Here is a 57,671-nt window from a genome sequence, read left to right on the forward strand (position 1 = left end):
ACCGCCCGCCCCGCTGGTGCGACGGCCACCACATCCGGCACTGGGCCGACGGCGGCACCACCAACCTCGACAACGCCGTCCTGCTCTGCGGCCACCACCACCGACATATCCACCACAGCGACTGGGCCGTACGACTCGGCAGCGACGGCCATCCCGAGTTCACGCCGCCCGCGTGGCTCGACCCGGACCAACTCCCCCGCCGCAACCACTACCACCGACGAACGTGATCTTTCCGCGTCGATCCGGATCCCCGTGTCGACCAAGGCCGGCGTGCTGCAACCCGGCCACCGCCCGATGCCCGACGTTCGGCGCCGCGCCCGCGATCAACCGCCACCCCAGGTGGCTGATTCGACGACTCGGCTTGGGCTGACTACAGGATGTACTGAATGATGCCGATCCCTGCTACGGCCGATGCCGCCCCAGCAAGTAAGAGGAGAATCCACCGGATCGGACTCTCGGATGGTTGGGCCGGAAGAATTCTGACGGGGAGATCCATACCTACTCGGCACCACAAATGTCCCGAGGAGTCCGTGAACCGGATCTCGACAACCCAGTCAGCCGTTGGCTCGCTTGTCGACGCGGGAATGAGTTTCCTCAGGTCAGCGTGCCAATCTGTTTCTTCTGTCAGCACGGAGAATATCCCATCCTTGACACTGAGGACTGATCCATTGTGCAGTAGACGGAGCTTGACGTTGAAGATCGGGGCCCCACTGTAGTTGCTGATCAGGCAGTCCGCCTTTGTGAATCCTGGTAGGCCAGCGTTGCCACTCATCTCCGGCAACCTGGCGGTCCGCGCCGCGCTTGTCGCCGCGGTCGGCGGGCCGGAGGGCCGGGTGCGCGCCTTCGCCACCCTGCGCGCGGTGGCCAACCTCGGGGTGGCGCTCGGCGCAGGGCTGGCCGCGTTCGCGTTGGCGGTCGACACCGGGTGGGCGTACCGGATGCTCGTGGTCGGCAACGTCGCGACCTATCTGGTCTCGGCGGTCCTGATCATGCGACTACCGTCGTTTCCGCCGGCTCGGCGGCCACTGCGGCCGAAACCCGGTCGGGCGTTGCGCGACTGTTGGTTCCTCGCGGTCGCCGGGGCCTCGGCGGTGCTCTCCCTGCACGGGGTGGTGCTGTCGGTCGTGCTGCCACTGTGGGTGGTGGCCCGCACCGATGCGCCGCTGGTGACGATCTCCGCGGTGCTGCTGGTCAACACGCTGCTCACCGTGCTGCTCGCGGTACGACTGAGTAGCGGTGCGCGGCACGCGTTGCCGGCGGCGACGACGATGCGCCGGGCCGGGCTGGTGCTCGCGGCCGGGATGCTGCTCTGGGCCACGACCGCCGTCGTGCCCACCGTGGCCGCGGTCGGCCTACTGCTGGGCGCGACGGTGATCTACACCCTCGGCGACCTGTGGCACAGCGCGTCCGGGGCGGCGCTGGCCTACGACCTCGCCGCCCCGGACGCGATCGGCGCGTACCAGGGGGTCGACACCCTGCTCGCCGGGCTGGCTCGCGCGGCTGGGCCGGCGGTGCTGACCTGGCTGATCCTCGACCGAGGGCCGATCGGTTGGTTGGTGCTGGCCGGGCTACTCGCGGTCACCGGGCTGGCCGTGCCGCCGCTGACCCGACGGGCCCTGGCGAACCGCGCCGAGGCGCTCCCGGCCAGCGGTCAGCCGATCTCCTCGTCGATGAAGCACCAGCGCCAGGCTTCGCCGGGCTGCGCCGAGCGGATCACCGGGTGGCCGGTGGACGCGAAGTGCTTGCTCGCGTGTTGGTTCGGTGACGAGTCACAGCAGCCGACCTGCCCGCAGCTCAGGCAGGTGCGCAGGTGCACCCAGTAGGTGTCGCCGGTGGCGACGCAGTCCGCGCACTGGTCGGGGGTGCGCGGCTCGGCAGCGCCGGCCTCGGTCAGGTGCTGACAGCTCACTTTTCAACCTCTCGCAGCAACGACTCTTCCAGGTCCAGGTCACGGTAGGCCCGCACCAGGACCTCCTCAGGGATCCGACCGGAGTCCCGGGCAGCCCGGAACACGTCCCGCTCGACGTCGATCATCTCCTGTCGCAGCCGACCGTACGCCTGCGACGGGGTCTCCCGCTCGTCGCCGCCGAGCCGTTCCCACGCCATGTTGGTGCGGTCCTCCACCGCTCGACGCAGTCTGGCCACCACCGCCTCGGGGGCGCTGTCGGCCAACTCCTCGAGGCGGTCCTGGGCGGCCTTGCTGGCCTGCTGCTGCACCGCGGCCGCGGAGAGCGCGTCCTGCACCGGGTCGTCCTGCGGCAGCTTCAGCCGGCGGGCGACCAGCGGCAGGGTGGCGCCCTGGCCGACCAGGGTGAAAACGATCACGGCGAAGGCCAGCCAGATGAACAACGGCCTGGGGTACGGCTCGTCGTCGGCCAGGGTCAGTGGCAGGGCCAGTGCGGCGGCCAGGGTCACCACCCCTCGCATGCCGGCCCACCCGATGATGATCGGGAACTTCGGTGACGGTCGGGGGTCACGGCGGCGGACCTGGGGGACCAGCCGGGCCAGGTAGGTGGCCGGGAAGAGCCAGATGAACCGGGTCAGGAAGACGGTGGCGAGCACCGCGAAGGTGATCAGGGTGAGCGAGCCGATCGGCTCGTCGAGATCGCGCAGCACCTCCCGCAGTTGGAGCCCGACCAACAGGAAGACCAGGCCCTCCAGCAGGAAACGGACCAGCTTCCAGAACGCGCCGATCTGCAACCGGGACGCCGCGGACAGCAACTGGGGCAGCTTGTGCCCGAGCACCAGACCGGTGACGACCACCGCGACCACGCCGGAGGCGTGCAGGTGTTCGGCGGTGAACACCACCGCGAACGGGATGATCAGCGACAGCGCGTTGTCCAGCAGCGGGTCGGTGATCCGCCGATGCAGGAAGCCGAACACCAGCGCCCCGAGCGCCCCGATCAGGATGCCGCCGCCGGTGGCCCGCAGCACCTCGACGGCGACCTCGGTCGTGCCGACGGCCGAACCGATGGTGGCCATCGTCGCCACCCGCAGCAGCACCAGCGCGGTCGCGTCGTTGACCAGGCTCTCGCCCTCCAGGATGGTGACGACCCGGCGGGGCAGCCCGACCCGGCGGGCGACGGCCGTGGCGGCCACGGCGTCCGGCGGGGCGACCACCGCGCCGAGGGCCAGGCAGATCGCGAACGGCACCTGCGGCAACAGCAGGTGCAGCACCACCCCGACCACGAACGCGGTGAAGAGCACCAGGCCGACCGCGAGCAGCAGGATCGGCCGGATGTTGTTCTTGAACGCCGGCACGGAGGTTTCCAGCGCGGCCACGTAGAGCAGCGGCGGCAGGATGCCGACCAGCACCAACTCAGGCTCAAGGTGCACCTGCGGGAAGCCCGGCACGAACGAGAGCGCCAGGCCGAGGATGACCAGCACGATCGGCGCGAGCAGGCCGAGTCGGCGGGCCAACGCGGCGCCCAGGGTGGCGATCGCCAGGAAAACGACGACCGGAAAGAGGCTTTCCATGGGGTACGAGCCTAGGGGTACGCCGATTCGGCCTCGATCAGCCGCCCGGGCGCAGCTTCGGCAGCACCTCCGCGCCGAACGCGTCGATGAAGCCGCGCTGCTCCTGCCCGACGTGGTGCAGGGCGATCTGGTCGAAGCCGAGCTGCACGTACTCCTCCAGCCAGCCGACGTGCCGGCCCAGGTCGGAGGAGACGTTCACCACCTCGGCGACCCGCTGCGCCGGAACGTCGGCGGAGACCACGTCGAAGTGTTCGGCGGTCTCCAGGTCCCAGCAGACCGGCGGGACGAAGACGTTGCTGCGCCACTGGTCGTACGCGATCGCCTCGGCCTGTGCCTGCTCCGGCGCCCAGGAGACGTGCACCTGGAGGTGCAGCGGCCCACGCCCGCCCGCGTCCCGGTACGCGTCGATCATCTCGCGCAGGTGCGCCACCGGGGCGTTCACGGTGATCAGCCCGTCCGCCCATTCGGCGCACCAGCGGGCGGTGGCCACGCTGACGGCGGCGCCGACCAGCGCGGGCGGCTGCTCGGGGCGGGTCCACAGCCGGGCGCGATCCACCCGGACCAGGCCGTCGTGGCTGACCTCCTCGCCGGCCAGCAGGGCTCGGATCACGTCCACGCACTCGCGCAGCCGGGCGGCGCGTACGTCCTTGCGCGGCCACGGGTCGCCGGTGATGTGTTCGTTGCTGGCCTCGCCGGTGCCCAGGGCCGCCCAGAACCGGCCCGGATACATCGCGCCGAGGGTGCCGATCGCCTGCGCGATGATCGCCGGGTGGTATCGCTGGCCGGGGGCGTTGACCACGCCGAACGGCATGCCGGTGGCCTGCAGGGCCGAGCCCAGCCAGGACCAGGCGAAGCCGGACTCGCCCTGCCGGGCGCTCCACGGGGAGAAGTGGTCGGAGCACATGGCGGCGTCGAAGCCGGCCCGCTCGGCGTGCATCACCGCCTCCAACAGGGCGCGCGGACCGATCTGCTCATGCGAGGCGTGGAACCCGAACGACGTCATGGGCACACCTCCTACCCACGACGGCGCCGGCTGACGCGTGCCCGCTCCCCGAACTATTCGGCGTGCGCGCCAGCGCCGGCCGAGGCGGCGCCCTCACCCACCCAGACCGTCTTGGTGTTGCAGAACTCGCGCATGCCCAGCGCCGACAATTCCCGCCCGTAACCGGAGTTCTTCACACCGCCGAACGGCAACTCCGGGTAGGAGGTGGTCATCCCGTTGATGAAGACGTTGCCCGCGTCCAGGTCGGTGGCGAAGCGCTCCTGCTCGGCCGGGTCGCGGGTCCAGGCGTTCGAGCCGAGCCCGAAGCTGGTGCCGTTGGCGACCTCGATGGCCTCGGAGTACGACGAGACCCGGAACAGGCCGGCGACCGGGCCGAAGACCTCCTCGGACCACATCCGCATCTGCGGGGTGAGGTCGGTGACCACGGTCGGCGGGTAGAACCAGCCGTCGCCGGTGGGCGGCTCGCCACCGCAGAGCACGGTCGCGCCGTTGTCCACCGCGTCGCGCACCTGGGCGTGCACCTCGTCGCGGCCACGCTCGCTGGCCAGCGGCCCGACGTCGGTGTTCGGGTCCATCGGGTCGCCGACGCGCAGCGCGGCCATGTTGGCGGCGAACTTCTCGGCGAAGGCGTCGAACACGTCGGTGTGCACGATGAACCGCTTCGCGGCGATGCAGGACTGGCCGTTGTTCTGGCAGCGTGCGGTGGTGGCAACCTCGGCGGCCCGGTCCACGTCGGCCGAGGGCATCACCACGAAGGGGTCACTGCCGCCGAGTTCGAGGACGGTCTTCTTCAGCTCCCGCCCGGCGATCTGCGCAATGGACCGGCCGGCCGGCTCACTGCCGGTGAGCGTGGCAGCGCGGACGCGGGGGTCGCTGAGGATCCGGTCCACGGCGTCCGAGCCGACCAGCACCGTGGTGAAGGCCCCCTCGGGGAAGCCGGCTCGCCGGAACACGTCCTCCAGCAGCAGCGCGGTCTGCGGCACGTTCGAGGCGTGCTTGAGCAGGCCGGTGTTGCCGGCCATGAGCGCCGGGGCGGCGAAGCGCATCACCTGCCAGAGCGGGAAGTTCCACGGCATCACCGCGAGCACCACGCCGATCGGCTGGTAGCGGATGAATGCCCGGGTCGCCTTCACGGCGGCGGCGTCGGCCGGCTCGTCGGCGAGGAACGCGGGGGCCTGGTCGGCGTAGAAGCGGGCGGCCGTGGCGCACTTGGTCACCTCGGCCTGCGCCGCGACGTACGTCTTGCCCATCTCCGTGGTCATGATCCGGGCGATCTCGTCGCGCTCGGCGTCCAGCAGGTCGGCGGCGGCGTTCATCCACCGGGCGCGCTGGTCGACGGTCGTCTCCCGCAACTGCTGGAACGCGAGGTCGGTGCGCTCGATGGCATCGTCGAGTTGCTCGGTGGACATCGCCTCATAGGTCTTGAGCACCTGTCCGGTGGCGGGGTTGGTGGTGGCGATGTGGGGCATCTCGTCCTCCTGTCACTCGAACAACGAGTGTCGTACACCCGGCTCCTCGCGGCGCCGGGCGGCGCGGCGGCGCTGGATCACGACCAGGTCGACCACGGCGACCGCGGCGAAGATCGCGCAGAGTACGCCGAGCCAGGCGATGCCGGCCCAGAACGCCAGCACCGCGAAGATCACCATGATCACCAGGCCGAAGCTGGCCAGGGTGAGCCGGAGGTTCAGCGCGCTGTTCGCGTGGCCGACCGTGCCACGGGCGCGCCGGGGCTGCGATCTCGTCATACCCACCGATCTACCCCCGATCGGCCGGGTTAACCGGTACTGCGCGCTTGCCCACCCGGCCGCGCCGGTGTGCTCCGGCACATCCGTTCGCGCCGCGGCCCCGTCGACCGGAGGATGGGCCCATGTCAATGACCCTCACCGTGCCGGTGACCGTCTCCATCGCCCGCCGCGTCGACCCCGCCCGGGCCAGCGAGATGGTGGCCTGGATGCGCGCCGGCACCGCGCTGGCCGAGGCATTTCCCGGCTTCCTCGGCGCCGGTTGGGTGCAGAGCGGCCCGGGTTCGCCGCAGTGGCACATGCTCTACCGCTTCGCCGACGCCGAGACCCTGCGCCGGTGGGAGGAGTCACCGCAGCGGCGCTGGTGGCTCAGCTCGGCGCAGGGCATCGTCGAACACACCCGGGTGGAGCGGCGTACCGGGATCGAGGGTTGGTTCGACCCGCCGTTGGAGCACTCGGTGGAGCCGGTCCCGCCCGCGTCGCCGCCCCGCTGGAAGCAGGCGGTGACCATCTGGCTGGCGTTCTTCCCGCTGAGTCTGACCGCTACCCTGCTGACGAGCCACTTCCTCGACGCGGTGCCGCTGGCTGCGCGGGTGCTGCTGATGACGCTCTGCCTGACCCCGCTGATGACCTATCTGGTGCTGCCCCGGATCACCCGGGCGTTGCACTGGTGGCTGCACGGCCAACGGGCACCCTGGCGGGACGCATAGCACCCCGACGGCGCTCGCGTCGGCACTCTGCCGCATACCCGACAGCAACTTCCCGGCCAACCGCATCCTGCGCATAGAGTTACCGCGCTGTCGCTCTGTGCTGCGGGAACGGGAGACGTCATGCCTCGACGCTGGGTTGCCGCCCTGGCCTGTCTCGCAGCGCTGGTCGCGCTCGCCTGCGAGGGCGGCAACACCGCGACACCCCGACCCACCACGAGCGCCCCGCCGTCGAGTGGGCCCGGTGGCATCGCCGCCCTCGGCGACTCGATCAGCACCGGCTTCGCCTCCTGCCTGGTGCTCACCTCCTGCGAGCGCAACTCCTGGTCGACCGGGGACGGGCTGCGGGTGCAGAGCCACTACCGGCGGCTGCTGGAACAGAACACGGCGATCCGCGACCGGCGGTACAACCACGCCCGTCCCGGCGCCCGCGCGGACGCTCTCGTCGGTCAGGCGCAGGCGGCGGTACGCGACCGCGCCGACTACGTGACCGTGCTGATCGGCGCCAACGACGCCTGCCGGGGCGGGGTCGACGCGATGACGCCGGTGGCGCAGTTCCGGGCCGACGTCGACCGGGGGCTGCGGGTCCTGCGGACCGGCCGACCGAAGGCCCGGGTGCTGGTGGTGAGCATCCCCGACCTGTACCGGCTCTGGGAGGTGGGGCACGACAACGACCGGGCGACCCGTGCGTGGCGGCGAGGTGGCATCTGCCCGGCCCTGCTGGCCGAGGCGACCTCGACCGCGCCCGCCGACCGGGCGCGCCGGGCCGCCGTCCGGGACCGGATCGACGCGTACAACGCCGAGTTGAAGGCGGCCTGCCGGGCGTACGGGTCACGGTGCCGGCACGACGGCGGCGCGCTGCACAAGGTCCGGTTCACCCTGGATCTGCTCAACCCGCTGGACTGGTTCCACCCCAACGCCACCGGCCAGGGCCGCATCGCCGAGGTGACCTGGCGCTCCTCCGGTCTGGCCAACTGACGACCGGGCAGGCAGTCAGGGCTGCCGCGGCTCTGGCACGGCGTTGCCGCGGGAGCGGTAGAGGGCCCGGGAACGTTGGGCGAGGTCCTTTGTCGCCGAGGAGTTGGCCCAGGTGCCGAGCACGATGGCCGCACCGGGGACGACCTTGGCAATCATCCGCTTCGCGGCCCGGACGCCGGCCATCTGGGCCAGCCGGATGCCGAGTTGGAGCATGACCCGACCGAGCGGACGCTGACCGCCCAGGCCGAAGAGCGCGTCGGCGCGTTCCCGACCGGCGGCCACGCCGAGCGCCAGCCGGGCGCTTTCGGCGACCTTGTGCACCCGCTGGAGCACCAGCAGGTCGGTGGCCCGATCGTGGTGCAGGGGGTCGACGTCGTACGCGGCGGCGATGTGCAGCACCATCCGGGCCTGGGTCCAGGCCAGCACGCCCACGTCGATCACGGCACCGGGCAGCCCGGCCGCGCCGGAGACCGCGCCGGAGAGCCGGGCCAGGTTGACGAACTTGCGGGCCGCCTGGTCGGCGAGGGCATCGGCGGAAACCCCGGGCTGCTCGGCCCGGGCTCGGCCGGCCCACTGCACGGCTTCCGGCCCGAGGCGGCGCACCGCCTCCAGGGCGAGGTGCTCCGGCGCGTACTGCGGGTCGTCACGCATCCGGTCCCAGAGTCGGGCCGGCGGGCCCTCGGGGGCGTCCACCGGCACGGCAGGCAGGTCGACGGGCTGCTGCGGAGTCGGGGCGGCGGGCTGACCGCCGACGGGCGGAATGTCGGTCACCGGGTCTCCCCAGGGGTGGGAACGGTGGACAGGGCGGCCGATGCAGCGGTCAGCGGCGGCGGTTGGACAGCCTCGCCGCCAACCCCTTCAGCTTCTGCTGGTTGCCCGGCTTGGCCAGCTCCCGACGGCCTCGCTCGACCAACTGCTGCCCCTTCGGCGATTTCAGGAAGGTGCTTATCCGCTGCATGAGTGACATGACGTCCTCCTGTCGACAATCCCGTAGTCATGTTTGTACCCCGTACCCGCAAGACATGTACCCGGGATGCGACAGCCTCAACCCCTGACCGTCCATAGTGGGCGGTAGGTTACCGCCCCGCCGCCAGGATGGCGTCGACGACCCGGGTGGCCCGCCACTCGTGCTGCTGGTAGTACTCGGGGTACGCGGAGACCTGCACCGCCTGCGCGGCGTCGGTGAGCCGCATCCGCTCCCAACCAGGCACCTGCTCCAGCGCGGCGAGGAACTGTCGGGTGGCGAACTCGGGGTCCATCAACCGGCCCACCGGTCCCCAGCCGCTACTGGAACGCTGCTGGAACAGCCCGACCGAGTCGTGGTCCCAGCCGACCCCCTGGTGCGGATGGTTCTGCGACTCGGGCAGCACCCCGCTGGCCACGTTGTAGAGGTTGCTCTCCTGCATGGCGGTGGCCACCGCGATCACCAGACCCCGGCGCGGCACCCCCATCTTGCGGCCGGTGCGGACGATCGCCTCGGCGTTCTCCATCTGGTCCTTGTCCAGGCCGGCAACCGGGGCCGGCTTGGTCGGGCGAGCCGGGGCGGCCTTGCGGGCCGGCGCCGTGGTGTCCGGGTCGGCGAGGCTCGCCGTGGCGGACGGGGCAGCGGCCGACGCGCTCGGGGCGGCCGTGCGGTCGAGGGCACGGGAGGCGCGCTGCTGCTCGGCGCGCTGCGCCAGCTCGGAGCTGGAGGGCGATCCACCCCGGGTCGCCGCGTCGGCGCCCCCATCGCGAACCTGGGCGACGGCGGCCAGACCGAGGCAGCACACCACACCGGTGGCCAGCGCCATCTGTGCCCGGCGTCGACCGGTCAGGTCCCGGGCGTACGCCCGGAGCCGGCTCGCGGCGGTTGTCCGTTCGGTTGAGGTGCCGTCCTCCGTATCGGCGGTGGGGCTGCTCGGGGCGTACGGGTCGTCGAGGGTGCCGTCGTCACGCATCAACCGAGGCTAGGCAGACCGAAACTCCGATCACGCACGGTGATCACGTGGCGCTCGACACAGATCGGACCCGTGGTGGTGGACGACCCGGGCGGGTCGACCCGCCCGGGGAACGTACCTCGCGTACCGGATGAAGCGGGCGGCCCGCGCGGACTGGCATGGCCCCACACAGGGCCGGACATCGGGCCGCCGAGCCCGCCACGATCGACAAACTCGACCTTTGGGCCGAACCGCCCTCCACCGATCGGACAGGAGGCTCGACCTGGCGGGGTAAACAGACGATTAGTCCGGTCACGCCCACCACCCGGCCAACGGATCGCCCGACGCAGGAATGCACCAGGATGGCGGGTACGTTGCCCGAACGGGTGCCCTCCGCAGCGAGCGCGCCCCGCAGGCACATTTCAGGGAGGTCCGCACCGGTGCTCGACCCACACGAGCTCTACCAGCTCACCGACGATCTGCCCGACCTCGGGCAGCCGGTCCTGATCCAGGCCCTCACCGGGTTCGTGGACGCCGGAAACGCCAGCCGACTGGCGCGTGAGCAGCTACTCACCTCGCTGGAGGGTCGGCCGATCGCCACCTTCGACGTCGACCAGCTCTTCGACTACCGGTCGCGACGACCGGTGATGACCTTCGTCGAGGACCACTGGGAGAGCGTCGACGCGCCCAAGCTGGAGCTGCACCTGCTGCACGACGACGACGAGACCCCGTTCCTGCTGCTCACCGGCCCCGAGCCGGACCTGCAGTGGGAGCGTTTCGTGGCCGCCGTCGCCGGGCTCGCCGCCCGGCTGGACGTCCGGCTCACCGTGGGGCTCAACTCGATTCCGATGGCGGTCCCGCACACCCGGCCGACCGGGGTCACCGCGCACGCCACCCGCCCCGAGCTGATCGGCGGCTACGAGCCCTGGCTGCAACGCGTCCAGGTGCCCGGCAGCGTCGGTCACCTGCTGGAGTTCCGCCTCGGCGAGCAGGGCCGCGACGCGCTGGGCTTCGCCGCCCACGTGCCGCACTACGTGGCGCAGACCGAGTACCCGGCAGCCGCCGAGGTGCTGCTCACCTCGGTGTCCCGCAGCACCGGGCTGCTGCTGCCCGGCGACGGGCTGCGCTCGGCCGCCGAGGTGGTCCGGGTCGAGATCGACCGGCAGGTCGCGCAGACCGAGGACGCGGCGGCCCTGGTCCAGGCCCTGGAGGAGCAGTACGACGCGTTCGCCCGGGGTCGGGGCGAGAAGAGCCTGCTCGCCCCGGACGCCGGCCCCCTACCCACGGCCGACGAACTCGGCGCGGAACTGGAACGGTTCCTGGCCGAACAGACTCGTCCCGGCGACACCCCGGGCAGCTGACCCGGCGTCGCGGCGGCGGATGCGGCAGGCTGAGGGCATGCGCCTGGCGACCTGGAACGTGAACTCGGTGAAGGCCCGCCTACCCCGGCTGCTGGAGTGGCTGGCCGACACCGGGCCGGACGTCGTCTGCCTGCAGGAGACGAAGTGCCCGGACGGCGCGTTCCCGGTGACCGAGGTGGGCCAGTTGGGCTACACCGTGGCCAGCCACAGCGACGGCCGGTGGAACGGGGTGGCCATCCTGTCCCGGGTCGGGCTGGGCGACGTCCGGGTCGGGTTCGCCGCCGAGCCCGGCTTTCCCGAGCCCGAGGCCCGGGCCATCTCCGCCACCTGCGACGGGGTGCGGGTCTGGTCGGTGTACGTGCCCAACGGCCGGACGCCGGACGACCCGCACTACGCGTACAAGTTGGCGTGGTTCGCGGCGCTGCGTGACGCGCTCGACGCCGAGCTGGCCGGCGGGTTGCCGCTGGCGGTTTGCGGCGACTTCAACGTCGCCCCGACCGATGACGACGTCTGGGACCCGGCGGTCTTCACGCACTCCACCCACGTCACCCCGGCCGAGCGGGCGGCCCTCGCGGCGCTGCGCGACCTGGGCCTCAGCGACGTGGTGCCGACCCCGATGAAGGGCCCACACCCCTTCACCTACTGGGACTACCGGGCCGGCATGTTCCACCAGAACAAGGGCATGAGAATCGACTTGGTGTACGCGTCCGCGCCGTTCGCCCGCGCGGTCCGCTCCGCGTACGTGGACCGCGAGGCCCGCAAGGGCAAGGGCCCGTCCGACCACGCGCCGATCGTGGTCGACGCGGACCTGGTCCCGGCGGTGGAGGCGTTCTGAGTGGCTAGGGTGGGCAGATGGCAGTCGTGAAGATCAACGCAATCGAGGTCCCGCCCGGCGGCGGCGCGGAGTTGGAGAAGCGGTTCGCCGCACGGGCCGGCGCGGTGGAGAACTCCCCCGGTTTCCTCGGCTTCGAACTGCTCCGCCCGGTGGCCGGCGAGACCCGCTACTTCGTCTACACGAAGTGGGAGAGCGAAGAAGCCTTCCAGGCGTGGGCCGCCGGCCCCTCGCGTGCCGCGCACGCCACCGCTCCCGGCGACAAGCCCCGTCCCCCGGTCTCCACCGGCGCCAGCCTCCTGGAGTTCGAGGTCGCCCTCCACGTCCCCCAGCCCTGACCCACTCCCCCGCGGCCTCCCGGATACGGACGAAGCCCCCGGGCCTGGTACGTCGTCGGGCAGGCGCCTTGATCGTGCTCGATCCTGGATGTAGTCCCCTCCTCGCGGCGCGAGGCCACTACATCCTGGTTCGAGCACGATCTTGACCGGGCCCGGTCACTGCTTGCGGGAGGACTGGAAGGTGGCGAAGGCGATGACGTTGTCGGCGTAGCCGGTGCGGCCCCCGATGAACTGCCCGCCGCAGGTGATCAACCGCAGCCCGGGTGGCCCGTCGTGGCCGTAGATCCGTTCGGCGGGTAGCTGGTCCTTCGGGAAGTGCTCGACGGTGTCGACCCGGAACACCACCACCGACTCGTCCGCCCGGGCCACCTCGATCAGGTCCCCGGGGTGCAGCTTGCCCAGGTCGTAGAAGACCGACGGGCCGGTCTTCGTGTCCACGTGCCCGACGATCACCGCCGGGCCCGGCTCGCCGGGGGTGGGCCCGCGGTCGTACCAACCGGTCTCGTTGTGCCGCTCCAACGGCGGTACGGCGATCGAGCCGTCGCGCGCCTGCCCGACGGGTGCCACCGGCGCGGCCACCTTGATCGCCGGGACGCTGAGGCGCACCGGACGACTGGCCGACAACCCGACGGACTCGCTGCGGGCCGGCCGGTCGCCGCCGGCCGGGGCGAAGTCGAGTGGGCCGACCGAGCGGCCCAGCCCTGCCCCGGTCGCGAAGACCCCGGCCAGCACCAGCACCACGGCCAACGGTACGGACCAGGGGCTGCGGCCGGTCGGACGACTACGCCGTGGTGCGACGGCGGTCGGCGGGCGCGCCGCCACCGACGGGCGCTCGGGGGCCAGCGGACTGTCGTCCAGCGGCGGTGGGGTGGGACGAAAGATCTCCATGGCGGCTTCAGCGACGCGCGGCAGCTCGGGGACGGCGTAGCGCCATCACGGCGACGACCAGCCCGGCGATGGTCAGCGCGGCGCCACCGGGCAGCAGCAGCTTGCCGGTCATCCCGCCGGAGCTCCCGCCGAAACCGGTGGCCGGACCACGACTGGGCTGGGGGGACGGCACCTTCTTGACCACCTGGAGCATGGTCGAGGCGGTCTCGCCGTCGCGGCACTCCAGCTTGACCCGGTAGTTGCCGGGGCGGGTGCGCTCGCGCACCATCGGCGCGGCGGTGAGCACCCCGCGCTGCGGCTGCACGCCGACCGCCCCGAAGGCGTCGGAGACCACCGTGGCGCCCACCGAGTTGTCCCGGCAACTGGCCCGGATGCCGACCAGATAACCGGGCTGCACCGTGCTGGGGCTCACCTCGACGAAGATGTCCACCGGCGGCGACGGTTGAGGCGCGCCACCGGGCGGCCCTCCGGGCTGCGGCGCGGCCGCGACGGCAACAACGCGCTCGGACACCGCAGAAGCGGCGAGGGCGCGCTCGGACACCGCAGAAGCGGCGAGGGCGCGCTCGGAGACGACAGGAGCGGCGTCGGCAACGCGTTCATGAGCGACAGCGCGCTCGGGCGCCGCGAGGGCGGGCGCGGCGGCCAGCAAAGGGCTGGCGAACACGGCCACCAGCGACAGGGTCACGACGCCGCGGGTCACTGTCACGATGCCCCCTTCCGACGCCGTGCGGCCGGGTCGGGCAGTGGACCACCCGGCCTGCCGTACCAGTTGGATCCTCTCATTTCCGGTCGCACATCACATCCGATCCGGCGGCGGCGTCGCGTAGGCTCGGGTCGCTGTGACCGCCACCGACCATTCTCCCGCCGTCCCGCCCGCGAGCCGGACGATCCGCACGTTCCACCCCCGACGGGGTCGGATGAGCGAGCGGCAGACCGACGCGCTGAGCCGGCTCTGGCCCGCGTACGGCCTGGATGTGCCGGACGGGCCTGTCGTGCCCGTCGACCTGGCCGACCTGTTCGGTCGTCGGGCACCCGTCGTGCTGGAGATCGGCTCGGGCATGGGCGACAGCACCGCTGCGATGGCTGCCGCCGACCCGGATCGAGATTATCTGGCGGTCGAGGTGCACACGCCGGGAATCGCCAACCTGCTAAACCTGGTGCAGCGCGCCGGCCTGCGCAACGTGCGGGTGGCGCAGGGCGACGCGTTGTCCCTGGTCAGCGGTCTGCCCGAGGGCGCGTTGGACGCGGTGCACGTCTTCTTTCCGGACCCGTGGCCGAAGACCCGCCACCACAAGCGGCGGATCATCCAGCCGACGCACGTGGCGCTGCTGCGGTCCCGGCTGCGGCCCGGCGGCATGCTGCACTGCGCTACCGACTGGGCCGAGTACGCCGAGGCGATGCGGGAGACGCTGGACGCGGACCCGGGGCTGGTGGACGCGTACGGCGGGTTCGCGCCGCGTCCGGCGCACCGCCCGGTGACAAAATTCGAGCGGCGGGCGATCACGGCCGGTCGGCCGGTCGCCGACCTGTTGTACCGCCGACGGTGACCGGCGAAACGCCCCAACCGGAACGCGCCGGCGCTTTCGGGACGCCCGGACGGGGGTCCGGCGCAGACCGGGTTGGCGTAGCGGGGCATGATCCAGGCACCATGGACAGGCTATGACGCTCACCGCCGCGCTGCCGACAAGCGCCGACCCCGACACCCTCTTCGACGCGTTCGCCGGCTGGGCGAAGGAGCGCGGCCTCGACCTCTACCCCCATCAGGAAGAGGCGGTCATCGAGATCGTCTCCGGCGCCAACCTGATCATGAACACGCCCACCGGCTCGGGTAAGAGCCTGGTGGCGATCGCCGCGCACTTCGCGGCCCTCGCCGACAGCCGGACGACCTTCTACACCGCGCCGATCAAGGCGTTGGTGTCGGAGAAGTTCTTCGCCCTCTGCGAGGTCTTCGGCGCCGAGAACGTCGGGATGCTCACCGGCGATGCCAGCGTCAACGCCGACGCCCCGATCATCTGCTGCACCGCGGAGATCCTGGCCAACCTGGCGCTGCGCGAGGGCACGAAGGCCGACGTCGGCCAGGTGATCATGGACGAGTTCCACTTCTACGCCGAGCCCGACCGGGGTTGGGCGTGGCAGGTGCCGATCATCGAGCTGCCGCAGGCCCAGTTCATCCTGATGTCCGCCACCCTGGGAGACACCACCCGCTTCGTCGACGACCTGACCCGGCGCACCGGGCGGCCGACAGCCGTCGTGCGCTCGGCGGAGCGGCCGGTCCCGCTCATCTTCTCGTACGCGATGACGCCGCTGCACGAGACACTTGAGGAGCTGCTGGAGACCAAGCAGGCCCCGGTGTACGTGGTGCACTTCACCCAGGCCGCCGCGCTGGAACGCGCTCAGGCGCTGACCAGCGTGAACGTCGCCACCCGCGCCGAGAAGGACATGATCGCCGAGGCGATCGGTGGTTTCCGGTTCACCGCCGGCTTCGGCAAGACGCTGTCCCGGCTGGTCCGGCACGGCATCGGCGTGCACCACGCCGGCATGCTGCCCAAGTACCGCCGCCTGGTGGAGACCCTCGCGCAGGCCGGTCTACTCAAGGTCATCTGCGGCACCGACACCCTCGGCGTCGGCATCAACGTGCCGATCCGCACCGTGCTGTTCACCGGCCTGTCCAAGTACGACGGGGTGCGTACCCGACTGCTCAAGAACCGCGAGTTCCACCAGATCGCCGGGCGGGCCGGGCGGGCCGGCTACGACACCATCGGCCGGGTCGTGGTGCAGGCCCCCGAGCACGTCATCGACAACGAGAAGGCCCTGGCGAAGGCCGGTGACGACCCGAAGAAGCGGCGCAAGGTGGTCCGCAAGAAGCCCCCGGAGGGCTCGATCGGCTGGGGTCAGCCCACCTTCGACCGACTTGTCGACGCCGAGCCGGAGCCGCTGACCTCCAGCTTCCAGGTCAGCCACTCGATGCTGCTCAACGTCATCGGCCGGCCCGGGGACGCGTTCGCCGCGATGCGGCACCTGCTCACCGACAACCACGAGGAGCCCGCCGCGCAGCGCCGGCACATCCGCCGGGCGATCGCCATCTACCGGGCGCTGCGGGCCGGCGGGGTCGTCGAGGAACTGCCCGAGCCGGACGAGACCGGCCGGCGGATCCGGCTCACCGTCGACCTCCAGCTCGACTTCGCCCTCAACCAGCCGCTCTCCCCCCTCGCGCTGGCCACCATCGAGTTGCTCGACGCCGAGTCCCCGTCGTACGCGCTCGACGTGCTGAGCGTGATCGAGTCGATTCTCGACGACCCACGGCAGATCCTCTCCGCGCAGCAGTTCAAGGCGCGCGGCGAGGCGGTCGCCGCCATGAAGGCCGAGGGCATCGAGTACGAGGCGCGCCTCGAACTGCTCGAGGATGTGACCCACCCGAAGCCCCTCGACGAGCTGCTGAACGCCGCGTACGAGATGTACCGGCAGGGGCACCCCTGGGTGGCCGACCACCAGCTCTCCCCCAAGGCCGTCGTCCGCGACATGTACGAGCGGGCCATGACCTTCACCGAGTACGTGCAGTTCTACGGGCTGACCCGCTCGGAGGGCCTGGTCCTGCGCTACCTGGCCGACGCGTACAAGACGCTGCGCCAGACCGTGCCAGAGGACGCCAAGACCGAGGAGCTGATCGACCTCATCGAGTGGCTGGGAGAGCTGGTCCGCCAGGTCGACTCCAGCCTGATCGACGAGTGGGAGCGGCTGCGCAACCCGTCCGACGTGGCGGAGGTGGCCCAGGCGCACGCCGCCCTGACCGACCGGCCACCGGCGGTGACGCGCAACGCGCGGGCGTTCCGGGTGCTGGTGCGCAACGCGCTGTTCCGCCGTGTCGAGCTGGCCGCGCTACGCCGCTGGGACCTGCTCGCCGAGTTGGACGCCGGCGACGGCTGGGACTACGACGCGTGGGCCGACGCCCTCGGGCCGTACTTCGAGGCGTACGACTCGATCGGGGTCGGGCCGGACGCCCGCGGTCCGGCGCTGCTCATGATCGAGCAGGGCCGGGAGCGGTGGACTGTGCGGCAGATCTTCGACGACCCGGACGGTGACCACGACTGGGGCATCAGCGCCGAGATCGACCTGGCCGCCTCGGACGAGATCGGTGCCGCGGCCGTCCGGATCACCGACGTCGGCCAGCTCTAGCAAGCGTCTCGAAAGGGGGGTCGTCCGCACGCCGGACGGCCCCCTTTGTCGCGTCTTCCGCACCCCTTCTTTCGCTGGGCGATGTCAGACCCGTCGATTAGAATGTATGTACTAATCGAGTTCCTGACCTGCAGGATTACGATCCAGGAGGACGCCCGTGACCGCGCCCGCCGCCACGCCCCTCACCCCCTACGCCACGCTGCTCGGCTTCACCCGCTACGTCGACCGCACCGGCCCCACCAAGGCGACCTTCGTGGGCGGGCTGCGCAAGCAACGAGCCAGCCGGTCCGGCTTCAACCCGCACGGCCAGTTCGTCAAGGCGCTCAAGGCCGACATCGCCTTCCACACCGGCGGCACCCACCTGACCGGGGTGGTCGACGTGGTCAAGCCACGCTGGCGCCCGCTCTACCAGGCGCTCGTTCCCGGCGCCACGGCCTGGCTGCACTCCCTCGGCGAGCCGGCCGCCGTCGACCTCGCCCAGACCCGCGACGCCCTGGCCATGCTGGGCGACCTGCCCGTCAAGATCAATCCCCATTTCGGGGTACGCCACGCCGACGGCCGCGCCGAAGCGGTCCGCCTGCACTTCGACGAGACCCCACCGAGCGAGGAGTCGGTGCTGGCCACCCTGCACCTGATGGCCCGACACATGGACGCGGTGCTCCCGCACGCCGAGCCGGTCCTGGTGGATGTCCGCCGTGGCCAGGCCCACCGCATGCCCACCGACGTCAAGCCCGAGCAGATCGAACGCTGGCTGGCCGGCGAAGCTGCCGCCTTCCGCGCCATCTGGTCCACCGCCGCCTAACCCACCCGCCCCCGCACGCCCACGCCCACCCGCACGCCCACGCCTACGCCTACGCCCGCGCCCACCCGCACGCCCACCCGCACCCGCACCCCCACCCCCACCCCCACGCCCAACCCCCACGCCCATGCCCACCCGCACCGCACCCGCACCCTGCCCAACCGCGCTGCCCGCCCGCGCTTGCCCGCCCGCGCTGCCCGCCCGCGCTTGCCCGCCATGATCGCGCTCGATCCAGGATGTAGTGGTCTCCCCGTCGAGGGAGGCCACTACATCCATGTTCGAGCGCGATCATGGGCGACAGAATTCGTCCCGCGGGCGGTGTGACGGCGGCGGTTATCCACAGGGGCAGCGGGCGGTTACCGCGTTCGGCCAGCCTTAGACCATGCCAAGAGCTCCTCGTCGGCCGCCGCAGTTGCGGGGTCGGGTCTTCCGTGGTTCCAAAGCGGTGTCGCGCGGGCTGCTCACCCGCAACGACCTCCGCAGTTCAGCATGGCGGCCGCTCTTCCGCGACGTCTATGCCGATGCCCAGCTCACCGTCACGCACGCCATCAGATGCGCCGCCGTCAGACGGTGGCTGGTGCCGCCGGGCGCGGCCATCGCCGGACGGGCCGCAGCGGGTCTGTATGGCTGCCCGAGCACAAGCGTGAACGAACCAGTCGACGTCCTGGTGCCCGCCGGCTCTCGGATCGGCCCGACCACCGGCATTCGCGTCCACCACGGGCACATCGACCCCGGAGACACGCTGGACCGGGCCGGGATCACGGTGACCAGCCCAGCGCGGACCTGCTGGGACGTGGCCCGTTGGCTCGACATCGTGGAGGCTGTGGTCATCATCGACGCCATGCTGGCCCGCCGGCTGACCACCGTGTCCGCCCTGCGCGAGTACGCGTTGAACCGGGCCGGTCGCCGTGGCTGGCGGTCACTGCTGCGCGCGGTCGACCTGGCGGACGCGGGCGCGGAGTCGCCGCAGGAGTCCCGTACCCGGGTCCGGCTGGTGCTCGCCGGCCTGCCCCGGCCGGAGACGCAGTGGGTCGTGGCCGAGTTGGGAAGGTTCGTTGCCCGACTGGACCTCGCCTGGCCGCAGTTCAAGGTCGCGGTGGAGTACGACGGACTCTGGCACGACGACCCCGAGCAGTTCCATCGGGACCGGCAACGCCTCAACCGACTGCTCGGCGGCGACTGGATCGTGCTCCACCTGACCGCCAAACGCCTCCGGGAGGACTTCGACGGGTTCCTCGCCGAGGTCCGAGCCGCCTTGCGGGCCCGTTCGCGCTCCCCTCGGTGACGGTGATCGTGCTCCAACATGGAAGTAGTGGCCTCCCGGTCCAGGGAGACCACTACTTCATGGATCGAGCACGATCATGACCGGTGTGCGCGGGTGCGCGGGTGCGCGGGTGCGCGGGTGCGCGGGTGCGCGGGTGCGCGGGTGCGCGGGTGCGCGGGTGCGCGGGTGCGCGGGTGCGCGGGTGCTGGTCAGGCGGCGGGGAGGTACTTGGCCAGGTCGTCGAGGATCTTGTTGGCGGCGCCGACACCGATACCGGTCATCCAGACCTCGTCGGAGACGGGGTACGCCTTGCCGGCCTTGACGGCGTTGAGGCCCTTCCAGAGCGTTCCGCCGGCCACCTTGGTCTGCTCGGCAGCGGCCTTGTCACCGTACGCGGTCACGAAGATGACGTCACCGTCGACCTCGTTGATCCGCTCGGGGCTGACCAGGTCGAAGCGCTTGTCCTCCTTGTTGGCCAGCAACTGCCGCTCGGGGCGGCCCAGGCCGGTGTCGCCGATGACGATGCCGGAGAAGGAGTCGGGGCCGTACACCCGGATGTTGCCGGGCAGGAACCGCACGATCGACACCTTGCGGGCGGCGGCGTCACCGAGCGTGGCACCGAAGTCCTTGGCCCGCTTCTCGTACGCGCCGAGCAGGTCCTTGGCCTGCTGCTCGCGGCCGAGCGCCTTGCCGTCGAGGAGCAGGTTCTCCTTCCAGGTGATGCCCACCTTGTCGGTGAACACGGTCGGCGCGATGGCGGCCAGCTCGTCGTAGAACTTCTCCTGGCGGAACTTGCTGCCGAGGATGAGGTCCGGCTTCAGCGCGTTGATCGCCTCCAGGTCGGGCTCGGTGAGCACCCCGACCTCCTTGATGCCGGCGAGCTTGTCCGCGCCGAAGTAGGTCGGCCAGCTCTTGGCCTCACCGGCGGTGGCGGCGCCGACGGGCGTGATGCCCAACGAGAGCGCCGTGTCGATCTTGTCGGTGTCGAGCACGACCACCCGCTTGGGCTCCGCCGGGACCTTGGTGGTGCCCATGGCGTGGGTGATCTCCCGGGTCTCCCCGGTGGTGGTGCCGGCGACCGGGTCGCTCTCACCGCAGGCGGTGAGTCCGACGCCGAGGGCGGCGGCCGCGGCGAGAGCGGCGACGAGACGACGCATCAGAGTCCTTTCGAGGGGTACGAGCCGGCAAGCGGGATCGCTTCGTCGGCGGGGGTGACCGGGCTGGCTGAGTTGCCGCCGGTGTACGCGGGCACCACCAGCGGTGCCCCGGTCACCGGGCAGGGCACGACCACGCAGGCCAGCCCGAAGACGTCGCGGACCAGGTCGGCGGTGAGGATCTCCCGGGGCGGTCCGGCCGCGACCACGGTGCCGGCCCGCATGGCGACCAGGTGGTCGGCGTAGCGGGCGGCCTGGTTCAGGTCGTGCAGCACGGCGACCACGGTGCGGCCCCGCTCGGAGCGCAGCCGGTGCAGGAGGTCCAGCACCTCCACCTGGTGGGCCAGGTCGAGGAAGGTGGTCGGCTCGTCCAGCAGCAGGGCGTCGGTGTCCTGGGCGAGCGTCATGGCGATCCACACCCGTTGCCGCTGACCGCCGGAGAGGCTGTCCATCGGCCGGTCGGCCAGGTCGGTCACGTCGGCGAGGGCCATCGCCTGGTCCACCGCCGCGCCGTCCTCCGACGACCACTGCCGCCACCACCGCTGGTAGGGCTGCCTGCCACGCCCGACCAGGTCCGCCACGGTGACGCCCTCGGGCACCAGCGGGCTCTGTGGCAGGACGCCGAGGCGGCGGGCGACCTCCCGGGTCGGCAGGTCGCGGATGGCGGTGCCGTCCAGCAGCACCGCGCCACGGCGGGGGGTGAGCAGCCGGGCCATCGTGCGCAGCAGGGTGGACTTGCCGCACGCGTTGGGGCCGACGATCACGGTGAACGCGTCGGTGGGCAGGTCGAGGTCGAGCCCGTCGAGCACGGTCCGGTCGTCGTAGCCGGCGACCAGGTCGCGGGTGGAGAGCATCACACGACTCCTTGAGGCGTCACGACGACCGCCGCCGGCCGCGCAGCAGCAGGAAGATCAGGTACGGGCCACCGATCGCGGCGGTCAGCACCCCGGCGGGCAGTTGGGTGGGTGCGAACAGCCGCCGGCCGGCCAGGTCGGCCAGCACCAGCAGCAGGGCGCCGAGCAGCGCCGCGCAGACCAGCGGCGGTCGTTCGGCGCGTACCAGGCGGCGGGCCACCTGCGGGGCGACCAGCGCCACGAAGTCCACGGCGCCGACCTGGGCGGTGACCATCGCGGCGACGAGCACGCCGGTGCCGGCGAGGCCGATCCGGCGGGCCACCGGGCGCAGCCCGACGCCCCGGGCTGTGTCGTCGTCCAGTGCGGTGCTGTTCAGCGCCCAACCGGCCCAGGCCAGCACCGGCAGCAGCACCAGCAGCGTGCCGGCGATCCAGGCGGCCTCGGTCCAGCCCTTGCCTGCCAGGGTGCCGATCAGCCAGATCTGCGCACGCAGCCCGTCGATCGGGTCGGCGGTGAGCATGACCACCTCGGTGAGCGCCCGGAAGCCGAACGCGACAGCCACCCCGGCGAGCACGAACCGCTGTGCCGCCAGCCCGTGCCGGGCACCGAGGGCGAACAGCAGCACCGCCGCGAGCAGCCCACCCACCAGCGCGGTGGGCGCCACCAGCACGGCGGCCATTCCGCTGGTCAGGGCCACGGTGGCGGCGAGGCCGGCACCCTGGGTGATGCCGATGACGTCCGGGCTGGCGAGCGGGTTGCGGGCCACGCTCTGGATCAGCGTGCCGGCCACGCCGAAGGCGGCGCCGGCCACGGCGGCCAGCACGACCCGCGGCAGCCGAAGGTCAAGAACCACCAGGTCGTACGGGGTGCCGGCGCCGGAGAGGGCACGCAGCACGTCGGCCGGTGCGACGTACGGGGTGCCCAGCGAGAGGCTGAGCACGACGGCCAGCAGGAGCAGCACGGTCAGCACGGCGGCCACCAGTACCGCGCGACGGCGGATCAGCAGGCTGACCGGGCCGACCCGCAGCAGCGACCGCCCGGGCAGCGCGGCCCGCCCGGGATCGGACGAGCCGGCGGCCGCGACGGCCGGCGCACCGGCGGGGCCGAGCGGGTCAGCGGGGCCGAGCGGGTCAGCGGGGCCTGATGAACGTTGGGTGGTGGTCACGCGGTCACCACCCGGGCGCGACGGACCAGCACGGCCAGCAGTGGCGCACCGATCAACGCGGTGACGATGCCGGCCGGAATCTCGCCGGGTGGGGCGACGAGCCGACCCACGATGTCGGCGGCGAGCAGCAGCGCCGGCCCGAGCAGGGCGGAGACGGCAAGGGTCCAGCGGTGGTCCGCGCCGACCAGGGCGCGCGCCAGGTGTGGCACGGCCAGGCCGACGAACGCGACCGGTCCGGCGGCGGCCACCGCGGCACCGGTCAGCAGCACGGCGGCGAGGCCACCGCCGAGGCGAACCAGACCGATCCGGTGGCCGAGACCACGGGCCACGTCGTCGCCGAGGGCCAGCGCGTCCAGACCACGGGCCACCAGGGCGGCCAGCACCAACCCGACGAGGACGAAGGGCAGCACCTGCGCGGCGACCGACAGGTCCCGGCCGGCCAGCCCGCCGACCACCCAGAAGCGGTACTCCTCGAAGGTGCGGGCGTCGATGCTGAGCAGCGCGTACACCCCGGAGGCCAGGCTGGCGTCGAGCGCCGCGCCGACCAGCGCGAGGGTGACCGGGCTGGCGCCCTCGCGGGCGCTCGTGGCGATGGCGAAGACCAACAGCCCGGCGATCAGGGCTCCGGCGATGCCGAACCAGACATACCCGGCGAGGGTGCCGACGCCGAAGACGGAGATCGCGAGCACCACCCCGAACGAAGCGCCCGCGCTGATGCCCAGGATGCGCGGCTCGGCGAGGGGGTTACGGGTGAGCGCCTGGAACAGCACCCCCGCGACGGCGAGCGCGAGCCCGACGGCGAGGCCGAGCGCGGTCCGTGGCATCCGCAACTCACGGACGATGGTGCTGGCGTCGCCGCCGTCCGGCGCGACGAGCGCGTGCCAGACCTGGTCGACGCCGAGTTGTCGGCTGCCGAGCGCGAAGCTGGCCAACACGGTGAGCAGCAGCACCAGCGCGGCCCCGACGGTGACGGCCACCCGGCGGCCGGTGCGGGTGCCGGACCGGTTGCGGGCCGCGTTCGGCCGGGTGGCGAGGGTGGTCACGAGTCTCCTGCATGTTCGGGCTTAGGTTCGCCTAACCTTAGCCGAGCTGCAGAAAGCGGCCTAACCGGAGTTTGTCGATGCGGTTCCGGGGCCCAGCTGCCCGCCCGACGAGCCACCGTCACCGGCCGCCGCCCCACCGCGCGGCAGCACGGTCAGCGGTCGCATCATCTCGTTGTCCTCGTGCTCCAGGAGGTGGCAGTGCCAGGCGTAGCGACCCGGCAGGTCGAAGTGCGCCTTGATCCGGGTCACCTCCCACGGGTACGCGAGCACCGTGTCCATTCGCCCCCGATCCCCCGGGCCCGGCAGCGATCTGCCCGAGTGCCCCCGGCCGAGCAGTTCGAACTGGACCTGGTGCAGGTGGACCGGGTGCACGTGGCGGGTGAAGTTGCGCACCTCCCAGATTTCGGTGTCGCCGAGGGTGGGCTGCTCGGTCACCGGGTCTCTCCAGCGCAGCGGCAGGCCCCGACCACGCTCGTCGAGGACGCCGAGCAGCATGACCATCGACCCGCCCGAGCTCCGCTCGTTGAGCGACAGCCGGCGTACCCGCTGGGCTGGGCCGAGCCGAGGGTGTGCCGGCAGCCGCAGGTGCTCCGGGGGGACGCTCGGGTCCGCGCCGGTGGCGTCGGTGACCACGAAGCGCAGCACCTGCCCGGTGGTCCGCGGATCCGCCGGGGCGAAGTCCACCCCGGGCCGGCCGCCGCCGTACATCCCGTCCGGCCCTTCGTTGACGAGGTACAGCTCGGTGCCGGCCGGAACGTCGGTGAAGTCGACGATCGCGTCGACCCGCTGGGCGGGGCCGAGTGCCACCTGTTCGTGCGGCACCGGCTCCGGCAGGAAGCCGCCGTCGCTGCCGATCTGCCAGACCGGCAGCACCGGCCGGGCCGGCCGGGCGGTGGCGTTCGCGGCGACGCTGAGCAGCAGGAATCGGCTGTTGCAACCGTTGAGCAGGCGGAACCGGTAGCGCCGGCGCCGCACGGTCAGCGTGGGCCAGGTGCGGCCGTTGACCACCATGGTGGAGGCGGAGAACCCGGGCACCCACACCGGTGGCCCGTCGCCCTGTGACGAGCCGCCGATGGAGTACCGCTCCGGGTAGTGCAGGTCACCGTCGGCGGTGAAGCTGCGGTCCTGGATCAGGAGCGGAATGTCGCGGTGTGCGGTGTTCGGCGAATCATCGCGGGCCGGAGCCGGGCCGGGCAGCGTCCCCTCCGGCAGCTCGTCCCCGCCGCCGAGCAGGTAGAACCCGGCGGGCCCGGCGTAGACGTTCTCCCGGGTGAGCCCGAGCGTGTGGTCGTGGTACCAGAGGGTGCAGGGCCGCTGGTCGTTCGCGTACTCGAAGGTGGCCGAACCCGGTGCCCAGCGCAGGCCGGACCGCTCGGCGAAGCGGGACCGGAACTCGCGGTACGCGCTGCCGGACACGGCGAAGTCGGGCGGAAGGTCCCGGGCCGCCGGCAGGTACCACGCCTCGGCGTGCCCGTCGCTCTCCTGGGTGCTGTGCGCGCCGTGCAGATGCACCACCTGGGGCACCGGCCCGCGATATCCCCGCGGGCTGCCGTCCCACTGCCCGTGGTGGTCGCGATGCGCGATGCCACCGGCCGGGTTGGCCCAGTGCAGGGTGGGATCCACCGGCAGCAGGTGCGGTAGGTAGTCGCCGCGGTCGTCGACGAGTTGGTTGACCCAGGTCACCCGGACCGGCCGACCCACCCGGGCCATGATGGTCGGCGCCGGGTAGCCGAAGCTGCCGGGGTGGGCGGTGGAGCCGTACCCCCACACGGTGGTGCGCGGCCACGATGGCGGCAGGATCTGCTGGCGGAACTGTCGTACCGCGATCTCGTACGTGTCGCGTTCGGAATCGGTGGCCACCGTGGGCATGGCCGGGGGGATCCGCAGCGCCGTGACGTACTTCGGGATGTCACGGGGGTCCAGCGGCGCGGCCGCGGCGAACGCCCGGCCCGATGCGGCCCAGCCCGCCGGGATCAGCGCCGCCGCGCCGCCGGTGGCACCTGCCGCGAGCAGCCGACGTCTGGTGACCATGTCGCACCTCCCCCAATCGCCTCGAACCTCAAGATGAGAATGAGATTCGCGGATGCTCACAGGACGGACAGATGGCCGATGACACCCGGAAGAGGGACATTCGCGTCATAGGGTGTGGGCATGCGATTCGACCAGCACACGGTCGTCCTCCTGGTCCGGCCGGCGGACGTCCCGGAGCTGCCGCAGGACGCGATCGACCGCTTGCAGGACGCCCACCTGGCCCACCAGGCGGGCCTCGTGCAGCAGGGGCTGGTGCTCGCGGCCGGGCCGTTCCTGCACCCCGACGACGAGCAGTTGCGGGGCTTCGCGGTGCTGTCCATCGCCCCGGACGAGGCCCGTGAGCTGTATCACAACGATCCGGCGGTGCGCGCCGGGCAGCTGGTCGTGCGGGTGATGAGCTGGATGGTGCCGGAGGGCAACGTGCGCTTCGAGAGCGTCCCGATGCCCCGGTCGATGCTGGAGGCGGCGGCCGGCGACTGAACCGGCGGCGTCGGGTTCAGCCGGTGGTGCCGGTCCGGGCCACGGGCACCCCGCCACCGGCCGGCGTCGGGTCGACCTGCTGGTCGGCCCAGACGTACGTCTCCGGCAGCAGCTCGGAGATCTCGACCACCCGCTGGGCGTCCGCCGGACCGACGATCACCCGCAGGGCCGGGAAGTAGTCGCGCAGCACCTGCCGGCACCGTCCACACGGCGGAATGACGCCCCGTCCCCGGTCCCCCACCGCGACGATGGTCTCCAGTGCGGTCACGCCCTGGGTGGCGGCGGCGCCGACTGCGACGATCTCGGCGCACGGGCCGCCGGTGAAGTGGTAGACGTTCACCCCGGTGAAGACCCGCCCGTCGGTGGTCCGGGCGGCGGCTGCCACGCTGTGGTTCTCGCTGCGGCACCGCAGCTTCGCGACCGCCGTGGCGGCCTGCACCAGCGCCCGGTCGGTGTCCCGCAGCTCCATTCCGGCCCCCCAGCGCTCGACGTCGGCCGCCAACTCTAGACCGCCGCGTTCCGCCGGGAGAGCGGTGGCGCGATAACCCAGGGGCGGTGTGCCGCCGGGCTGCCTATCCTTGGGCACGACATGCAGAATCCAACCGCCTCCGTCGCGTCCGATTCGGTTCGCGAGCTGCACCGCCGCCTCACACCTCTGATGTTCCGCGACCAGCGCCGGCTCCAGCGGCGCCTCGACGGTGCCCGCAAGCTGCGCGACCCGCAGCGTCGGGAGGCGGCGCTGACCGAGATCACCGCCGACCTGGTCCGGGCCGAGCAGCGGCTCGCCGCCCGCCAGGCGGCAGTGCCCGTGATCACGTACCCGGCGGGTCTGCCGGTCAGTGAGCGCAAGGACGACATCGCCACGGCCATCCGCGACCACCAGGTGGTGATCGTGGCGGGCGAGACCGGCTCCGGCAAGACCACCCAGATCCCCAAGATCTGCCTGGAGCTGGGGCGCGGCGTGCACGGCCTGATCGGGCACACCCAGCCCCGGCGGTTGGCCGCCCGCACGGTCGCCGACCGGATCGCCGACGAGCTGGGCACCGAGCTGGGCGACGTGGTCGGCTACAAGGTGCGCTTCACCGACCAGGTCAGCGAACGCAGCCTGGTGAAGCTGATGACCGACGGCATCCTGCTGGCCGAGCTGCAGACCGACCGGATGCTGCGCCAGTACGACACGTTGATCATCGACGAGGCGCACGAGCGCAGCCTCAACATCGACTTCATCCTCGGGTACCTGCGGGAGCTGCTGCCCCGGCGGCCCGACCTCAAGGTGATCATCACCTCGGCGACCATCGAGACCGACCGCTTCGCCCGGCACTTCGCCGGGCCGCCCACCGCCGACGAGCCGGACGGGGTGCCGGCGCCGGTGGTCGAGGTCTCCGGACGCACCTACCCGGTGGAGGTGCGCTACCGGCCGTTGCTGGAGGTCGCCGAGGGCGAGGAGGACGGCGACGGCGACGAGGAGAACGTCCGCGACCAGATCCAGGCGATCGGCGACGCCGTCGAGGAGTTGGCCGCCGAGGGCCCCGGCGACATCCTGGTCTTCCTCAGCGGCGAGCGGGAGATCCGGGACACCGCCGACGCGCTGGGCAAGCTGGTGCAGAAGAAGCGGTCGCTGCTCGGCACCGAGATCCTGCCGCTGTACGCCCGGCTGTCCTCCGCCGAACAGCACCGCGTCTTCGCCGCGCACTCGTCGCGCCGGGTGGTGCTCGCCACCAACGTCGCGGAGACCTCGCTGACCGTGCCCGGCATCAAGTACGTGGTGGACCCGGGCACCGCCCGGATCTCCCGCTACTCCAGCCGGCTCAAGGTGCAGCGGCTGCCGATCGAGCCCATCTCGCAGGCGTCGGCCAACCAGCGCAAGGGCCGGTGTGGCCGCACCTCGGACGGCATCTGCATCCGCCTCTACGACGAGCAGGACTTCGCGTCCCGGCCCGAGTTCACCGACCCGGAGATCCTGCGCACCAACCTGGCGTCGGTCATCCTCCAGATGACCGCGATCGGGCTCGGCGACCTCGCCGCGTTCCCGTTCATCGACCCACCGGACAAGCGCAACATCACCGACGGCGTCAACCTGCTGCACGAGCTGGGCGCGTTGGACCCGACCGAGGCCGACCCGGCGAAGCGGCTCACGGCGCTCGGCCGGCGGCTGGCCCAACTGCCGGTCGATCCGCGCCTGGCCCGCATGGTGGTCGAGGGCGAACGCAACGGTTGCGCCACCGAGGTGCTGGTGATCGCCGCGGCGCTCTCCATCCAGGACCCTCGGGAGCGGCCGGCGGAGAAGCAGGCCCAGGCCGACCAGGCGCACGCCCGGTTCGCCGACAAGGAGTCGGACTTCGTCGCGTACCTCAACCTGTGGCGCTACCTGCGCGAGCAGCAGCGCGAGCTCTCCTCCAGCGCGTTCCGCCGGATGTGCAAGGCGGAGTACCTGAACTACCTGCGGATCCGCGAGTGGCAGGACATCGTCAGCCAACTGCGGCAGGTGCTGCGTACCCCGTCCGACGGCGACCGGCGTGGTGGGCGGCCGGCGCGCGACACCACCGACGACGCGGACGCCGGCCGCGGTGGCAACCGCCGGGGCGGCGCGGACCTGCCGGAGGAGATCGACACTCCGAAGGTGCACCAGTCGCTGCTGCCCGGCCTGCTGTCGCACATCGGCCTCAAGGACGCCCAGAAACACGAGTACCTGGGGGCGCGGGGCGCGAAGTTCGCGCTCTTCCCCGGATCGGCGTTGTTCAAGAAGCCGCCGCGCTGGGTGATGGCCGCCGAGCTGGTGGAGACCTCGCGGCTGTGGGGCCGCATCGCCGGCCGGGTCGAGCCGGAGTGGGTCGAGCCGCTCGCGCAGCACCTGGTCAAGCGCAGCTACAGCGAACCGCACTGGGAGAAGAAGCAGGCCGCGGTGATGGCCTACGAGAAGGTCACCCTGTACGGCGTCCCGCTGGCCAGCTCGCGCAAGGTCAACTTCGGGCGGATCGACCCGACGCTGAGCCGGGAGCTGTTCATCAGGCATGCCCTCGTCGAGGGCGACTGGCAGACCCACCACCAGTTCTGGGCGGACAACAAACGGCTGCTCGCCGAGATCGAGGAGCTGGAGAGTCGGGCCCGACGCCGGGACATCCTGGTCGACGACGAGACCATCTTCGGCTTCTACGACCAGCGGATCCCGGCCGACGTGTCCTCCGGCCGGCACTTCGACTCGTGGTGGAAGACGACCCGCCGCGAGCAACCCGACCTGCTCACCTTCACGCGCGACCTGCTGGTCAACGATGGTCGAGCGGGGGTCGCCGAGGACGACTACCCGGACGAGTGGCGGGCCGACGGGGTGAGCCTGCCGCTGACCTACCGGTTCGAGCCGGGCACGCCCGACGACGGCGTCACGGTGGACATCCCGCTGCCGCTGCTCAACCAGGTGCCGGCGGAGAGCTTCGACTGGCAGGTGCCGGGGCTGCGCGAGGAGACGGTGATCGCGCTGATCCGCTCGCTGCCCAAGGCGATCCGCCGCAACTTCGTCCCGGTGCCGGACTACGCCCGCGCCGCCCTGGCGGCGATCACGCCCGGCGAGGAGTCGCTGCTGGACGCCCTCACCCGGCAGCTGCGCCGGATGACCGGGGTGACCGTGCCCCGCGACGCCTGGGAGCCGGGCAAGCTCCCGGCGCACCTGCGGGTGACCTTCCGGGTCCTCGGCGACGACGAGAAGCCGGTTGCCGAGGGCAAGGACCTGCCGGCCCTGCAACGCCAGCTCCGCCAGGAGGTACGCCAGGTGGTGGCGGCCGCCGCGCCGGAGGTGGCCCGCACCGGGCTGCGCGAGTGGAGCATCGGCACGCTGCCGCGGACCATCGAGCAGGTCCGTGCCGGGTACGCGGTCACCGCGTACCCGGCGCTCGTGGACGAGGGCGCCACGGTCGGGGTGCGGGTGTTCGACTCCCCCGCCGAGGCGGAGGCGGCGCACTGGGCGGGCACCCGCCGGCTGCTCCGGCTCACCGTGCCCTCCCCGGCGCGGTTCCTGCAGGGGCGGCTGAGCAACGAGGCGAAGCTGGCGCTGAGCCGCAACCCGCACGGCGGCGTCCAGGATCTGATCGAGGACGCGGCCGGCGCGGCCATCGACCGGTTGGTGGGCACGGCCGGCGGGCCGGCATGGGACGCCGACGGTTTCGCGGCCCTACGGGAGAAGGTTCGCGCCGACCTGATCGACACCGTCGTCGAGGTGATGGATCGGGTCCGCAGGGTCCTCGCCGCGGCGTACGCCGTCGAGCAGCGGCTCGGCGCGACCCGCAACCTCGCCGTGGTGGCGGCTCTGGCCGACATCCGCAACCAGCTCGCCGGGCTGGTGCACGCCGGTTTCATCACCGAGACCGGGTACGCGCGCCTGCCCGACCTGCTGCGCTACCTCACCGCCATCGAACGTCGACTGGACCGCCTCGGCGGCAACCCCCAGCGGGACCGCCAGCAGCAGGACCGGATCGCGGTGGTGCAGAAGGAGTACGCCGACCTGCTCGCCAACCTGCCGCCGGCCCGGCGTCAGGAGACGGCCGTCCGGCAGATCCGCTGGATGATCGAGGAGCTGCGGGTGAACGTCTTCGCCCAGGCGTTGGGCACCCCGTACCCCGTCTCCGAGCAGCGGATCTACCGGGCGATGGACGACGCCGAGGGCCGCTGACCCAGGCGGGCAGGGTCAGCGGCCGAAGCCAAGGCGGGTCAGCGTGCCTGGACGGAGAGCGCGCGGGCGGCCGGGACGCTGCGGACCGAGGTGCTCAACGTCGAACCGCGGGGCTCAGCGGGGGTGGGCGCCCACCAGGCCCGGTTCTCCCGGTACCAGTGGAAGACCTCGGTCAGCCCGTCCTCGAACCGGATCTGCGGCTCGAAGCCGAGCTCCTCGGAGATCTTGCGGTAGTCCAGCGCGTAACGCTGGTCCTGCACCTTACGGTCTGGCACGTGCCGGACCCGATCCCAACCGGCCCCACCCAGCAGGAGGATCCGCTCGGTCAGCGCGCGGTTGGTGAGCTCGATGTCGCCGCCGATGTTGTAGACCTCGCCGGCACGGCCCTTGGCCAGCACCAGCGCGATCGCCCGGCAGTGGTCGTCGACGTGCAGCCACTCGCGGACCGCGCTGCCGTCGCCGTGCAGGGTGATGTCCTGGCCGTTGAGCAGGCTCGTGACGAAGCGGGGGATGACCTTCTCCACGTGCTGGTACGGCCCGTAGTTGTTGGCGCAACGAGTGATTGAGACGTCCACGTCGTACGTGCGCCAGTAGGAGCGGACCACGTGGTCGCTGGCCGCCTTCGAGGCCGCGTAGGGGGAGTTCGGCTCCAGTACACAGCTCTCGTTCCAGGAACCCTCACTGATCGAGCCGTACACCTCGTCGGTGGACACGTGCACGACCCGGCCGACACCAGCGCGGGCGCACGCCGCCAGCAGGTGATGCGAGCCCATCACGTTGGTCTCAAAGAACGGCGCCGGGTCATCGATGGACCGGTCGACGTGGGACTCGGCGGCGAAGTGCACCACCGCGTCGTGCCCCGGCACCAGATCGGCGAGCATCTGCCGGTCGCAGATATCCCCGCGGACGAACGTCAGGCGGGGATGCGCGGCCGGCAAGTTGGCCCGATCACTGGCATAGGTCAGCTTGTCGAGCACCGTCACGTCGCAGTGCTCGAACCCGGCGTAACGCCCGCCGAGCAGACTCCGCGCGAAATGCGACCCGATGAAGCCAGCGCCGCCGGTAACCAGGATCCTCATGTCTAGCCTCCCTGCCGGCGAAATGCCCGCCGGTGAGCTGTTACGAGATGAATGAGTATTTTGCCCTGTGCAAGGCTCCACCTTAAGTGACCTGAGAGGACATTGAGCCGGATACTGCGAGCTTAAGGGCGATTTAACCCAGCAAGGACGAACGGGATGATCAACGCAGACTGGTCGGTCGGCCGATATGGACCGGTCGGCCGACCGACACCGGGCGATCGTGCGGGTAGCGGACCCCGACACGCACCTTCAACGAGGCTCGACCCCGGGCGGAAGCTCGTCGCTGTCGATGGCCGACTGGACGTAGTCGAGCAGGATCCGTCGGAGCTCCCGACCGGCGTGGGTGGGCACGACGTCACGGCGGCGGGCCACCGCGATGGTCCGCCGCACGCCGGGTGGGGCGAGGGGGGTGATCCGCACGCCCGGCCGGCGAGCCAGCACGATGCCCGGCACGAGCGCGATGCCGAGCCCGGCCTCGACGAAGCTGAGCACCGCGTCCATCTCGCCACCGTCCACCGCGAAGGTGGGCTCGAAGCCCGACTCCCGACATGCCTGGATGGTCGCGTCGCGCAGGTCGTACCCCTCCCGGAACATCACCATCGGCTGGCCCCGCAGGTCGGTGATGCGCAGCTCCCCGGTCGTCGACGCGGTCGCCACCTCCCCCACCGAGGCCACCACCAGGCTCTCCCGCAGGATCGGGTCGACGCGCAGCCCCGGGTCGGCCCCCTGGCCCGGCATGATGATCAGGGCCAGGTCGAGGTCGCCGCGGAGCAGGTCCCGCACCAGGTCCTGGGAGCCGCCCTCCTCGACCCGCAGGTCGACGGTGGGGTGCGCGTCGCGGAAGCGGCGCAGCACCGGCGGGGCGAGCGAGGTGGCCAGACTGGGGGTGGCCCCGAGCCGGACCCGGCCCCGGCGCAGCCCGACCAACTCCTGGACCTCCCGGGTCGCCGTCTCCACGTCGGCGAGGATCCGGGTGGCCAACGGCAGCAGCACCTCACCCGCCGCGGTGAGCGCGATGTTGCCCCTTACCCGCTCGAACAGCGGTGCCCCGAGGTCGGCCTCCAGAGCGTGAATTTGCTTACTGAGAGAAGGCTGAGTGATGCCCACCAGGTCGGCGGCTTGGGTGAAATGTCGTACTTCGGCCACCGCGACGAAGTACCGGAGCTGATGGAGCTGCATCTACATAGCCTACGGCTATCAACGCTGCGAGTTTGATGCATTGGACGACTGATCGAAGTGCTCCTAGCGTCGGTCGTGTGGTAATCACGAAAACTCGGTCGCCCATCCGCTCGAACGTCGGCCTCAAGGCCGTCATGGCGGTGACGGGCATTGTGCTGGTGCTCTTCCTCATCGCCCACATGCTCGGGAACCTGAAGGTGTTCACGGGGGAAACCTCGTTCGACCACTACGCGCACTGGCTGCGCGACATCGGCAAGCCACTGCTGCCCGGCGTCTGGTTCCTGTGGATCCTGCGCACCGCGCTGGTGGTGGCCGTCGTCGCCCACATCGTGGCCGCCACCGTGCTGGCCCGGCGGGCCCGCGCCGCCCGCCCGGTCAAGTACGCCCACCGCAAGAAGGTCAACGGCAGCTACGCGGCCCGCACGATGCGCTGGGGCGGCGTGATCATCCTGCTCTTCGTGATCTACCACCTCCTGGACCTGACCACCGGGACGCTGAACCCGGTCGGCAACGAGAGCAAGCCGTACGGCAACGTCGTCGCCGACTTCGCACCGGAGCGCTGGTACGTCACGCTCTTCTACACGCTCGCCATCCTCGCGGTGGGCTTCCACCTGCGTCACGGCGCGTTCAGCGCGTTCCGCAGCCTCGGCCAGCAGACGCCCCGCGGCGAGCGGCGGGCGCGTACCGCGGCTCTGGTCTTCGCCGTGCTGCTCTGCGCCGGGTACCTGGTGGTCCCGTTCGCCGTACTCACCGGATTGGTGTCCTGACATGGAACTCTTCACCGAGGGCGACCCGATCGCCGACACCAAGGCTCCCGCCGGCCCGGTCGAGAAGCGTTGGGAGACCCGGCGCTTCGAGGCCAAGCTGGTCAACCCCGCCAACCGCCGCAAGATGACGGTGATCGTGGTCGGCACCGGCCTGGCCGGCGGCTCCGCCGCGGCGACCCTGGCCGAGCAGGGCTACCACGTCAAGTCCTACTGCTACCAGGACAGCCCGCGCCGGGCGCACTCCATCGCGGCACAGGGCGGCATCAACGCGGCGAAGAACTACCGCAACGACGGCGACTCCGTGCACCGGCTCTTCTACGACACCGTCAAGGGCGGCGACTTCCGCTCCCGGGAGTCGAACGTGCACCGGCTCGCCGAGGTGTCGGTCAACATCATCGACCAGTGCGTCGCCCAGGGGGTGCCGTTCGCCCGCGAGTACGGCGGCCTGCTGGACACCCGCTCCTTCGGTGGCGCCCAGGTGCAGCGCACCTTCTACGCCCGGGGCCAGACGGGCCAGCAGCTGCTGCTCGGCGCGTACCAGGCGCTGGAGCGGCAGATCGGCCTGGGCAACGTGGAGATGAACGCCCGGCACGAGATGCTGGAGCTGGTCCTGGTGGACGGCAAGGCCCGGGGCATCGTCGTCCGGGACCTGGTCACCGGCGAGATCAGCACCGAGATGGCCGACGCCGTCGTGCTCGCCTCCGGCGGCTACGGCAACGTCTTCTACCTCTCCACCAACGCCAAGGGCTGCAACGTCACCGCCACCTGGCGCGCACACCGCAAGGGCGCGTACTTCGCCAACCCCTGCTACACGCAGATCCACCCGACCTGCATCCCGGTCTCCGGCGACCACCAGTCGAAGCTGACCCTGATGAGCGAGTCGCTGCGCAACGACGGCCGGGTCTGGGTGCCGAAGACCAAGGGTGACGACCGCAGCCCCAGGGACATCGGAGAGGACGAGCGGGACTACTACCTGGAGCGGATCTACCCCTCCTTCGGCAACCTGGTCCCCCGCGACATCGCCTCCCGCGCCGCGAAGAACGTCTGCGACGAGGGCCGGGGCGTCGGGCCGACGAAGCTCGGCGTCTACCTCGACTTCGCCGACGCCATCGGCCGGCTGGGCCGCAAGGCCATCGAGGCCAAGTACGGCAACCTCTTCGAGATGTACGAGCGGATCACCGGCGAGGACCCGTACGAGGTGCCGATGCGCATCTACCCCGCCGTGCACTACACGATGGGCGGCCTGTGGGTCGACTACGACCTCCAGTCGAACATCCCCGGCCTGTTCGTGATCGGTGAGGCGAACTTCTCCGACCACGGCGCGAACCGGCTCGGCGCCTCGGCGCTGATGCAGGGCCTCGCCGACGGCTACTTCGTGCTGCCCACCACCATCGCCAACTACCTGGCCTCCGGTCCGCTGGAGAAGGTCGACGCCAGCCACCCGGCGGCTGTCGAGGCGCGTACCGACGTCGAGGACCGCGTTCAGCGGCTGCTCGCGGTCAACGGCGACCGGACCGTGGACTCGTTCCACCGGGAGCTGGGCCAGATCATGTGGGAACACTGCGGCATGGAGCGCAGCGAGGCCGGGCTGCGAAAGGCGATCGACGAGATCCGGGCCCTGCGCGAGCAGTTCTGGCAGCGGGTCAAGGTGTCCGGCACCGGCGAGGAACTCAACCAGTCGCTGGAGAAGGCCGGCCGGGTGGCCGACTTCTTCGAACTGGCCGAGCTGATGTGCATCGACGCCCTGCACCGCGAGGAGTCCTGCGGCGGCCACTTCCGGGCCGAGCACCAGACCCCCGACGGGGAGGCGCAGCGCGACGACGACCGGTTCGCGTACGTGGCGGCCTGGGAGTTCACCGCCGACGGCGAGCCCTCGGTGCTGCACAAGGAAGACCTGAATTTCGAATACGTCCACCCCACGCAGCGGAGCTACAAGTGAACCTGACCCTGCGCATCTGGCGCCAGAAGGGCCCTGAGGACAAGGGTCGGATGGTGACCTACCCGGTCGACGACGTGTCCCCGGACATGTCGTTCCTGGAGATGCTCGACGTACTCAACGAGCGGCTGATCCTCGCGGGCGAGGACCCGGTGGCGTTCGACCACGACTGCCGCGAGGGCATCTGCGGCATGTGCGGCCTGATGATCAACGGCGACGCGCACGGGCCGCAGCGCGGCACCACCGCCTGCCAGCTGCACATGCGGCAGTTCACCGACGGCGAGACGATCGACATCGAGCCGTGGCGGGCCAGCGCCTTCCCGGTCGTCAAGGACCTGGTCGTCAACCGGAGCGCCTTCGACAAGATCATCGCGGCTGGCGGTTACGTCACCGCGCCGACCGGCAGCGCGCCCGAAGCGCACTCCACCCCGGTCGCCAAGGCCAACGCCGACGCCGCCTTCGAGTCGGCGGCCTGCATCGGCTGCGGCGCCTGCGTGGCGGCCTGCCCGAACGGCTCCGGCATGCTCTTCACCGCCGCCAAGCTCACCCAGCTCTCGCTGCTGCCGCAGGGCCAGCCCGAGCGCTACACCCGGGTGATCGGCATGGTCGACGCGCACGACGAGGCCGGCTTCGGCGGCTGCACCAACGCCGGCGAATGCACCCCGGCCTGCCCGAAGGGCATCCCGTTGAACACCATCGGCCGGCTCAACCGCGACTACCTCACGGCCACCGCCAAGGGAGCCAACAACACCCCCGGTTCCTGAGGGTCCGCCGTACCAAACGCCCGACCGCCGTACCCCGCGCCTGTTTGGGGTACGGCGGTCGGGCGTATGACCTTCTGGGCTCTGGGCGGGCTGTCTCTTGGCGGGGTTGGCTCTTGGTTGCGGTGGGGCTGGGGCGACCGTCCCCAGGCCCCCACCGCAACCACCGGCAACCCCGAGGCAGACCGGAGGCATGCGCGAGAGACAGGACCGAGGCAGGCGGCCGGTTCAAGTGCCTGAGCCCGGGTAGCAGTCTTCTCAGACGGCAGTGAGAGGGGACGAGGGGCATGAAGGCACTCACCTGGCAGGGCAAACGAGACGTACGGGTCGAGGAGGTCCCGGACCCCCGGATCGAGGAGCCGACCGACGCGATCGTGAAGATCACCTCGACCGCGATCTGCGGCTCCGACCTGCACCTGTACGAGGTGCTCGGGCCGTACCTGAAGCCCGGTGACGTTCTCGGCCACGAGCCGATGGGCATCGTCGAGGAGGTCGGGTCGGAGGTGACCGGGCTCAGGCCCGGCGACCGGGTGGTGGTGCCGTTCAACATCGCCTGCGGCAGGTGCTGGATGTGCGAGCGCCAGCTCTATGCCCAGTGCGAGACCACCCAGGTGACCAGCGAGGGCAAGGGCGCGGCCCTGTTCGGCTACACCTCGCTCTACGGTTCGGTGCCGGGCGGGCAGGCCGAGTACCTGCGCGTCCCGCAGGCCCACTTCGGGCCGATCAAGATCCCGCAGACCGGTGCGGACGAGCGCTACCTCTACCTGTCCGACATTCTGCCGACCGCCTGGCAGGCGGTGAGGTACGCGGACACCCCGCCGGGCGGCACCCTGGCCGTCTTCGGGTTGGGTCCGGTCGGGCAGCTCTGCGCGCGGATCGGCCGCCACCTCGGCGCGGGCCGGGTGATCGGGCTGGACCTGGTGCCCGAGCGGCTGGAGCTGGCCCGCCGGCACGGCATCGAGGTGCTCGACGTGAGCGACCTGTCCGACGTGCCGGGCGCGCTGATCGACCTGGTCGACGGCCGTGGCCCGGACGCGGTGATCGACGCAGTGGGGATGGAGGCGCACGGTTCACCGGTGGGCAAGCTGGCCCACGCCGCCGTCGGGTTGCTGCCGGACAAGCTGGCCCGGCCGATGACCGACCGGGCCGCGATGGACCGCCTGTCGGTCCTGCACGCCGCGGTGAAGGGGGTTCGCCGCGGCGGCACCGTGTCGGTCTCCGGAGTGTACGGCGGCGAGGCGGACCCGATGCCGCTGATGGAGATGTTCGACCGGGGCATCCAGCTGCGCATGGGGCAGTGTCACGTACGCCGGTGGACCGACGACATCCTGCCGCTGCTCGCCGGTGACGACGATCCGCTGGGCGTGGAGGACCTGCGTACCCACCGGGTGCCGCTGGCCCGGGCGCCGCAGGCGTACGAGATGTTCCAGAAGAAGGAGGACGGCTGCATCAAGGTCGTGCTCGAACCATGAGTGCGAGCGTGCAGTGAGCCGGGTGGTCGTGATCGTTGGCGCGAGCAGCGGGATCGGCCGGGCGACGGCCCGGGCGTTCGCCGAGCGCGGCGACCGCCTGGTCCTCGCCGCCCGCGCCACCACGACCCTGGCTGAGGTACGCGCGGAGTGCGCCGACGTCGACGTGCTGACAGTGCCGACCGACGTGACCGAGCCGGACGCGTTGGAAGCGCTCGCGGGCGCGGCGATCGACCGTTTCGGCCGCATCGACGTGTGGGTGCACACGGCGGCGGTGATGGCCTACGGGCGCTTCGACGAGTTGCCGGAACGGGTCTTCGATCAGGTGGTGCGGACCGATCTGCTCGGCTCGGCCGGTTCGGTGCGGGTGGCGCTGCGGCATTTCCGGGTTGCCGGGGCCGGCACGGTGATCCTCACCGGTTCGGTCCTCGGGCACGTCACCGCGCCGTACATGAGCGCGTACGTGACGAGCAAGTGGGGATTGCAGGGTCTGGCCCGGACGGTGCAGCAGGAGTTGCGCGGCAGCCCGGAGATCCGGCTGTGTCTGGTCAACCCGGGCAGCGTGGACACTCCCGTCTACCAGCAGGCGGCCAACTATCTGGGCCGGTTCGGGCGGCCTCCGGCGCCGGTCGCCAGCCCGGAGCGGGTGGCCCGGGCCATCGTGGACTGTGTGGACCGGCCCCGCCGGGAGGTCTCGGTGGGCCGGCTCAACGTGCTGCTGCGCGCCGGCTTCACCATGCTGCCGGGGGTCTACGACGTGCTGGTCGGGCCATTGATGCGGGCGGCGGGCCTCAGCAAACGACCGGTCTCCGCACACGACGGTTCGGTCTTCGCGCCGAACCCGGCCGGTGAGGCGGTCCGCGGTCACCTTCCCGACCTGCGGCAACTCGTGTTCGGGCCGGTTGGCGCGGTGGGCGCCGCACTGCGCCGACGGCTCGGCTGAACTGTTCGGGATGATTCGGGGGCATCGTGTATCGATCAACTCGCATAGGGTGGTGGGCCAGCAAGCGCTCTGGCGCACCACGATCGGGGAGACGATTGACCATGCGACTGAACCGCAGAACGGCGCTCGGGCTGGGCACGGTGGCCACCGCCGGCACGGTGTTGGGCGCTGCCGCCCCGGCGAGCGCCGCCGAGGCCACCGAGGCGTCGCCGACGACCCCCGCTCGGGCCGCCCGTCGGGTCGCCACCGTCTTCACCAGGCACAGCGCCGAGGCCGGCGGCAACTGGCAGGCCTACGTCAGCGTCGCCGACCCGGCCGGTACGCCGGTGGTCGCGGTGCAGGCCGACGCGGACCGGCGGATCGAGGCGTACAGCGTCAACAAGATCGCGGTCGCCACGGCGGTGCTGGACAAGGTCGACCGCGGCCTGCTCACCCTGGACCAGCAGGTCGAGGTGAGCGCGGCGATCGTCGTGCCGGGCGGTGACGGCATCTTCAGCCTGGACGGCGCGTACCCCAGCATGGTGACCCTCGGGCATGTGCTGGCCAACCTGCTGACCGTCTCGGACGACACGGCGGTGCGGCTGTGCGGGCTGGTCGCCCCGGCCGCCGAGATCAACTCCATTCTGGTCGCCAAGGGCTTCCCGAACACCCAGGTCGAGCCGGTGGCCAACCCGAACCGGTTCTTCCTCGGCACCAGCACCCCCCGGGAGACGCACGACCTGCTGCGCGCCCTGGTCGCTGGCACGCTGCTCTCCCCCGCCTCGACGACGTACCTGTTGGGCATCCTGCGCTCCCCGGTGGCGTTCACCGACGGCATCCGGCGCACGATGTCCTCCGACGAGCGGGCTCGGATCGCCACCAAGGCCGGCTGGTACGCCGACGCCCGACACGAGGCTGGGGTGATCTTCGACCGTTCCGGCGCGGCGGTGCTCACCTACGCGCTCTTCGCCGACGGTCAGGCCAACCCGGATGACTTCGGCGCGACCCACCCGGCGGTGCAGGCCCGGGCTGCCATGGGCCCCAAGTTCCTGGCCGCGGTGGACCGGATCGCGGGCGTTGGCAAGACGTTCCGGGTCGCCGCCCGACGTCCGAGCAACGGCGGCTGAGTCCGTCCCGGGTCGGTCACCGCTGCCGGTGACCGACCCGGCGTGACGACCGCCGAGGCACGGGTCGGTCCGGATGACTACCGTGTAGGGCGGACACGTCGGAGGGACGGCAATGGCACGAGCGCAGAGCACGGATGTCGAACGGTCGCTCGGGCGGCGAATGCGGGGCGCGGCTGGCCTGGCCGCGCTGGCCGGCCTGGCCTGGGTGGCCCGGGACGTGCCGGCGGCGCTCGGTGGCCGGCTCAGCGGGGCGCGGGCCGAACGGGCTGCCCGCTCGCCCCAGTTCCGCGACGGCACCTTCCACAACCGGTCCGGCAGCCGCGCGATGGTCGCCGAGCCGGGGCGCAACCTCGTCCGCGAGCTGATCTTCGGCAAGCAGAAGCGGCGTCCCACCGCGCCCGTGCCGCTGCTGCGCCCCACCGGGAGCGCCGGTGCGGCGGAGGCCGCCGACGAGCTCAACATCGTCTGGTACGGCCACGCCTCCACGCTGATCGAGATCGAGGGCCGGCGGGTCCTGCTCGACCCGGTGTGGAGCGACAGGTGCTCCCCTTCGGGTCTGGTCGGCCCACGCCGGCTGCACGAACCACCGGTGGGCATCGACGAGTTGCCTCCGCTGGACGCCATCCTGATCTCCCACGACCACTACGACCACCTCGACATGGCCACCGTGCGGGCGCTGCTCGCCGGGCAGTCCGCGCCGTTCCTGGTGCCGCTCGGCGTCGGCGCGCACCTGGACCGCTGGGGCGTACCCGCCGAGCGGATCATCGAACTGGACTGGTCCGAGTCGTACCAGGTCGCCGGCCTGGAGATCACCGCGACCGCCGCCCAGCACTTCTCCGGTCGCGGGCTGCGCCGCGACGGCACGCTCTGGAGCTCGTGGGTGGTGGCCGGGGCGCGCCGCAAGGTCTTCTACACCGGCGACTCCGGTTACTTCGACGGGTACGCGGAGATCGGCGCCGAGCACGGCCCGTTCGACGTGACGCTGATGCAGATCGGCGCGTACGACCGGGCCTGGCCGACGATCCACATGTTCCCGGAGGAGGCGGTCAGCGCCCACCTGGACCTGCGCGGCGGGCTGTTCGTGCCGGTGCACTGGGCGACGTTCAACCTGGCCCTGCACGACTGGTCCGAGCCGGTCGACCGGTTGTGGGCGGAGGCGAAGGCGCGCGACGTGCGGCTCGCTGTGCCCCGCCCCGGCGAGCGGGTCGTGGTCGACGAGCCGCCCGCCGTCGACGGCTGGTGGCAGTCGGTCGCCTGAGCCCGGTCGTCGCCTGGGCCCGGTCGTCGCCTGGGCCTGACGTCAGGTCAGAGCGCGAACCGTCAGAGCACGAACGCGTCGGTCCAGAGCGCGCCGGACCGGCCGGAGAGCACATCCAGCATCGCCACCGCCTGACCGTCGGTGAGCTGCGCGACGAAGTCGACGATGGCCCGTCCCCGGGCCCGACCGATCCGGTCCGGGGTACGCGGGTGCAGCTCCGCCTCGGCCAACTCGACCAGGTCGTGCAACCGGCGGGGCAGCCGGGACTCCTCCTCCGGGTCGAGCAGCCACTCCCAGAGCGCCTCGACCAGGGTGCCCAGCAGCCGGGCCTGGCCGCGCTGGTGCAGGGCGAGATCCGGGCGGGCCAGCACGAACCGGTGGTGGACGAACTTGAGCACCTGCACCTCGTGCCACTGCGCGCAGCCGAGCAGCACGTGCCCGGAGCGCACCGACGGCTGATCGGTGACGGTTATCGCCTCGACGAAGCGGGTGGACCAGCGGGCGGAGAACCGCGCCACGTACTGCTCGGCCTCGATGGAGCCGTCGAACGGCATCGCGAGCAGCCCGTCGACCAACTCCTCACGGACGTGCTCGACGGCGGCGGCGAACGCGTCGTCGTCGGCGATCCACGCGTCCTTGCGGTGCAGTTGCCGGCGGAGCCGCTCGATCGCCGCCCCGGGTCGCCGGGCCGCCGTGGCCAACGCCGCGTCGGTGATCGCCCGGAAGTGCCCGCTCTCGCGCTGCCAGGCCATCAACTCGGCGGAGACCGAACCCTGCTGGAGCACACCGACGCGGTAGAAGTCCTCCACGTCGTGGATGGCGTACGCGATGTCGTCGGCGGTGTCCATCACGGACGCCTCCACGGTCTGCTGCCAGTCCGGGATGCGGCCGGCGAACGGCTCACGGGCCTGCCGCAGGTCGTCCAGCTCGGTGCGGTACGCGCCGAACTTCGACGAGCCGCTGTCCGGGTCGTCCGGCGGCGGGGTGGCTCCGCGCGGCGGTGGATCCATCGTGCGGGGGTGCGGGTCGGGGTGGTCCAGGCGGGTCCAGGGGTACTTCAACATGGCCGCGCGGACCGCCGCGGTCAGGTCCAGCCCGGTGGTGGCCGCGCCGCGGATCTCGGTGCTGGTGACGATCCGGTACGACTGCGCGTTACCCTCGAAACCGTCGGAGAGCCCGAGGCGCTGGCGGGCCAGCCGGTCCAGCACCCGCTCCCCCAGGTGCCCGAACGGCGGGTGGCCGAGGTCGTGGGCGAGCGCCGCCGCCTCCACCACGTCGGGATCGCAGCCACCGAGCTTGTCCAGCAGGTCACGCCACCGCTCGTCGGCGGTCAACCGCTCGGCGACCGCCCGGGCCACCTGGGCGACCTTGAGACTGTGCGTGAGCCGGTTGTGCACCAGCAACCCGGAGCCGACCGGGCTGATCACCTGAGTGACACCGCCGAGGCGGGCGAAGAACGGCGAGCCGACGATCCGGTCCCGGTCGGCGCGGAACGGGTTGGCCGTGAGGTCGCCGAGGGCCCGGGCGCTGCCGCCGAAGAGCCGCCGGGCGCGCGGCTCCGCAGCAGATTCCATGATCGCCACGCTAGCGCAGGCCCGCCGGGACCGCCGCCGGTCACCCCGCCCGGGCGCGGCAGTTCGGTCCCCCGCCCGGGCCGGGCGGCGCGGCGGTTCGGTCCCCCGCCCCGGCCGGGCGGCGCGGCAGTTCGGTCCCCTGCCCCGGTCGGGCGCGGCGACAGCGCCCCGGGCCGCCCGGCAGAATGCAGGCGTACCCGCTCTTTGAAGGCGGATCGAGTCGAAGGCGGATCGAGATCGTGACCCAGTCTGTTCATCAGCGGATCGCCGACGAGCTCGGCGTGGCCGAGCGTCAGGTGCGGGCGGCCGTGGAGCTGCTCGACGGCGGCGCCACCGTGCCGTTCATCGCCCGTTACCGCAAGGAGGCCACCGGCCTGCTCGACGACACCCAGCTGCGCACCCTGGAGGAGCGGCTGCGCTACCTGCGCGAGCTGGACGAGCGGCGGGCCGCTGTGCTGGAGTCGATCCGCGGTCAGGGCAAGTTGGACGAGGCCCTGGAAGCGCAGATCATGGCCGCCGACTCGAAGTCCCGGCTGGAGGACATCTACCTGCCCTACAAGCCGAAGCGGCGGACCAGGGCGCAGATCGCCCGCGAGGCCGGGTTGGCGCCGTTGGCCGAGACCCTGCTGGCCGACCCGAATCAGGACCCGCGAGCCGTCGCCGCCGGGTTCGTCGACGAGGACAAGGGCGTCGCCGACGCCGCCGCCGCGCTGGAGGGCGCCCGGGCGATCCTCATCGAGACCTTCGCGGAGGACGCCGACCTGATCGGCACGCTGCGCGAGCAGATGTGGTCGCGGGGCCGTCTGGTGTCCCGGGTACGTGAGGGTCAGGAAACCGTCGGCGCCAAGTTCGCCGACTACTTCGACTTCTCCGAGCCGTACCCGAAGCTGCCCTCGCACCGGATCCTGGCGATGTTCCGGGGCGAGAAGGAGGGCGTGCTCGACCTGACGATGGAGCCGGACGAGGCGGGCGAGGCGGACGCCGTACCGACCGGACCTACCCGGTACGAGGCGGCCATCGCCGGCCGGTTCGGGGTGTCCGACGCGGGCCGCCCGGCCGACCGGTGGCTCACCGACACGGTCCGCTGGGCGTGGCGTACCCGGATCCTCATCCACCTCGGCGCGGACCTGCGGATGCGGCTGTGGCAGGCGGCCGAGGAGGAGGCGGTGCGCGTCTTCGCCACCAACCTGCGGGACCTCCTGCTCGCCGCCCCGGCCGGCACCCGGCCCACCATGGGCCTGGACCCGGGCCTGCGGACCGGCGTGAAGGTGGCCGTGGTGGACGCCACCGGCAAGGTGGTCGCCACCGACACCATCTACCCGCACGAGCCGCGCCGCCAGTGGGACGCGTCGGTGGAGACCCTCGCCCGACTGGCCGGGGCGCACGGGGTGGAACTGATCGCGATCGGCAACGGCACCGCCTCCCGCGAGACCGACAAGCTCGCCGCTGACCTGATCGCCCGGCACCCGCAGCTCAACCTGACCAAGGTGATGGTCTCCGAGGCCGGCGCGTCGGTCTACTCCGCCTCCGCGTACGCCTCGCAGGAACTGCCCGGGATGGACGTGTCGCTGCGCGGCGCGGTCTCCATCGCCCGCCGCCTGCAGGACCCGCTCGCGGAACTGGTCAAGATCGACCCGCGCTCGATCGGCGTCGGTCAGTACCAGCACGACCTGTCCGAGGTGAAGCTGTCCCGGTCGCTGGACGCGGTCGTTGAGGACTGCGTCAACGCGGTCGGGGTGGACGTCAACACCGCCTCCGCGCCGCTGCTGACCCGGGTCTCCGGGATCGGCGCCGGCCTGGCCGAGAACATCGTGCTGCACCGGGACGCCAACGGGCCGTTCCGGTCGCGTACCGAACTGAAGAAGGTGGCCCGGCTCGGGCCGAAGGCGTTCGAGCAGTGCGCCGGCTTCCTGCGCATCCCCGGCGGCGACGACCCACTGGACTCGTCCAGCGTGCACCCCGAGGCGTACCCGGTGGTCCGCCGGATCCTGGCCAGCACCGGTCAGGATCTGCGCTCGGTGATCGGTAGGAGCGCGATCCTGCGCGGGCTGCGGGCCACCGACTTCGTCGACGACCGGTTCGGCCTCCCCACCGTCACCGACATCCTCGCCGAGCTGGAGAAGCCCGGGCGCGACCCCCGACCGGAGTTCCGCACCGCCACCTTCGTCGAGGGGGTGGAGAAGATCAGCGACCTGACCCCGGGCATGGTGCTGGAGGGCGTGGTCACCAACGTGGCCGCGTTCGGCGCGTTCGTGGACGTCGGGGTGCACCAGGACGGCCTCGTGCACGTCTCGGCGATGTCCCGGACCTTCGTGAAGGACCCTCGCGAGGTGGTGAAGTCCGGCGACGTGGTCAAGGTCCGGGTGCTCGACGTGGACGTACCGCGTAAGCGCATCTCACTGACCCTGCGCCTGGACGACGAGCCGCCGGCCAGCGGCGGTGGTCGGACGAACCAGGAGGGGCGGGGCGGCCCGGCGCAGCGCGCGCCGCAGGGCGGTCGCGGCGGGCAGGGCGGTTCCGGCGGCGGGCAGGGCGGTCGTGGCGGCCAGGGTGGTGGCGGCGGCGGTGGTGGCGGCGGCGGTGGCGGCGGTGGCAGCGGTGGCGGCGGCGGTGGCGGCGGCGGTCGTGCTGGGCAGGGCGGTCACGGTGCCGGGCAGGGTGGTCGTGGCGGCGGCGGCGGTCGTGCCGGGCAGGGCGGCGGTGCCGGGCAGGGCGGTCGTGGCGGCGGGCAGCAGGGTGGTCGTGGCGGGCAGCAGCGCCACGGCGCACCAGCGCCGGCCAATGACGCGATGGCGGAGGCCCTGCGCCGCGCCGGATTGGCCTGACCCGCCAGCCAGCGCGAGAAGGCGACCAGGAGGCCCCGAAACGGGCGGTCATCCCGGCGCATCGGCTGAAAGCCTTTGCTGGCGCCCGCCACCGGACGCCGAGGAACAGCAGATCTTGGACAGTTTCCGTTCCGTCCGAACGGAAACTGTCCAAGATCTGGAGTCATCGCGGTCGAGGCATACCCCGGCCGGGACGATCGCGGGCGGCGGCACGGCGGGCGGCGGCACGGCGGGCGGGAAATCCGTTCGCGTGGCCGCGAGGTCCGGGGTGATGATCTCGCGGTGAGGATGCACGCCGATCAGGTGGACGTGAGCGTGGGCGTGGTTTCCGCGCTGGTAGCCGAGCAGTTTCCGCAGTGGCGGGACCTGCCGGTCAGGCCGCTCCCCTCGGGCGGCACGGTGAACGCCCTGTTTCGGCTCGGCCCGGACATCGTGCTGCGGTTTCCGCTGCTCCCCTCGACCGATCCCGAGCTTCGCGCGGAACTGCGGCGCGAGCAGGAGCACGCCCTACTGCTCGGCGCGCACCTGCCGGTCGCGGTGCCCGAGCCGCTGGGTCTGGGTGAGCCGGGTGACGGGTACCCCGGGCCGTGGACGGCGTACCGGTTCATCCCCGGCGAGACGGCCCAGCCCGACCGGATGGGCGACCCGGATGTCTTCGCCCGTGACCTGGCCGGTGTCGTGGTCGCCCTGCGCGGCATCGACACCGGCGGCCGGTCCTGGCCGCAAGCCGGTCGGGGCGGGCCGCTGGCCGACCAGGACGCTGGGGTGCGCTCGGCTCTCGCCCTCAGCCACGAACTCACCGACACCGCGCGACTCACCGAGGTGTGGGACCGGTGCCGTGACGCACGCCGGGACGACCCGGCCGACGTGTGGATCCACGCCGACCTGATGCCGGGTAACCTGCTGGTCCGCGACGGCCGGCTGGCTGCGGTCATCGACCTGGGCGCGGTCACCGTGGGCGACCCCGCGGTGGACCTGATGCCGGCATGGAACCTGCTCGGCACCGAGGCACGGGAGACGTACCGGCGGGCGTTGGGCGTCGACGACGCGACGTGGGAGCGGGGGCGCGGCTGGGCCCTGGAGCAGGCGATCAACGCGCTGCACTACTACGTCGAGACCAACCCGGTGATGGCCGGCATCGCCCGGCACACGCTGCGGGCCGTACTCGACTGAACCGTGTCGCGTACCGTCGGCGTCGTGGGTGAGCGGGACGGCCGGGAGTGGCGGGATCAGCAGCGGCACGCGGTGCGGGCACACGCTGACGCGGACGCGCGGCGCCGGGCCGCCGAGCACGCGGAGGCGGCGGAGCTGGTGGCCTGGTTCGTGGCCGAGGCGACTCGGCGCGGGCTGCGTGCCACCCGGCTGGTCGCGCGAGGTTACAACGGGCGTGGGCGCTACCGGACCAGGCTGACCGGCTGGTACGTCGACCGGGCCAGGTCGCGGGCGGTGGACGTGGACGGCCGGTTCTATCTGTTGACCGTGCCGGGCGGCCTGCGGGCCCGGCTGTTCGGCGCCGACCCGGAGCCCAGCCCGGCGCCGTTGATCGTCGGCGCGGGCGGCCGTGACGGGGAGTCGATCCCGTTGCGAACGCTGCTCACCCGACTGCTGGACGACGGGACCGACGAGCCAGGTTCCACCACCACACCTGCTGCACCGCGAGCGTGAGCACTCCGGCGAGGACGATCGCGCTGAGGTTGATCACCAACCGGAGTGCCGAACCACCCGCCTCGTCCCGCACTCCATAGGCGGCGGCCACCGCCACGTTCGCCGCAGCCGGCAGCGTGGTCACCGAGATCGGCACCCCGACGAGACTGCCCGACTTCTTCGGCGTCAACGAGAGCATGCCGACCACCAGGACAACGCGTTCGGCCGCCAGATGAAGTCGGCGAGCGGGCGCTCGGCGAGCAGCATTTCCCGACTGACCAAGCCTGCGGCGGTCAGCACCCAGGTGCTCAGCACGGTCGCCACCATGGCAGCCAGGAAGCCGACCGTGCAGGTTGGGCGACAGCGCCGGTCCTGGACTGGCGCAATTCGTCACGGTGAAGGCGATTAATATCCACCAAATGACCTGTTATTTGGCTATATAGCGAAACTCTTCACAGATTGAATCGTTGAGTGCTGCATAGGCGACCGACCTGCCGCGAGGAGTTGTTCATGCCCATGCGCGCGCCCATCCACCTGTCCTCCCCCGATGTAGGACCCGCCGAGGAGGCTGCTGTCCTGCGCGCGCTGCGCAGCGGTTGGGCGACGCCGTTCGGTCCAGAGGTGGACGCCTTCGAGCAGGAGATCGCCCAGCGGGTCGGGGTGCCGTACGCCCTGGCACTCAATTCGGGCACCGCCGCGCTGCATCTCGGCCTGCTCTCCTGCGGCGTGGGTCCGGAACACATCGTGCTGGTACCCACCGTGACCTTCGTGGCGACCGCCAACGCCGTGCTCTACACCGGGGCCACTCCGGTCTTCGTCGACTGTGACCCGGCCACCGGCAATGTGGACGTCAACCTGCTGGGTGAGGTCATCGCCGACCTGCGCAGGGCCGGACGGCGGATCGGCGCGGTGATGCCGGTCGACATGTTCGGCTCCTGCGTCGACTACGACCCTCTGCTGGAGCTCTGCCGGGAGGCGGAACTGCGGGTCATCGAGGATTCGGCGGAGGCACTGGGCTCGACATACCGGGGGCGCTGCGCCGGCTCCTTCGGAGACGCCGGGGTGCTCTCTTTCAGTCACAACAAGATGATCACCACCTCGGGCGGCGGAATGCTGCTCTCCCACGACGCGCAACTGATCACCCGGGCCCGCCACCGCGCCAACCAGGCCCGCATTCCGGCCCAGCACCACGAGCACGACGAGATGGGCTTCAACTACCGGCTGAGCAACGTCCTGGCCGCGTTCGGCCGGGCTCAACTGGCTCGGCTGGACGAGATGACCGCCCGTCGGCGCCACCTTCGGGAGCACTACTCGAAGCTGTTCGCCTCGGTCGACGGCGTCGAGGTGCTGGCCGAGAGTGACCCGGGTACCAACTGCTGGCTCACCGTCATCACGGTTGACCCGGAGCTCAGCGGCTGGCAGGCCGCAGACCTGGCACGTCATCTCGCTCAGGCCGACATCGAGACCCGGCCGGCCTGGAAGCCGATGCACCGGCAGCCCTTGTTCGCCGCTGCCGAGGCACGGCTCACCGGTGCCGCGGATCGACTCTTCGCCCGGGGACTGACCCTACCCAGCGGCTCGTCGCTCAACGAGAAGCAGATCGATCGGATCACCGGCGAGATCCACAGCTTCCTGCGCCAGCGCTCGTGAACGCTCGGCCCGCGATCGTCCGACAGATGAACGATTGCACCGATTTCGCACCCGAAGGGCGATTTCATCTGTTAGAACAGAGCTAGCCAGCAATAGTCGGTGGGTTGGAGGGTCGATCGCCCTCAACTCCGACGGCCTACGTCTGGCAGTGCGCAGCCGTACCGGCGCGGAAGACACCGGTCCAGGCAGAACGCCGATTTCACACAAGAGAAGTTCGTCGAGCGTCGCAATCCTGCCCACGGGATTGGCGCTGAACGCCGGTCGGGATGTGGTTTCCACCGCGCACGCGCATGTGACCAAGCCCGCGTGACCAGCGCACGAACCCGATTCGGCCAGGCCCGTTGACCCTTCGTCGGCGGCAGGGAGCGGAGAAGGAACTGATGAATGTCCTACTGACATCGGCCGGACGCCGAAATTATCTCGTCCAGTGGTTCTCGCAGGCGCTGGCGAGGACCGGCAAGCCCGGACGTGTCTACGTTGCGGACTGCGACCCGCGAGTACCCGCCCGGGCGGCGGCCGACGACTTCGTCCAACTCCCCGGGTGCCGATCGGCCGACTACCTCACCGTCCTGGCCCGCGAATGCGTCCGGCGCGAAATATCCCTGCTGATCCCCCTGCACGACCATGAACTGTCGGCTCTCGCGGGCGAGCCGGCCGCCATTCTGCGAGCCGCCGGAACCCGGGCGCTGACTCTCGGCCTCGACTCGCAGCGCATCATCGAGGACAAGTACGGCTTCAGTGAGTTGGCGGCGGCCGCCGGAATCGCGACCCCGGCCACCCGTCTCGGCTCCGAACTGCTGTCGAATGCGCATATTGACGAGCTCGGCCATGAGCTGGTCGTGAAGCATCGATACGGAAACGGCTCGTCCGGCCTCATCTTCTGCACGGCGAAAGACGTGCAGGGACACATCCGCTCAAGCGCGCTCACCGCCCCCGACCAGTTTGGTCGGCTGCCGTCCGACAGCGTCGCGCCCGATTACGACCTGGTCGTCGTGCAGCGCCGAATTCACGGTGTCGAGTACGGCATCGACGCGGTCGGCGACTTCAACGGCCGGCACCTGGCGTGCCTGGCCCGGCGCAAGCTCAACATGCGCGCCGGCGAGACCGACCGGGCCGTCACGGTCGACCCCAGACCGTTCGCCGACACCGGCCGGCGGATCGCGGTCGCGATTGGCGCCCGTGGCCTGATCGACATCGACGCCATCGTCGACGCCGAAGGCACTCCCTGGGTCATCGACGTCAACCCGCGCTTCGGTGGCGGCTACCCCTTCAACCACCTGGCGGGCGCGGACATACCCGCGTGCTACGTGGCGTGGAACCGCGACGCGGAACACGACCCGAAGTGGCTGATCGCCAGGCCGGGCGTCACGAGCGCGAAGTACGAGGCGTTGACAACGGTGACGGGGGGCGACCTTGACTAGGCAACAGGGCCCGGTCAGGCCACTCGACGAGATCGAGCACGCCGGTCTCTCCAGATCGGAACGGAAACGGATCCGACGTCTCGGCGGCGCCAAGCGGTGCATGGACATCGTCTGCGGTGGACTTCTGCTCCTGCTGGCCGCGCCGATCTTCCTCGGGGTCACCGTCGCGATCCTGCTGTCCGACGGGCGACCCGTCATCTTCCGTCAGTCTCGGCTCGGGCACCGCGAGGTCCCCTTCGAGCTACTGAAGTTCCGAACCATGAGCCCGGCCCGGGAGGGGCCATCCACCGGGCGCGACGACCGGCAGCGACTCACCCCGCTGGGCCGTTTCCTGCGGAGCACCAGCCTGGACGAGCTGCCGCAACTGCTCAGCGTGCTACGGGGAGACATGTCCCTGGTCGGACCACGCCCACTGTTCACCCGCTACCTGCCCCACTACCGCGAGATCGAGCGGCTGCGTCACGTCGTACGACCCGGTATCACCGGGCTGGCCCAGGTGAGCGGACGCAACCACCTGGGGTGGGACGACCGCCTCCGCATGGACGTCGACTACGTCACCAACGCCTCACTCCGTACCGACCTGCTCATCCTCTGGCGCACGCTCTCACAGGTGGTCCGTCGCAGGGACGTCGTCGTCATACCGGGCGAACTCGGAGAGCCCTTGGACTCCGAACGCACCTACCCGATCCTCGACGGGCTGACCCTGAGACGGCTTCGCACCAGCGACCTCGACGACCGGGTGAGATGGATGAACGACCCTCGCACCCAGCTGCACACCCGGATCGAGACGGTCACCCCGACGTCGACCCGGGAATGGTTCGACCGCGTACGCCAGGAAGCGGACCGCCACGACCTGGTTGTCATCGAGGCGACCGGCGCCCGAGCGGTCGGGATGGCCGGCCTCATCCCCCGTGGGCCGGGTACGGCGGAGTTCTACGTCTTCCTCGATCCGGAGCAGCATGGCCGGGGCGTCGGGCGGGCGGCCAGCAGGATGGTCTGTCAGTGGGCGTTCGACCGGCTCGCGCTCGACGAGATCACTCTCACCGTGCACCAGGACAATCGTGCCGCCTGCCGGATCTACCAGTCGCTCGGTTTCCAGCAGACCGCGACCGACCACGGTCGACGGAGCATGACGCTGTCCCGTGAGCGCTTCGCCGCCACCCGGGGCCCGCAGGCCCCGACGGTGCCGTCCGCGAGGATTCCGGTCGGATGACCGCGACCCTGAACCAGCCGGGCAACGCCGGCCCCGTGACGACCGACCGGCTTCTCCCCAGCCCGGTGGAGTCCTGGGAGCGGATCGGTGACCAGCTCGGTGTCCGTCTGCTGGTCAAGCGGGACGACCTGCTTCCGTTTCCGCTGCCCGGGAACAAGGTCCGCAAGCTCACCAGGGAGCTGTCCACCCGCGCGGTCCGGCCCGGCGACGTGGTGGTCACCACCGGCGACGTGGATTCCAACCACTGTCGTACCACCGCCCTGATCGGTGCCCGGCTGGGCCTCGACGTCGACCTGGTCCTCCACAGCCGGTCCGACGCATCGTCGGAAGCGTTGTCGATACGGATGGCGCAGGCCCTGGGCGCCCAGGTGCACCTCGTGCGCCTGACCGAGGTGCGGGACCGCATCGAGGCGCTGCGGCGGTTGCGGACGCGATCCGGCAGGACCGTCCACGTCATCCCTGGCGGCTGTCACACCAGATCAGGCGTTGAGGCGTACGCAGAGGCCGCCGCCGAACTGCTCGGGCAGCTCGGTTCCGCACCCGATGTGGTGGTGCTGGCCTCGGGCACCGGCGCCACGCAGGCCGGCCTCGTCGCCGGGCTGGCGCGGGCCGGTTGTCGCACCCGGGTCGTCGGGATATCGGTTGCCCGCCCCGCCGATCGGGGCGGTGCCGCCGTACGGGAGGCCCTGTCCTGGCTCGACGCCGAGGTGCCGGTCGAGTTCCTCGACGACTTCGTCGACGGCGGGTACGGGATGGCGCAGGCGGGCACCCGGGAGACGGTCCGCCAGGCCTGGCGGCTCGGCCTGCCGCTCGATCCCACCTACACCGGCAAGGCGTTCCGCGGCCTGACCGAACTGACCCGATCGGGGTCGATACCACCGCAGGCGACGGTCGTCTTCTGGCACACCGGTGGGCTGATGAACCAGTTGACCGACCTGTCCCGAGGCGGCGCCGGAATGACCCGTGACGGCGGGGATCCCGAGCCGCGGTAGACGAGCTGGCCGGTTGATCTCACGTCCGACAGCGGACTCACGCGAAGACAGGAGGGAACGTGAAGGGTGACCTCGATCGAGGCGATCAGGTGCCAGAGGTTTCGGCGTCTGGTCCCGCGCGAGGGGCGGAGGGTCCGTCCATCAAGGTGACCTCCGCCCTCCGTGAACGACCCGACCGGGTCGCACTCGTGAGCCAGTGTTTCCCTCCGGAGCCCGCCGCCCTCCCCGAACGTCTGACCACGTCGCTGCGCCAGCAGGGCTTCGTCACCGATGTGCTCACCGGCGTGCCGAACTACCCGAGGGGCATCGTGCACGAGGGCTACTCGGCGCGGCGCCGCAGCGTCGAGGTGCATGACGGGATGCGTGTTCTCCGCACGCCGCTCTATCCCAGCCATGATCGGTCAGCGCTCGGCCGGGCGGTGAACTACGCGAGTTGGGCAGCGTCCTCGTCGCTGCTCGGCGCGAGCGTGCTGCGGGACGCGGACGTTGCACTGGTGTATTCCTCGCCGGTGACTGCCACCGCTGCGGCGATGATGGCGAAAGTTCGCTGGCGGACGCCGTACGTGACGATGGTGATCGACCTGTGGCCGGACAACGTGTTCGCGACCGGCTTCCTCACCGAGGGGCCGACCCGGCGTGTCGCGGAGACGGTGCTGAACCGCTTCACCGACCGGACCTACCGGTGGGCCGACCACGTGACGGTTCCCACTCCGGGCCTGCGGGACATCGTCATCGACCGGGGAGTACCGGCCGAGAAGGTTTCAGTGGTCTACATCTGGGCCGACGAAAAGATCATGCAGCCGACCGAGCCGGAACCCGGGCTACGGAGCCGCCTGGGTGTGACGAACGACGACTTCCTGCTGTTGTACGGGGGCAACCTCGGCGCGGCACAGCGACTCGACGTCGTGGTCGACGCCATGGCTCGGCTGCGGGACATGCCGGACGTTCATCTTGTCCTGGCCGGCGACGGTGTGGAGAAGGACAGGTTGATCACCCGTGCGGAACGCAACCGGTTAGGCAACGTCCATTTCCTCGATCCGGTCCCCCCGGATCGGATGGCCGCTCGCATGGCCGCCGCCGACCTCAACCTGATCTGCCTGGCGGACGAGCCGCTTTTCCGGATCACCCTGCCCAGCAAGACCCAGTCCATCCTCGCCTGCGGTCAACCCATGCTCGCCTGCGCGCCCGGTGATGTGGGGCGCATCGCGCGAGAGGCCCAGGCCGGCTTCGCCGCCCCGCCGGCCGACGCCGAGGCGTTGGCCGCGGTCATCCGGTCGGCCAGGGCCACGCCACGGCACCGACTACGGGCCATGGGAGAGGCCGGACGCCAGTACTACCTGACCCACATGAGTGAGGCGAGCAATGCGCCGGTCCTCGCCGACCTGCTCGCCAGAGCGGCCCAGCGGGGCAGGAACGCGCGTGGGAACAGGAAGCCGTAATGGTCCGGGGCGAGCGATGACAGGTGCGGGCCGCCTGCGACTGCCGCGCCAGATCACGTCGTCGACCCGGCACTCGCTGGTCGCCTCCTCCACGAATCTGCTGAACGGGCTGCTGAACGCCGCGCTGCTCGCGTTCAGCGCACGCCACGGCCAGACGGACGAGATCGCGGCGTACGTCGCTGTCACGGCGGCCCTGGCCCTGGTGACCATCGTCGTGGCCGGTGGTTCGCCTCTGCTCTACATCAGCGGGGATGCCGAGCAACGCCGGGCGGTACGGAGCCAGTGGGTGTTCGTGACCTTGCCGTGCATGGTGCTCGGCACTGTCGCCGTCGGGTCGTTGTACAGCCGTTCCGGCTATGAGTGGCCGGCCATGCTGTCGATCGCGTTGGTGGCCATCGGCAACAATCACGCCACCTTCCAGTTCGCGGATCTGGCGCGTGATCTGCGGTTCGTGAGCACGGCGGTTGCCATCTGCGGGTGCAAGGTCCCGGCTCTGGTGATGGTCACCTTCGGGGGGCAGCTCAGCACCGCACTGCTGACGGCGGCGGTCATCCAGTTCCTGGCCGCCGAAGCGTTCCTCGGCAGACGTTCCTGGTTGCGCCCCCGCTTCCTGGCCGAGTTGTCACCACGGCGTGCTTTCTCCGCGTTCCGGATGAACCGTCACCTGTTCACGTACAGCATCGCTGAATACTGGGGCAGCCGGATGGCGACAGTCTTGCTGTCGCTGCTGGTCACCCCACAGGTGATGGGGGCGTTCGGCGCTGTGCTCAGCGTGTACCAGGCGCAGACCAGCGTGCTGACCGCCGCGTTGCGGGTTTCGTTGGTCGGACGGGTGCGGCGCCGGCAGGGCCTCGGTAACGTCAACGAAGGCCGGCAGGGAGAACGGATCGCCATTCTCGGTGCGATGATGATCGCGGTGGTGAGCGCCGTCGCCGCCCCGTGGATCGTCGGCGATCTGCTCCGGCTCCCCCCGGACGGTCCGGCACTGTGGCTGATACTCCTGGCAGTCGCACTTCCCTTCATGACGATCGTCCGGGCGGTGACGCTGAATCAGATCGGCGACGCGAGTTACCGACAGGCGACCCGGATCATGGTGCTGAACGCCGCTCTGATCACCCCGGTGGCTCTCGCGGCGGTGCCGCTGGCTGGTGCGACCGGAGCGGCCGTTGCCACCCTCGCCGCCGAGGTGCTCACCGGTGCGGTGCTCGGCCTGACACTGCTGCGGCGGCAAAGCCGTCCGTACACCTGGTTCTTCGGGCCGGCCGGCGGATCGGCGGCTGGTCAGCCCGCCGTTCCGGCGGCGGACCCGGCACCTCAGGAGAAGATCAGCACGTCACCGCGGGGCGGAATCCGCAGCTGACCGGCGGCCACAGACGCAACTGCCGGGTCCGGTCGTGGCGACCGAACCCGGCAGGGTGTGTGCGGACGAACCGGCGGATCAGCGCCGGATGCCGGCCCAGTCGTGGTGCCGGCGCACGGTGGAGAGGATGAAATCGACCACCCGGCGTGAGGTGTCGGGGACCTGGTAGTCGGCCGGGCAGGGCACGCCATCGGCGGCGACCTGGTCGACCACCACCCGGATCGCCTCCAGTACGCCGTCCGGGTCCAGCCCGGTCATCACGATGCCGCCGGCGTCGAGCGCCTCCGGGCGTTCGATCGACTCCCGCAGGGTCACCGCCGGGAACCCGAGGATGGCCGACTCCTCGCTGATGGTGCCGCTGTCGGAGAGGGTGCACCGAGCCTGGCTCTGCAGGCGCACGTAGTCGAGCAGCCCGAACGGCTCGTGGAAGGCGATGCCGTCGAGCGCGAGCGCGTCGTCGGTCAGCGCCTCCAGCCGCTTGCGCGTGCGGGGGTGGGTCGACACCAGCACGGGCAGTCCCCAGGTGTCCCGGACCGCCCGCAGGCAGTCGAGCAGCCGACGCAACCGGTCTGGTCGGTCGACGGTCTCCTCCCGGTGGGCACTCACCACGAAGTAGTCGCCTGCGTTGAGCCCGAGTTGGTCGAGGATCGTCGAGCGCTCGACGCCTTCCCGGTAGTGCTCCAGCACCTCCCGCATCGGGGAGCCGGTGTGCAGGATCCGACGCGGATGCAGCCCTTCGGCCAGCAGATTGCGTCGGGCGTGCTCGGTGTAGACCAGGTTGAAGTCGGCGACGTGGTCGACCATCCGCCGGTTGGTCTCCTCAGGCACGTTCAGGTCGAAGCAGCGGTTGCCGGCCTCCATGTGATAGACCGGCACCCGCATGCGGCGGGCCATCAGGGCGGCGATGCAGCTGTTGGTGTCGCCGAGCACCAGCAAGGCGTCCGGCCGCAACTCCTCGATGGCCTGCTCCATACCGATCAGCACTCCGCCGAGGACCCGGCCGAGCGATGAGGTGTCCACACGGAGGAACCGGTCCGGTTGACGCAGCCGCAGCTCGGTGAAGAAGACGTCCGACAGGGACCGGTCCCAGTTCTGGCCGGTGTGGACGAGGACGTGGTCCACGGTCCGGTCGAGCCGGTCGAGGACCCGGGCCAGCCGGATGATCTCGGGCCGGGTGCCGACCACCGTCATTACCCTGGTCATGCCATTTCCTCCGTCACGCCAGCACCGCCGGGACCGGCTCTGCCGCCTCCACCCGCTCCGGATAGGTGTCGGGACGGGCGGGGTCGAACAGCTCGTTGACCCAGAAGAGAGTGAAAAGTTCGTCCGATCCGGTATTCACAATTTTGTGGGCCCACATGGTCGGCATGTCCACCACCACAGGATCATCCCCGCTGACCTGGAACCGCACCACAGTGTCTTCGCTGACCCGACGCAGGCTGATCTCGGCGCTGCCGCGCAGCACCACGAACCGCTCCACCTTCGCCAGGTGGAAGTGCTCACCCCGGCCGATGCCGGGACGGGTGGTGGAGCAGAACGTCTGCCCGGCCGCCCCGTGCGCCCGTACCGCCTCGACCAGCTCACCGCGCGAGTCGACATGTCTGGGCAGCGGTAGCGGATAGTGGGACGGGAAGCACTGCGACCGGTAGGTGTTGAACAGTCGTACATCGTGTCGGTCGACCAGGCGCGGGATCTCGCCGTTGCGGTAGATGTCGGCGAAACCGGCCAAGCGGCTGGCGAGTTCGCGTACGCCGATCCGCAGCATCGGCATCGACGGGTCCCACGAGCCGCCCTCCGGGATCCCCAACAGGCGAGCCGCGGCATCGGTGACGTGCACCAACTCCATCTGCCGGTCCTCGTGCACCTGCGGCGACTGCCCGTCGGCGAGCAGCCGGCAGAACGTGGCCACCACCGAGTTGTAGTGCGGCCGGCCGTGCTCGCCGTACAGGTTCGGGAGGTGGACGTCGATCAGGTCGGGTCGGGCCGCCGCGACGGTGGCCGCGGCGACGGCCTTCGCATCGCCGTACGGGGTGCCGTTGCCCGCCTGCACCGAGTTGGCGAAGACGACCGCGCCCGGCGGTGTGACGCACCGGCGCAGCCCGCGAGCCAACGCGGCGGCAAGGTCGACGTTCGCGGTGGCCACCTCGACCGGATCGCCCCGATTGGCCCCGGCCAGGTGCAACACCCGGT

The 57,671-nt window shown here is 71.3% G+C and carries 51 protein-coding genes (1 of these 51 running past the window's edge); 28 read left to right on the plus strand and 23 right to left on the minus strand.

The window, feature by feature from the left end:
* A partial coding sequence (locus tag V6U86_RS27835; RefSeq protein WP_334508290.1) for an HNH endonuclease occupies positions 1 to 227 on the plus strand: 227 nt, incomplete at its 5' end.
* A gap of 1,424 nt (positions 228 to 1,651) precedes the next feature.
* Here V6U86_RS27835 and V6U86_RS27840 read toward each other — a convergent pair.
* From V6U86_RS27840 to V6U86_RS27860, 5 genes are read right to left on the minus strand one after another with little or no spacing between them, the layout of a single operon-like run.
* Positions 1,652 to 1,909: a UBP-type zinc finger domain-containing protein gene (locus V6U86_RS27840; protein WP_334508292.1), complete on the minus strand. Its 258-nt coding sequence runs from the start codon at positions 1,907 to 1,909 to the stop codon at positions 1,652 to 1,654.
* Entirely contained in the window at positions 1,906 to 3,477 is a 1,572-nt protein-coding gene (locus V6U86_RS27845; RefSeq protein WP_334508294.1) for a Na+/H+ antiporter, read from the minus strand. Before V6U86_RS27845 ends, V6U86_RS27840 begins: the two co-directional genes overlap by 4 nt.
* A gap of 37 nt (positions 3,478 to 3,514) precedes the next feature.
* Complete coding sequence (locus V6U86_RS27850) at positions 3,515 to 4,480, minus strand: TIGR03885 family FMN-dependent LLM class oxidoreductase (RefSeq protein ID WP_334508296.1); 966 nt, start codon at positions 4,478 to 4,480, stop codon at positions 3,515 to 3,517.
* A gap of 53 nt (positions 4,481 to 4,533) precedes the next feature.
* Complete coding sequence (locus V6U86_RS27855; RefSeq protein WP_334508298.1) at positions 4,534 to 5,949, minus strand: NADP-dependent succinic semialdehyde dehydrogenase; 1,416 nt, start codon at positions 5,947 to 5,949, stop codon at positions 4,534 to 4,536.
* 12 nt (positions 5,950 to 5,961) lie between these two features.
* Entirely contained in the window at positions 5,962 to 6,225 is a 264-nt protein-coding gene (locus V6U86_RS27860) for a DUF6343 family protein (protein WP_334508300.1), read from the minus strand.
* A gap of 122 nt (positions 6,226 to 6,347) precedes the next feature.
* Here V6U86_RS27860 and V6U86_RS27865 point away from each other — a divergent pair, with 122 nt between their 5' ends.
* Positions 6,348 to 6,932 (plus strand): antibiotic biosynthesis monooxygenase, encoded by a 585-nt coding sequence (locus V6U86_RS27865; protein WP_334508302.1) that lies wholly within the window; start codon positions 6,348 to 6,350, stop codon positions 6,930 to 6,932.
* 120 nt (positions 6,933 to 7,052) lie between these two features.
* The gene (locus tag V6U86_RS27870; RefSeq protein WP_334508304.1) at positions 7,053 to 7,907 is read left to right on the plus strand and encodes a GDSL-type esterase/lipase family protein; all 855 of its coding nucleotides are present in this window, start codon (positions 7,053 to 7,055) and stop codon (positions 7,905 to 7,907) included.
* A 15-nt stretch (positions 7,908 to 7,922) separates the two neighbouring features.
* Here V6U86_RS27870 and V6U86_RS27875 read toward each other — a convergent pair whose 3' ends face one another.
* The 3 genes from V6U86_RS27875 to V6U86_RS27885 form a co-directional block, all read right to left on the minus strand.
* The gene (locus V6U86_RS27875; RefSeq protein ID WP_334508306.1) at positions 7,923 to 8,678 is read right to left on the minus strand and encodes an EcsC family protein; all 756 of its coding nucleotides are present in this window, start codon (positions 8,676 to 8,678) and stop codon (positions 7,923 to 7,925) included.
* Between the two features lie 49 nt (positions 8,679 to 8,727).
* Positions 8,728 to 8,874, minus strand: a complete 147-nt coding sequence (locus V6U86_RS27880; RefSeq protein WP_334508308.1) for a hypothetical protein — start codon at positions 8,872 to 8,874, stop codon at positions 8,728 to 8,730.
* A gap of 109 nt (positions 8,875 to 8,983) precedes the next feature.
* The gene (locus V6U86_RS27885; protein ID WP_334508310.1) at positions 8,984 to 9,844 is read right to left on the minus strand and encodes a peptidase M23; all 861 of its coding nucleotides are present in this window, start codon (positions 9,842 to 9,844) and stop codon (positions 8,984 to 8,986) included.
* 419 nt (positions 9,845 to 10,263) lie between these two features.
* Here V6U86_RS27885 and V6U86_RS27890 point away from each other — a divergent pair, with 419 nt between their 5' ends.
* The 3 genes from V6U86_RS27890 to V6U86_RS27900 are packed head-to-tail and all read left to right on the plus strand — an operon-like array spanning position 10,264 to position 12,354.
* Positions 10,264 to 11,184 carry a proteasome assembly chaperone family protein gene (locus V6U86_RS27890; protein WP_124820583.1) on the plus strand — a complete coding sequence of 307 codons (921 nt, stop codon included), beginning with the start codon at positions 10,264 to 10,266 and terminating at the stop codon, positions 11,182 to 11,184.
* Positions 11,185 to 11,221: 37 nt separating this feature from the next.
* Positions 11,222 to 12,019, plus strand: a complete 798-nt coding sequence (locus tag V6U86_RS27895; protein ID WP_334508318.1) for an exodeoxyribonuclease III — start codon at positions 11,222 to 11,224, stop codon at positions 12,017 to 12,019.
* 17 nt (positions 12,020 to 12,036) lie between these two features.
* A complete protein-coding gene (locus V6U86_RS27900) occupies positions 12,037 to 12,354 on the plus strand; it encodes an antibiotic biosynthesis monooxygenase family protein (RefSeq protein ID WP_334508321.1) in 318 nt (105 codons plus the stop codon).
* 156 nt (positions 12,355 to 12,510) lie between these two features.
* On the opposite strand, the gene V6U86_RS27905 is transcribed toward V6U86_RS27900, so the two are convergent.
* Positions 12,511 to 13,197, minus strand: a complete 687-nt coding sequence (locus tag V6U86_RS27905) for a class F sortase (RefSeq protein WP_442935018.1) — start codon at positions 13,195 to 13,197, stop codon at positions 12,511 to 12,513.
* A 52-nt stretch (positions 13,198 to 13,249) separates the two neighbouring features.
* Complete coding sequence (locus V6U86_RS27910) at positions 13,250 to 13,951, minus strand: hypothetical protein (protein ID WP_442935019.1); 702 nt, start codon at positions 13,949 to 13,951, stop codon at positions 13,250 to 13,252.
* A gap of 130 nt (positions 13,952 to 14,081) precedes the next feature.
* Between V6U86_RS27910 and trmB the strand changes: the two genes are divergently transcribed.
* From trmB to V6U86_RS27930, 4 genes are all read left to right on the plus strand, one after another.
* Positions 14,082 to 14,789, plus strand: coding sequence for a tRNA (guanosine(46)-N7)-methyltransferase TrmB (trmB, locus tag V6U86_RS27915; RefSeq protein WP_442935017.1), 708 nt, complete (start codon positions 14,082 to 14,084; stop codon positions 14,787 to 14,789).
* Positions 14,790 to 14,901: 112 nt separating this feature from the next.
* Positions 14,902 to 17,415 (plus strand): DEAD/DEAH box helicase, encoded by a 2,514-nt coding sequence (locus V6U86_RS27920; protein WP_334508329.1) that lies wholly within the window; start codon positions 14,902 to 14,904, stop codon positions 17,413 to 17,415.
* Positions 17,416 to 17,572: 157 nt separating this feature from the next.
* Positions 17,573 to 18,217: a hypothetical protein gene (locus V6U86_RS27925; RefSeq protein WP_334508331.1), complete on the plus strand. Its 645-nt coding sequence runs from the start codon at positions 17,573 to 17,575 to the stop codon at positions 18,215 to 18,217.
* Positions 18,218 to 18,596: 379 nt separating this feature from the next.
* The gene (locus V6U86_RS27930; protein ID WP_334508333.1) at positions 18,597 to 19,499 is read left to right on the plus strand and encodes an endonuclease domain-containing protein; all 903 of its coding nucleotides are present in this window, start codon (positions 18,597 to 18,599) and stop codon (positions 19,497 to 19,499) included.
* A gap of 188 nt (positions 19,500 to 19,687) precedes the next feature.
* On the opposite strand, the gene V6U86_RS27935 is transcribed toward V6U86_RS27930, so the two are convergent.
* The 5 genes from V6U86_RS27935 to V6U86_RS27955 are packed head-to-tail and all read right to left on the minus strand — an operon-like array spanning position 19,688 to position 25,725.
* Positions 19,688 to 20,635: an ABC transporter substrate-binding protein gene (locus V6U86_RS27935; protein ID WP_334508335.1), complete on the minus strand. Its 948-nt coding sequence runs from the start codon at positions 20,633 to 20,635 to the stop codon at positions 19,688 to 19,690.
* The gene (locus V6U86_RS27940; RefSeq protein ID WP_334508337.1) at positions 20,635 to 21,486 is read right to left on the minus strand and encodes an ABC transporter ATP-binding protein; all 852 of its coding nucleotides are present in this window, start codon (positions 21,484 to 21,486) and stop codon (positions 20,635 to 20,637) included. Before V6U86_RS27940 ends, V6U86_RS27935 begins: the two co-directional genes overlap by 1 nt.
* 19 nt (positions 21,487 to 21,505) lie before the next feature.
* Entirely contained in the window at positions 21,506 to 22,651 is a 1,146-nt protein-coding gene (locus V6U86_RS27945; RefSeq protein ID WP_334508339.1) for a FecCD family ABC transporter permease, read from the minus strand.
* Positions 22,648 to 23,694, minus strand: coding sequence for a FecCD family ABC transporter permease (locus V6U86_RS27950; protein ID WP_334508341.1), 1,047 nt, complete (start codon positions 23,692 to 23,694; stop codon positions 22,648 to 22,650). The genes V6U86_RS27945 and V6U86_RS27950 overlap by 4 nt, the downstream gene beginning before the upstream one ends.
* A gap of 60 nt (positions 23,695 to 23,754) precedes the next feature.
* Positions 23,755 to 25,725 (minus strand): multicopper oxidase family protein, encoded by a 1,971-nt coding sequence (locus V6U86_RS27955; protein ID WP_334508343.1) that lies wholly within the window; start codon positions 25,723 to 25,725, stop codon positions 23,755 to 23,757.
* A 120-nt stretch (positions 25,726 to 25,845) separates the two neighbouring features.
* Here V6U86_RS27955 and V6U86_RS27960 point away from each other — a divergent pair, with 120 nt between their 5' ends.
* A complete protein-coding gene (locus tag V6U86_RS27960) occupies positions 25,846 to 26,205 on the plus strand; it encodes a YciI family protein (protein ID WP_334508345.1) in 360 nt (119 codons plus the stop codon).
* A gap of 16 nt (positions 26,206 to 26,221) precedes the next feature.
* Here V6U86_RS27960 and V6U86_RS27965 read toward each other — a convergent pair whose 3' ends face one another.
* A complete protein-coding gene (locus tag V6U86_RS27965) occupies positions 26,222 to 26,791 on the minus strand; it encodes a cytidine deaminase family protein (RefSeq protein ID WP_334508347.1) in 570 nt (189 codons plus the stop codon).
* A 3-nt stretch (positions 26,792 to 26,794) separates the two neighbouring features.
* Here V6U86_RS27965 and hrpA point away from each other — a divergent pair, with 3 nt between their 5' ends.
* Entirely contained in the window at positions 26,795 to 30,865 is a 4,071-nt protein-coding gene (hrpA, locus tag V6U86_RS27970) for an ATP-dependent RNA helicase HrpA (RefSeq protein WP_334508349.1), read from the plus strand.
* Positions 30,866 to 30,903: 38 nt separating this feature from the next.
* Here hrpA and rfbB read toward each other — a convergent pair whose 3' ends face one another.
* Positions 30,904 to 31,944: a dTDP-glucose 4,6-dehydratase gene (gene rfbB, locus V6U86_RS27975; RefSeq protein WP_334508351.1), complete on the minus strand. Its 1,041-nt coding sequence runs from the start codon at positions 31,942 to 31,944 to the stop codon at positions 30,904 to 30,906.
* A 249-nt stretch (positions 31,945 to 32,193) separates the two neighbouring features.
* On the minus strand, positions 32,194 to 33,123 hold the full coding sequence (locus V6U86_RS27980; RefSeq protein WP_334508353.1) for a LysR family transcriptional regulator: 930 nt from the start codon (positions 33,121 to 33,123) through the stop codon (positions 32,194 to 32,196).
* A gap of 35 nt (positions 33,124 to 33,158) precedes the next feature.
* Between V6U86_RS27980 and V6U86_RS27985 the strand changes: the two genes are divergently transcribed.
* From V6U86_RS27985 to V6U86_RS28015, 7 genes are all read left to right on the plus strand, one after another.
* Complete coding sequence (locus V6U86_RS27985; RefSeq protein ID WP_334508355.1) at positions 33,159 to 33,890, plus strand: succinate dehydrogenase cytochrome b subunit; 732 nt, start codon at positions 33,159 to 33,161, stop codon at positions 33,888 to 33,890.
* A gap of 1 nt (position 33,891) precedes the next feature.
* A complete protein-coding gene (locus V6U86_RS27990) occupies positions 33,892 to 35,829 on the plus strand; it encodes a fumarate reductase/succinate dehydrogenase flavoprotein subunit (protein ID WP_334508357.1) in 1,938 nt (645 codons plus the stop codon).
* Positions 35,826 to 36,590 carry a succinate dehydrogenase/fumarate reductase iron-sulfur subunit gene (locus V6U86_RS27995; RefSeq protein WP_334508359.1) on the plus strand — a complete coding sequence of 255 codons (765 nt, stop codon included), beginning with the start codon at positions 35,826 to 35,828 and terminating at the stop codon, positions 36,588 to 36,590. Before V6U86_RS27990 ends, V6U86_RS27995 begins: the two co-directional genes overlap by 4 nt.
* Positions 36,591 to 36,874: 284 nt before the next feature.
* Positions 36,875 to 38,059, plus strand: a complete 1,185-nt coding sequence (locus tag V6U86_RS28000; RefSeq protein WP_334508361.1) for a zinc-dependent alcohol dehydrogenase — start codon at positions 36,875 to 36,877, stop codon at positions 38,057 to 38,059.
* A 13-nt stretch (positions 38,060 to 38,072) separates the two neighbouring features.
* Positions 38,073 to 38,999 carry an SDR family NAD(P)-dependent oxidoreductase gene (locus tag V6U86_RS28005; RefSeq protein ID WP_334508364.1) on the plus strand — a complete coding sequence of 309 codons (927 nt, stop codon included), beginning with the start codon at positions 38,073 to 38,075 and terminating at the stop codon, positions 38,997 to 38,999.
* Positions 39,000 to 39,100: 101 nt separating this feature from the next.
* The gene (locus V6U86_RS28010) at positions 39,101 to 40,105 is read left to right on the plus strand and encodes a serine hydrolase (RefSeq protein WP_334508367.1); all 1,005 of its coding nucleotides are present in this window, start codon (positions 39,101 to 39,103) and stop codon (positions 40,103 to 40,105) included.
* 112 nt (positions 40,106 to 40,217) lie between these two features.
* A complete protein-coding gene (locus V6U86_RS28015; RefSeq protein WP_334508369.1) occupies positions 40,218 to 41,363 on the plus strand; it encodes an MBL fold metallo-hydrolase in 1,146 nt (381 codons plus the stop codon).
* Between the two features lie 62 nt (positions 41,364 to 41,425).
* Here the strand turns inward: V6U86_RS28015 and V6U86_RS28020 are convergent, their stop codons facing one another.
* Entirely contained in the window at positions 41,426 to 42,937 is a 1,512-nt protein-coding gene (locus V6U86_RS28020) for a deoxyguanosinetriphosphate triphosphohydrolase family protein (RefSeq protein WP_334508372.1), read from the minus strand.
* Between the two features lie 239 nt (positions 42,938 to 43,176).
* Between V6U86_RS28020 and V6U86_RS28025 the strand changes: the two genes are divergently transcribed.
* From V6U86_RS28025 to V6U86_RS28035, 3 genes are all read left to right on the plus strand, one after another.
* Positions 43,177 to 45,762, plus strand: a complete 2,586-nt coding sequence (locus tag V6U86_RS28025; protein ID WP_334508375.1) for a Tex family protein — start codon at positions 43,177 to 43,179, stop codon at positions 45,760 to 45,762.
* 288 nt (positions 45,763 to 46,050) lie between these two features.
* On the plus strand, positions 46,051 to 46,935 hold the full coding sequence (locus tag V6U86_RS28030; RefSeq protein ID WP_334508420.1) for an aminoglycoside phosphotransferase family protein: 885 nt from the start codon (positions 46,051 to 46,053) through the stop codon (positions 46,933 to 46,935).
* 24 nt (positions 46,936 to 46,959) lie between these two features.
* Positions 46,960 to 47,427, plus strand: a complete 468-nt coding sequence (locus V6U86_RS28035; protein WP_334508378.1) for a hypothetical protein — start codon at positions 46,960 to 46,962, stop codon at positions 47,425 to 47,427.
* Here V6U86_RS28035 and V6U86_RS28040 read toward each other — a convergent pair.
* Entirely contained in the window at positions 47,357 to 47,605 is a 249-nt protein-coding gene (locus tag V6U86_RS28040) for a DUF389 domain-containing protein (protein WP_334508380.1), read from the minus strand. The genes V6U86_RS28035 and V6U86_RS28040 overlap by 71 nt on opposite strands.
* Positions 47,593 to 47,721 carry a hypothetical protein gene (locus V6U86_RS28045; protein ID WP_334508382.1) on the minus strand — a complete coding sequence of 43 codons (129 nt, stop codon included), beginning with the start codon at positions 47,719 to 47,721 and terminating at the stop codon, positions 47,593 to 47,595. The genes V6U86_RS28040 and V6U86_RS28045 overlap by 13 nt, the downstream gene beginning before the upstream one ends.
* A 195-nt stretch (positions 47,722 to 47,916) precedes the next feature.
* On the opposite strand from V6U86_RS28045, the gene V6U86_RS28050 reads away from it, so the two are divergent.
* From V6U86_RS28050 to V6U86_RS28075, 6 genes are all read left to right on the plus strand, one after another.
* Complete coding sequence (locus V6U86_RS28050) at positions 47,917 to 49,056, plus strand: DegT/DnrJ/EryC1/StrS family aminotransferase (protein WP_334508384.1); 1,140 nt, start codon at positions 47,917 to 47,919, stop codon at positions 49,054 to 49,056.
* 380 nt (positions 49,057 to 49,436) lie between these two features.
* On the plus strand, positions 49,437 to 50,477 hold the full coding sequence (locus V6U86_RS28055) for an ATP-grasp domain-containing protein (protein ID WP_334508385.1): 1,041 nt from the start codon (positions 49,437 to 49,439) through the stop codon (positions 50,475 to 50,477).
* Positions 50,470 to 51,690 carry a GNAT family N-acetyltransferase gene (locus V6U86_RS28060; RefSeq protein WP_334508387.1) on the plus strand — a complete coding sequence of 407 codons (1,221 nt, stop codon included), beginning with the start codon at positions 50,470 to 50,472 and terminating at the stop codon, positions 51,688 to 51,690. The genes V6U86_RS28055 and V6U86_RS28060 overlap by 8 nt, the downstream gene beginning before the upstream one ends.
* Positions 51,687 to 52,682, plus strand: a complete 996-nt coding sequence (locus V6U86_RS28065; protein ID WP_334508389.1) for a 1-aminocyclopropane-1-carboxylate deaminase/D-cysteine desulfhydrase — start codon at positions 51,687 to 51,689, stop codon at positions 52,680 to 52,682. Before V6U86_RS28060 ends, V6U86_RS28065 begins: the two co-directional genes overlap by 4 nt.
* A gap of 146 nt (positions 52,683 to 52,828) precedes the next feature.
* Complete coding sequence (locus tag V6U86_RS28070) at positions 52,829 to 54,121, plus strand: glycosyltransferase family 4 protein (protein WP_334508391.1); 1,293 nt, start codon at positions 52,829 to 52,831, stop codon at positions 54,119 to 54,121.
* A 16-nt stretch (positions 54,122 to 54,137) separates the two neighbouring features.
* Complete coding sequence (locus tag V6U86_RS28075; RefSeq protein ID WP_334508393.1) at positions 54,138 to 55,481, plus strand: hypothetical protein; 1,344 nt, start codon at positions 54,138 to 54,140, stop codon at positions 55,479 to 55,481.
* Between the two features lie 78 nt (positions 55,482 to 55,559).
* Here the strand turns inward: V6U86_RS28075 and wecB are convergent, their stop codons facing one another.
* Positions 55,560 to 56,684, minus strand: a complete 1,125-nt coding sequence (gene wecB / locus V6U86_RS28080) for a non-hydrolyzing UDP-N-acetylglucosamine 2-epimerase (protein ID WP_334508395.1) — start codon at positions 56,682 to 56,684, stop codon at positions 55,560 to 55,562.
* 13 nt (positions 56,685 to 56,697) lie between these two features.
* Positions 56,698 to 57,671, minus strand: the 3' portion of a protein-coding gene (locus tag V6U86_RS28085) for a polysaccharide biosynthesis C-terminal domain-containing protein (RefSeq protein WP_334508397.1). The gene runs 151 nt beyond the window's last position; only the last 974 of its 1,125 coding nucleotides appear in the window; the start codon falls outside the window, past its right edge; the stop codon is at positions 56,698 to 56,700.

Source organism: Micromonospora sp. CPCC 205558, from assembly GCF_036902955.1.
GTDB lineage: Bacteria > Actinomycetota > Actinomycetes > Mycobacteriales > Micromonosporaceae > Micromonospora.

Bases quoted from the DNA above. Each gene is read 5' to 3' on its own strand.
- V6U86_RS27845 (WP_334508294.1), bottom strand. From the start codon at position 3,477: ATGGAAAGCCTCTTTCCGGTCGTCGTTTTCCTGGCGATCGCCACCCTG.
- V6U86_RS27850 (WP_334508296.1), bottom strand. From the start codon at position 4,480: ATGACGTCGTTCGGGTTCCACGCCTCGCATGAGCAGATCGGTCCGCGC.
- V6U86_RS27855 (WP_334508298.1), bottom strand. From the start codon at position 5,949: ATGCCCCACATCGCCACCACCAACCCCGCCACCGGACAGGTGCTCAAG.
- V6U86_RS27860 (WP_334508300.1), bottom strand. From the start codon at position 6,225: ATGACGAGATCGCAGCCCCGGCGCGCCCGTGGCACGGTCGGCCACGCG.
- V6U86_RS27865 (WP_334508302.1), top strand. From the start codon at position 6,348: ATGTCAATGACCCTCACCGTGCCGGTGACCGTCTCCATCGCCCGCCGC.
- V6U86_RS27870 (WP_334508304.1), top strand. From the start codon at position 7,053: ATGCCTCGACGCTGGGTTGCCGCCCTGGCCTGTCTCGCAGCGCTGGTC.
- V6U86_RS27880 (WP_334508308.1), bottom strand. From the start codon at position 8,874: ATGTCACTCATGCAGCGGATAAGCACCTTCCTGAAATCGCCGAAGGGG.
- V6U86_RS27885 (WP_334508310.1), bottom strand. From the start codon at position 9,844: ATGCGTGACGACGGCACCCTCGACGACCCGTACGCCCCGAGCAGCCCC.
- V6U86_RS27895 (WP_334508318.1), top strand. From the start codon at position 11,222: ATGCGCCTGGCGACCTGGAACGTGAACTCGGTGAAGGCCCGCCTACCC.
- V6U86_RS27900 (WP_334508321.1), top strand. From the start codon at position 12,037: ATGGCAGTCGTGAAGATCAACGCAATCGAGGTCCCGCCCGGCGGCGGC.
- V6U86_RS27920 (WP_334508329.1), top strand. From the start codon at position 14,902: ATGACGCTCACCGCCGCGCTGCCGACAAGCGCCGACCCCGACACCCTC.
- V6U86_RS27930 (WP_334508333.1), top strand. From the start codon at position 18,597: ATGCCAAGAGCTCCTCGTCGGCCGCCGCAGTTGCGGGGTCGGGTCTTC.
- V6U86_RS27935 (WP_334508335.1), bottom strand. From the start codon at position 20,635: ATGCGTCGTCTCGTCGCCGCTCTCGCCGCGGCCGCCGCCCTCGGCGTC.
- V6U86_RS27940 (WP_334508337.1), bottom strand. From the start codon at position 21,486: ATGCTCTCCACCCGCGACCTGGTCGCCGGCTACGACGACCGGACCGTG.
- V6U86_RS27955 (WP_334508343.1), bottom strand. From the start codon at position 25,725: ATGGTCACCAGACGTCGGCTGCTCGCGGCAGGTGCCACCGGCGGCGCG.
- V6U86_RS27960 (WP_334508345.1), top strand. From the start codon at position 25,846: ATGCGATTCGACCAGCACACGGTCGTCCTCCTGGTCCGGCCGGCGGAC.
- hrpA (WP_334508349.1), top strand. From the start codon at position 26,795: ATGCAGAATCCAACCGCCTCCGTCGCGTCCGATTCGGTTCGCGAGCTG.
- rfbB (WP_334508351.1), bottom strand. From the start codon at position 31,944: ATGAGGATCCTGGTTACCGGCGGCGCTGGCTTCATCGGGTCGCATTTC.
- V6U86_RS27980 (WP_334508353.1), bottom strand. From the start codon at position 33,123: ATGCAGCTCCATCAGCTCCGGTACTTCGTCGCGGTGGCCGAAGTACGA.
- V6U86_RS27985 (WP_334508355.1), top strand. From the start codon at position 33,159: ATGCATTGGACGACTGATCGAAGTGCTCCTAGCGTCGGTCGTGTGGTA.
- V6U86_RS27990 (WP_334508357.1), top strand. From the start codon at position 33,892: ATGGAACTCTTCACCGAGGGCGACCCGATCGCCGACACCAAGGCTCCC.
- V6U86_RS28000 (WP_334508361.1), top strand. From the start codon at position 36,875: ATGAAGGCACTCACCTGGCAGGGCAAACGAGACGTACGGGTCGAGGAG.
- V6U86_RS28010 (WP_334508367.1), top strand. From the start codon at position 39,101: ATGCGACTGAACCGCAGAACGGCGCTCGGGCTGGGCACGGTGGCCACC.
- V6U86_RS28015 (WP_334508369.1), top strand. From the start codon at position 40,218: ATGGCACGAGCGCAGAGCACGGATGTCGAACGGTCGCTCGGGCGGCGA.
- V6U86_RS28020 (WP_334508372.1), bottom strand. From the start codon at position 42,937: ATGGAATCTGCTGCGGAGCCGCGCGCCCGGCGGCTCTTCGGCGGCAGC.
- V6U86_RS28030 (WP_334508420.1), top strand. From the start codon at position 46,051: ATGCACGCCGATCAGGTGGACGTGAGCGTGGGCGTGGTTTCCGCGCTG.
- V6U86_RS28040 (WP_334508380.1), bottom strand. From the start codon at position 47,605: ATGCTCTCGTTGACGCCGAAGAAGTCGGGCAGTCTCGTCGGGGTGCCG.
- V6U86_RS28050 (WP_334508384.1), top strand. From the start codon at position 47,917: ATGCCCATGCGCGCGCCCATCCACCTGTCCTCCCCCGATGTAGGACCC.
- V6U86_RS28055 (WP_334508385.1), top strand. From the start codon at position 49,437: ATGAATGTCCTACTGACATCGGCCGGACGCCGAAATTATCTCGTCCAG.
- V6U86_RS28065 (WP_334508389.1), top strand. From the start codon at position 51,687: ATGACCGCGACCCTGAACCAGCCGGGCAACGCCGGCCCCGTGACGACC.
- V6U86_RS28075 (WP_334508393.1), top strand. From the start codon at position 54,138: ATGACAGGTGCGGGCCGCCTGCGACTGCCGCGCCAGATCACGTCGTCG.
- wecB (WP_334508395.1), bottom strand. From the start codon at position 56,684: ATGACCAGGGTAATGACGGTGGTCGGCACCCGGCCCGAGATCATCCGG.